Source organism: Sorangiineae bacterium MSr11367, from assembly GCA_037157805.1.
GTDB classification, from domain to species: domain Bacteria; phylum Myxococcota_A; class Polyangia; order Polyangiales; family Polyangiaceae; genus Pendulispora; species Pendulispora rubella.
In genome coordinates this window covers 7292501-7350171 of the sequence record CP089983.1, presented here as the reverse complement: position 1 = coordinate 7350171, position 57671 = coordinate 7292501, and the positions used below count along the sequence as shown (strand labels likewise).

The following is a 57671-nucleotide window of genomic DNA, read 5'->3' as shown; positions in this document are numbered from 1 at the left end:
GATCGAGTCAGCCGCTTTGCCAGGTCGATCTCACCTGGGAGGCCGCCTATGCGTCGGCCTTTCAAATCCAGGTTTCCGCCGATGGCAATGCCTGGAGCAACGCGTACACCACGACCACCAGCGGCGGCGGCTCGCAGGTCATTCCCATCAGCGCCACGGGACGTTACGTGCGCATCAATGGGACGCAGCGCGCCACGCAGTGGGGGTATTCGCTTTTCGAGGTCGCCGTGCACGCCGGCGACGGCGGATCGACGGTGCCGCCCACGGATCCGAAGAATCCCAACTTTGGACCCAATGTCTTCGTGTATGGGCCGGGGTCGTCGCAGCCGGATATGCAGAACAGGCTGAACACGATTTTCAATCAGCAGCACACGAATCAGTTCGGGACGCAGCGGTATGCCATTCTGTTCAAACCGGGCAGTTACAACGCCGACGTGAACCTCGGTTTCTACACGCAGGTATCCGGCCTGGGCCTATCGCCGGACGACGTGACCATCAACGGCCACGTGCGCGTCGAGGCGGATTGGCTGCAGCAGGGGACCGATCCGAACAACAAAGGAAACGCGACGCAGAATTTCTGGCGCGACGCGGAAAATCTCTCGGTGACGTTGCCCGCGGGGCAGATCGAGCGCTGGGCGGTGTCGCAGGCGGTCCCGTACCGGCGCATGCACCTGCGCGGCCAGGTGCAACTTTGGAATGGTGGTGACGGTTGGTCCAGCGGCGGCTTGATCGCCGACTCGAAGATCGATGGCCTGGTGGAATCGGGGTCGCAGCAGCAGTTTCTCACGCGCAATTCCGAGCTGGTGAACGGCTGGAGCGGCGCCAATTGGAACATGGTGTTCGTGGGCACGCCGGGCGCGCCTGCGCAATCGTTCCCCACTCCGCCCATGACCACCATTGGTCAGACGCCGGTGGTGCGGGAGAAGCCGTTTCTCTATTTCGATGGGACGGGGAGCTACAACGTGTTCGTTCCTGCCCTGCGGCAGAACTCCTCGGGCACGTCGTGGGGACACGGCACGCCGGCGGGGACGCCGATTTCATTGAGCCAGTTCTTCGTGGCCTCCCCCTCGAGCGGGGCGGCGCTCATCAATACGGCGCTGCAAGAGGGCAAGCATGTGCTCTTCACGCCGGGGATTTACCATCTGAATCAGTCGCTGAACGTCACGCGCCCGGGCACGGTGCTCCTCGGCATCGGGCTCGCCACGTTGATTCCCGACAATGGTGTGACGGCCATTTCCATCGCCGACGTGGATGGCGTGAAGCTCGCCGGATTGCTCGTCGACGCGGGGCCGACCAATTCGTCGGTGCTCGTGCAGGTGGGCCCTCCGGGCTCCAACGCGAGCCATGCGTCCGACCCCACGTCGCTGCACGACTTCTTCGTGCGCGTGGGCGGGGCAGGGCCGGGGCGCGCCACGCAAAGCGTGGTGGTGAACAGCCAGAACGTGATTGGCGACCATCTCTGGCTCTGGCGCGGTGATCATGGCGACGGCACCGGCTGGGAGGCGAACCCCGCGGCCAATGGCATCGTGGTCAATGGCGCGAACGTGACCATGTATGGTCTTTTCGTGGAGCACTACCAGCAATACAACGTGCTCTGGAACGGCAACGGCGGCCGCACGTACTTCTTCCAAAACGAGTTCCCCTACGATCCGCCGAACCAAGCCGCATGGTCCAGCGGCGGCGGCAACCAGGGTTGGGCGCAATACAAAGTGGGCAACTCGGTCGCCACCCACGAGGCATGGGGCGTGGGTAGCTACTGCTACTTCAATGTGAATCCATCCATCGTGGCCAGCCGCGCCTTCGAGGTGCCCGCGGTCGCCGGCGTGCGCTTCCACGGCCTGGTCACGGTATCGCTGGGTGGCGTGGGGACCATCAACCGCGTCATCAACGATACGGGGGCCACCGCCAACACGGCGAATCAGGTCGTCAAGTTGCCGAACTTTCCCTAGGACGCTGAAAGAAGGATGGATTGAACATGAAGGCGGGAAGGCGGGAAGGGTTTTAGAGTTCCTGCGGGTGCAGTGCGCGTACTGCACCTGCAGGTTTCTTCCTGCACCTCACCCCGGGGACTTGCTCATTTTTGGGGGCGAGCGTGCGGGCACATCGCTTGCGTAGTGCGCCGGCATGTCCCTGAGTCCCTTTCGAGAGCCGTGTCCTCCTCCGCTCGACGCAAGCGCGCCATTCCTTGGTCCCCGACCCCGACGGGCCATCGACGTGGTAAAGTCGCGCCTTTTCCGAAAGGGGGTCTCGAATCCGTTGCCCGTCGCGTCCCAAGTCGAGAGCGCTCACCAGAAGATGGTGAATCGGCGCATCAAGTTCATTGCGCATTACATCGTTTTCTCGATGGTGGTCGCGTTGGTGGCCTTCACCGCGGGCTTGAAGCCGGGGATCATCCTTGGGCTTTCCTGGGGAATAGGTCTCGCCAGTCACGGATTCTCGGCGGTCGTTGCGCCCATGCTGCGGCAACGCTGGGCCGAGAAAGTGCCCGAGGCGCCGCTGGCGCCCATGATGACGCCCGAGCGGCGCATCCTCGAAGGCCGTCATGCGCGCTCGCTCGAGGAGCTGTCGGCGTCGATTGCCCACGAGATTCGCAACCCCATCACGGCGGCAAAGAGCCTCGTCGCGCAGATCGGAGAAGACCCTTCGTCGCTCGACAACGTCGAGTACGCGCGGGTCGCCCTCGAAGAGCTCGACCGGGTGGAGCGGTCCATCGCGCACCTCCTTCGCTTCGCCCGCGACGAGGAGATCGTCATGGGGGATACGCAAATGAGCGAGATCGTCGATTCAGCGCTGGAAACCTTTCGCGATCGCTTGGCGCGGGGCAACGTGGCGGTCAAGCGCACCGTCGACACCGACGGTGCGATGCGCGCCGATGCGGAGAAGATTCGTCGCGTCGTCATCAACCTCGTCCAAAATGCGCTCGACGCACTGGAAGAAGGCTCGGTGCTCGAGCCGTGCATCGAGGTCTCGTCCGGTGAGAACCTTGCGCGGACGGATGTCTGGTTGCGCATTCGCGACAATGGTCCAGGGATCCCGGCCGACCGCCTTCCGCACCTTTTCCAGCCGTTCTACACGTCGAAAAAGACAGGGACCGGGCTCGGGTTGGCGGTCTCCAAGAAGATCGTCGACGCCCACGGCGGATCGCTGGAGGCGTGCGGCGCGCCGGGGATGGGCACCGAAATGACACTGACCTTGCCGAAGGGGCGTCCTTGAGCACGCGCGTTCTGGTGGCGGAAGACGAGCGCGCGATCCAACTCGCACTGGCCGGCCTGCTCCGGCGCCAAGGTTACGAGGTCGAGCAGGCGCACGATGGGGCGGAGGCGCTGCGCAAGCTTCAGGAAGGCGTTTTCGATCTGGTCATTACGGACCTTGCGCTCGGCGAAGGGCCGAGCGGAATGGACGTGCTTCGCGCCTCGAAGGAAGCGCGCCCGGAGACGCCGGTGGTCATGATCACGGCGTACGGATCGGAGAAGGTCGCCGTGCAGGCGATGAAGAGCGGCGCCGAGGATTACGTGCCGAAGCCCTTCGACAACGACGAGATTCGGTTGGTGATAAGCCGCGCCCTCGAGCGAACGCGCCTCGCGCGCGAACACCGCCTGTTGCTCGAGCGGGTGACGCGCGATTATGGCTTCGCATCGCTCATCGGCGCCGGACCCGCCATGCGCGCGGTGTTCAGTCAGATCCAGAAGGTCGCGGAGACCGATCTGACCGTCCTCGTGCGCGGCGAGAGCGGCAGCGGCAAGGAGCTCGTCGCCCAAGCGATCCACCAACACGGCCCGCGCGCGGCGCGCCCGTTCGTCGCCGTGAATTGTGCGGCCATCAGCCGCGAGCTCGTCGAGAGTGAGCTCTTCGGGCACGAGAAGGGGGCCTTCACCGGAGCGAGCGCCCGTCGCATCGGCCGTTTCGAAGCGGCCAGCGGCGGAACCATCTTTCTCGACGAAATTGGCGACATGCCCCTGGAGACGCAAGCGAAAGTGCTCCGCGTCCTCGAAGAGCGATCCTTCGAGCGCGTGGGCGGCAACCGCCCGATCGTCGCCGACGTCCGCGTGGTGGCGGCCACCCACCGCGATCTCGAGGGCGAGGTCGCACGCGGGCGCTACCGCGAGGATTTGTACTACCGGCTCAAAGTAGTGGAAATCGTCGTGCCGCCGCTGCGCGAACGGCTCGAGGATCTACCCGCGTTGGTGAACCGTTTCCTGGAACGAATCGCGACGCGCCTCGGCCGCGACAAGCGCTCGATCAGCGCGCGGGCGATGGCGCGTCTCGCGGCGCATTCATGGCCAGGAAACGTCCGCGAGCTTCGCCACGCGGTCGAGCAAGCCGCGGTTCTCGCGTCGGACGACGTGATCGACGAAGCCGACCTGCGCCTCGGCGCACCCGCGCAGGTTGATGCCAAGGGACTCGGCACGGCGTCCTTCAGTGAAGCGAAGCGCCGTGCGATCGAGGACTTCGAGCGTCGTTTCCTCACGAGCGCCCTCGAGCGCCACGGCGGCAACATCTCCCAGACCGCCGACGCCATCGGCATGGTGCGCCAAAGCCTCCAGCAGAAAATGAAAGAACTCGGCCTCCGCGCGGACGGAAAGAGCTAGACGGTCGACCCTCTCAGTACGGGATGAAGCCGGACCAGGCCGTGCCGTTGGAGGAGTTGGACGTGATGCAGGCGACGGAGCCCGTAGGAACCGCGATTCGCATACCGTGATGAGGGGTCGTGTCCGTGTACAGAATGGGATCTCCGGACGTCGAGCACGTGCTTCCGGGCACGATGTGGACCGAGATGTCCGAAGTTGATCCCCGTACAGCCAGATCCGTAAGGATGAAAGGCCCGTTGACGAGTTGCACTTGATAAGGCTTGGCGTAACCCTGACGGATCCGAGACACGTCCGTATCCGCCGTGACCGTGGTGGTGGCTGCGACGGCATTCGTCGTTCGCGATTGGGCTGATGCGAGATGCACGCCCATCACCGAAACGATGCCCGCGACGACGCCAAGTCCAAGAAACGACATTTTCCCCAAGGCGATCATGGTCTCACTCTCCTGTTGGAGAACGTATCGGCCACGCGGACGTCCTGGTTGCCTCCAAAAAATGGCAGCCTTCCTACGGGAAATCCTGCACCCGAGTGGAGGGGGGAAGCGCACACTCACAGGGTGAATGGTTGATTCTCACTGGACGCCGGGGTAACGAGGCGCGGGTCGATCGTGTGTCATCTCACGCCCAGCTGGTACGTTCGTTCGAACGACATGCTTTCGTCTCGAGTCCATTCGGTCGTCGCTGGCTTGCTCGCGGCATCGTGCGCAGCTTCGCCCAACTCCACGGTGCGAGTCGACGTGTCGCCGCCAACCGTTGGTGCGCCCGTTTCTGCGCGCCCCGTGCCATCGGGGCAGGCGGCACATCGCGCTCGCCTCGTCTTCTACTTGGGTGCCCTGCCGACCATGACAAATTGGATGGACATCGTCGTGTCGGGTGCCGGCGAGTCCGAAAGACGCGTCTGCGAAAGGATCTTGGTGCACAAGCGGCGAGACCTCTTCGATGCGCAGTTCCATGTCGAAATCGAGCGCGCGTGCACACTCGAACCACTTCCGACGGTGCCAGCCGACGAAGGTGGCGGATACGTGCTTGTCGACCCACGGGCCATCGGGCCGAGCGAGCTCGCGCGCATGGACGCCCTGGGCGTCGACGAGAAGACGGATGGTGGCGACGGAGCGCCGCAGGCGTTGGGGCCCATCATGGTGACGACCTTTTCGCGGGCAGACTTGAAAGCACGATGCGGTCAAATGCTCGTCAAGCTGCTGATGGCGAGGGTCCCGGAGAGCTCCCGCCGCAGCACCGAGGACTCATCGGAATTTCTGGATACCCAGATTGACATCGTGGAATCGTTCCACGTGATCGCGCGCGCGGCGTACGAGAGAAAGGCCGTCGAGTGCGAGGGCATCGAGGGCGCCATGACGAAAGCCGAAAGAGCTTGCTACGTAAATCCTGCACAGTCGCACTGCGCTCGTTTTCACCCGAGAACGATAGGATTGGAGTTGTGCGAAGTCGCGAGGGACAGATTCGCATCGGGGCGAGGGGACGCCGAGCGCGCGATCAAGTTGCTTCGCGACATGAAGGCGCAGCCACCCCAGGTCACGCATCGGCCCGTATGCCGCCCCGAGTCGTGAGCCGATGAGGCGCTACTCCGCCGGTGCTTCCACCGCATCGGTCGTGATGTTCGCAGCGCGGTCGTACGCCTCGCGATCCAAGATGTCCTCTTTGGCCGCGACCAACAGCGGCACCACGATTTGGCCCGCCACATTGGTCGCCGTGCGCATCATGTCCAAAATGGGATCGATGGCCAGGAGCAGACCCGCACCGGCCAGCGGCAGGTGCAACGTCGACAGGGTCAGGGTCAGCATCACCGTGGCGCCGGTCAGGCCGGCGGTGGCGGCGGAGCCGATGACCGAGACGAACACGATGAGCAGGTACTCACCGGGGCCCAAGGGCACGTCGAAGATCTGGGCCACGAAGATGGCGGCCAGCGCGGGGTAGATCGAGGCGCAACCGTCCATCTTCGTCGTTGCGCCGAACGGCACGGCGAAGGAGGCGTACTCCCGCGGGACGCCGAGTTGCTCGGTGACCTTTTGGGTCACCGGCATCGTGCCCACCGACGAGCGCGACACGAAGGCCAATTGAAGGGCGGGCCACGCGCCCTTGAAGAAGTGCACCGGATTGAGCTTTCCCACGGTCCACAGGAGCAGCGGATAGACGCCGAACATCACGATGGCGCAGCCCACGTAGATGTCCGCCGTGAACGTTGCGTACTTGCCGAGCAGGTTCCACCCGTAGGTCGAAATCGCCTTGCCCACGAGGCCCAAGGTGCCGAGTGGCGCGAGGCGGATGACCCACCAGAGGGCCTTCTGCAGCAGCGCCAACACCGAGCGGCTGAACGCCAGCACCGGCTCCGCCTTGTCGCCGAGCTTCAAGGCCGCGATGCCCGCGACGGTGGCCAGAAAGACGATCTGCAGCACATTCAGCTTGGTGAACGGCGTCACCATGTCCGACGGAACGATGCCCGTGAGAAAGTCGATCCACGAGCCCGTGTGCGACGGCTGCTTTCCATCGGCCGCCGTCAGGCCGGTGCCGGCGCCGGGGTTCGTGAGCAGCCCGATACCGATGCCGAGGACCACCGCAATGAGCGACGTCGTCATGAACCAGAGCAACGTGCGCGTGGCGAGGCGGGCGGCGTTCTTCACCTGCCGCAGGTTCGTGATGGAGAGCAGGATGGCGAAGAAGACGAGCGGTGCGACGGCCAGCTTCAGCAATTGGACGAAGAGCGAGCCGATCTTCTCGAGCGTCGTGCTCAGCCAAGCGATCTCGTACGTCTTGGCAAGCCAACCGAGCAACGCGCCCAGCACCAAACCAAGTGTAATCTGCAGCCAAAAAGGAAACTTGGAACCACGAGAGGCGGCCATCCGTCCGATTGTACCGCCCCTCGCTGTGTTCGTGTCTAGTTCCTTGGACGCTCCTTCGTTTAAACGTACGACTAGTTCGCAATCGTGAATGTGTCGATGTCGAACAATGAACCGGACCCACCCGTGAACGTCAGGAAAAGCGCGCCCGATCCATTGCCCGTCAATGTGGTCGAGACCGTTGCAAACGTCTCCCAGCCGCCCGTCGGGCTTACGTTGACCGACCCGAGCTCGGGCCCCGTGGCCGAGCCCGAGCGGATGTGGATCACCCCGCCTGCGCCCGCCGACGAGACGCGCGCCGAGAACTTCGTCTTTCCGGCCGTGCTCACCGATGCGTAGCCAGCCCAGTCACCGTTGTCGATGTACCCGAGCGTGTTGCCACCGCTGGCCGGCCCGTGCGCCGCGATCTGCACGCCCGAGCCCGAGGTGAAGGACTCGCCCTCGATGGTCGACGGTGGTGTCCCATTCGGCGTGCAATTGGCGGTGACGGCGCCGGTTGCGTACCGGATGCCGCCGAGCAAGAGCGTGCGGAACGCCGGATCCGAGTAGGACTCGATAGTATGACCGAGCCCCGTGTAGAACGAGCGCCCGCTGCCTTGCGCATGGCACCAGGTGATGGGGTGGTCGCCGCCCATCTCGCCGCCGGAGTAGGTGCTCTCGTCCACGTTCTGGAGCACGCGGACGTTGGCCCGCGGGTTCGTGCGGTAGTTGTACCACTCGTCGACGCGCGTCCACGTCGGGCCGAGGTGGGACGTGGCCGGGTGCGACGTATCCTCCGTCCGAACCACGGCCTGCGGGGTCCCCGCGGGATGGCTCTTGAACCACGCCCCCACGAGCTGCCCGTAATAGGGCCAGTCGTATTCGGTGTCCGCGGCGGCATGCACGCCGACGAAGCCACCCCCGCCGTCCACGTACCCCTGCAGCGCATTCTGTTGCGTGGCATCGAGCACGTCCATCGTCGTGTTGAGGAACACCACCGCCTTGAACGACGCCAAATTGCTCGGATTGAACGCCGTGCCGTCCTCGGTCGCCGTCACGGAGAAGCCATTCGCCGCGCCCAATTGGCGGATGGCCTCGAGCCCGGCCGGAATCGAGTCATGGCGGAACCCCGCCGTCTTCGAGAACACGAGCACCTGATCGGGGTCCGCATTCTGCGACGACTCGAAGGTGAAGGCGTCGACGTCGAACAGGTTGCCCTGGCCGGTGGGCCCCTTGAAGACGAGGTAGAGCGTCGTGGTCCCGCTGGGCGGATTGCTCACGTTCGTCGACAGGTTGACGAAGGTCTCCCAGCCGCCCGTGTTGGCCACGGCCACCGAGCCAAGCAAGGTGCCGGTGGCCGAGCCCGCGCGCACCTCGAGGGTGCCGCCGACGCCGCCGGATGAAACGCGCACGGTGAACTTCGTCGCGTTGCCCAGCGCATACGGCTCGAAGGAGATCCAATCGCCGTTGTCGGTGAATCCGACCGTGTTGCCGCCTTCGGCCGCGCCGTGCCCGGCGATCTGAATCCCGTTCTGCGCGCTGAAGTGCTCGCCCTGCCGGTGCCGCGGCTGCAGCCGCTTCACGCTGTGCGAGGTGAGCCCGCCGTTGTCCGTGTATTCGGCGTCGAACACACCGTAAATGTTCGCCGCGGCGTCATGTTCCCCATCGACCGGAATGACGATCGAGCCCGAGCACCCATTCTTGGACGTGATCGCGTGCGCGTGGCTATCGTGCCCGAGCAAATAGGTGACCTTCACCTTGTTGCAATCGATGGTGCCATCCTCGGGATCGCTCACGCTCACGGTGAAGGGCACCGTGTCGCCGAAGGAGAAGAGTTGCCCGTGCACCGGTGTTTGCAAATTCACCGTGGGTGCGGTGTTGCCCGCGGTGACCACCAGGCTCGCCGAACCCGTAAGCCCCTCGGGATCGCGCACCGTGAGCGTGGGCTGGAACGTGTTCTTCGTCGTGTACGTGTGCGTCGGATTCGCCTCCGTCGACGAGGTGCCATCGCCGAAATTCCACGCATAGGTCAGCGGCTTGCCCTCGGGATCGCTGCTTCCGCCCGACGAGAACGCGACGGTGAGCGGTATCGGTCCCGATGTCTTGTCGGCGGCCGCCTTGGCAATGGGGTTGCGGTTTTGCCCGCCGATGTACTCGATGCGATAAAGCGCCTGGTTGTCGCTGCCGGTGCCGTAGTCGAGCACGTACAACGCTCCGTCGGGACCGAACCGCGAGTCGATGATCTGGGTGCCCGCCCAGGGGAAATCCTCGATGATGCCCGGCGAGCCGTCGCTTCGTACTTCCACCGCCTTGATCCAGCGACGCCCGTATTCGGTGGCGAAGTAGCGCCCGTCGAGCGACTGCGGAAACTTGATGGCCGAGCTCAGATTCGCATCGAACCGGTACAACTCACCGCCCATCGGCGACTCGGAGCCGCTGCCGAATTCGGGCGGCGAGCCCTCGTCGCCGGCGTACCGGATCCAGCTTGGTTTGGCGGGTGGCAACGTTGTCAATCCGGTGTTTCGGAACGAGTTGTTCGTCGGGCCATTGGCGCAATCGTACTTGGCGCCCGAGGGCCCACTGGGGAAGGTGTACTCGGTGTACGTCTCGTTGGCGGTGTTCGTTCCCGTGCAATACGGCCAGCCGTAGTTGCCCGGACCGGTGACGCGATCGAACTCCACCTGCCCACTCGGGCCGCGGTTGGGATCCGTGGTGCCTGCGTCCGGGCCATAATCGCCGAGGTAAACGATGCCCGTGGCTTTGTCGACGGACATGCGGAAGGGATTGCGAAAGCCCATCGCGTAAATCTCGGGCCGCGTCTTCGCGGTGCCCGGCGCGAACAAGTTCCCCGACGGAATGGTGTACGACCCATCGGCCTGCGGCTTGATGCGCAGCAGTTTCCCGCGCAAATCATTGGTGTTGCCCGCGGATCGCTGCGCATCGTACTGCGGATTTCGATCCGTGCGCTCGTCGATGGGGGTGAATCCGCTGGAGTCGAACGGGTTCGTGTCGTCGCCGGTGCTCAGATACAGATTGCCCGAGGCGTCGAAATCGATGTCCCCGCCCACGTGGCAACATTGGCCGCGGTCGTTGGGCACCTCCAGCACGATCTTCTCGCTGGCCATGTCCAAGGTGCCATCCGTCTTCAGGACGAAACGCGACAGATTGAGATGGCCCTTCCACGCCTCGAACTCGGCGGCGGTGCCGGTGGCCGGCGCATCGCCCGCGGGCGTGTTCAACGTGGGCGAATAGTACAGATAAATGAATCGATTGCTGGTGAAGCCCGGGTCGGCGGCAACGCCTTGGAGCCCTTCTTCGTCGTGCGCGTACACGTTCAATTTGCCGGCTACTTTGGTATTGCCGGCGGAATCCGTGAGCCGGACCGTCCCATCCCGCGCCGTATGAAGCACGGATCGATCGGGCAACACCGTGAGCGACATGGGTTCGCCCAATTCGGCGGCGCCCAATGCCAGTTGGACATGTTGATAATCGGACGGCGGGATCGCGTTGGCATTGAGCTCATTCGATTCGCGGGGGCCCGCGCTGCCGGTATTGCCGCGGATGCTGCAACCGGCGAGTACGAGCACGATGAGCGGAATGCACTTCGACCATGCCTCGGACGATATCGTCATGAAGCTCCTCCTTCCTGACCTTTGCTACGTGGGGCTACATGGGTGTGGGCGAGTCAGGTAACTCAGGCAAATCCATATCCCTCTGCGAAGAGCTTTTTGCGCAAACGGATGCGAACGACCGGGTTGGTCACGAACATCCATCGACGGATATGGGGATATTCTCAGGCGGACAAATGTATTTGCAGACCCTTTTTAAGTTTTTGCATGGTGTCAGTCAGCGCTGAATTGTCAAGTAGCGCCAACGCTTTGGCCATAAATGATACTGCGTCAAAGCGTCCGATTGTCTCGGACGCATTGTGTCACCCACATTGGCCGACGCTTCGAGCGCAGCCATTGTAGGATTTTTCGAGGAGGTCCCATGGCGGCGTTCGAAGTTGGTATTCGTGTGGACATCGAAACTGGCGTTTCGTTCTTCGGGCTCGAAGAGGTCAATCGGCGCATTGCCGCGGGGGCGCGGGTGCTCGAAATTCGCCCGGGGGGCGCGATCATGACGAGAATCGCCGAAGAAAGCGAAGAAGAACCGCGCGACGAGAACGTGAGCCTCACGTTGTCGGGTTGTCAGATGCAAGTCATCCTCGAGGACGGCTGACGTGGCCCTCGTGGTCGATGCCTTCGACGTGGTGGTGCGGGTCGAGGCCCTGCCCGACGGGGTGAAGGCCTTTGCCCGCACCGTGCCGAACGCCACCTTCTGCACCGACGGCGTGATTGCCCGCGCGAGCTTCATGAACGTGAGCGATCGCGAACACTTCGGGCGACGTTTGGCCGGTCTCGCGCCGGAATCTCTGGCGTGCGTCGACAGGGCGCGCGGATTGGATGCAGAGACGACGTGGCTCGCCTTCGGGCCCTATGCCGGCGTCATGGCCGTGTGGGTCGCGGGCGTGTCGCCGGGGCCGCTCGTTGTGCCCATTTCGTGGCGACCGGATGCGAACGCGCACTACACGCAGGAGGAGGCGGAGAAGTACCTCGAGTACGTCGGCACGGAGCAGGGCGTCGAGGTCTACCGCGACAAGCGCACGGGAAAAAAGCTGTACACCGCGCGCACGCGCCCATCCGTGGATCCGGAGGTCGCCGCGAAGCTCGAAGCGTTGCGGAAGGAGACGGCGAACGAGGTCATGCCCCTCGTCGTGCCGCCGAGGAAGCTCGGGTTCTTCGAGACGCGCAAAGTCAAACGCGCCATCACGCAATTCGAGCGCGTGCTGGTGACGTTGCCCGACGATTGGTCCACCCTTTGGTTCGTCGGCATGTGCCGTCGCGCCGTCGCCCGGCACACCGAAGCATTGGACGCCTTTCGCCGCGCGTACGCGGAGAATCCCGGTCAGCCCGACGTCGGTCGCGAGTACGCCATCCAATGCATGATGGGCGGGGAGGGCCACGAAGCGGTTCGCGTGGCCCGCGAGGGCCATGCGCGCTTTCCGCAGGACGCGGGCTTGCAAGCCAACTTGGGCCTGGCCCTCCTCATCGGCGGAGATCTCGACGAAGCGCTCGCGGTGGTGGAATCCGCCCACGAGCGCCAGCCGGACGACGCCATCACGGCGAACGTCCTCCGGCTGGTCCGAAACGTCAAAGCGGGCCGCTCCCCCCGCCCGACGAAGATCCCCTAGCGCGCGCCTGCGACGTTATTGCCCGCGGTCGAAATCGACCTTCTTCTGGATGGCTTCTTTGCAAATGGGGCAGAACTGGCGGCCCGACTCCATGGTGCAGTCGAAGCCCGGTTTGTGGCTATGGTTGCGCGGCTCCGAGTCGGCGTAGCCACCCTGGTAGGCGCCGTAGGTGCTCCCGTTCCAATGGGACTCCGGCGTGGGAACGGGGGTGCTGGCCGCGACCCAACGGCGCCACTTCAACGTGTTCTTGTTGGGCGTGAAGGTGATGTTCTGCGACCACGGCTCGCTGATGCCCGGCGCGAACTGCAGCTCGGTGGGGCCGCCGCCTTCGTATTCCTCGTTCAAGCCGAAGTAGTGCCCGAACTCGTGCAGCAGCAGGTACACGAAGGACGAATGGCTCCCCGGGATGGCGGTGAGCTCGTTGAAGTTGCCGACACCCCAGTACCGCGTGCTATCGACGATGGCGATGGGGTAATCGTAGGGGACGCTGCCGATGCCCTTGCGGTAGCGCGATTCGCGCGTGGGGTACACCACGTTGTACCAGCGCTCGAAAGGTCTCCAGTACGGATAATAGAGTCCCAAGAAGGAGTCGCGCTCCGGCACGGGCTGGCCCAGGTTCGTCGCGGCGCCGAGTTGCTTGTTGGACGGCGAAAACACCGCCTGAATGGTGAAATGCTCCGCGCCCGGAAAATGGTTGTCCACCAAGGCGCGCACGGCCTTGTTGGCGTCCTTCCAGAATTGCTCTTTGCGCGAGGTGAGGTATCCCTCGGCATACAGATTCACCGCGAGCTCGGGCGTCGCGGTGGCTTGCTTCAAGAGGCGCACCTCGATGGTGCTCGGATCCACCTGCACCCGCGGCAGGGTGCCCGGGTCGACGGAGGCTCGCAGCACGGTTTCCGTGGCACCGGTCGAGGGGTTCTCCGCGGTGACGGTCAGCTCCGCGGGCTTGGTCGGCACGGGAAAGCGGAAGGTCAGCGCGCGGGTCAGCCGGCGGAACTCCACGCCGGTGCCAATGGAATCGTAGCCCACGATCTGACCGTCGACGTCTTTCAGCACGGCGTGGTAGCTGCCATACGGATCGGGCTTCTGACTTCGGGCGAGCAAAGCTTGGGTGCCCGATCGCTCGAGGACGGCGGACGCCAATCGGTATCGTTCGCCTTGCTCGGTAAATTCGATTTCGGTGCGAACGATGTCCACGCCGGCGGCAATGGCCGCAACGCTGGACAATGGAATGTCTACGGGCAAGGGCGCGCTCGAAACGGGATCGTGTGGCACGCGGTTGGGATCCGGATAGGGATTGGCCCATACGGAGGTCGGCAGAAGACAAAGGAATGCAACAAGGCGGAACTTTTTTGCCATTGGGAACCCTTTCGAGGGCGCAATGGAATCCCGGTCGCGTGTCGCTGTCAAAGACGCGCGGCATCGATGTCCACATCACTACGGGAGGGATGGGGATTTGCTAGAAATCCTTTGCCGATGCTCGCAGCTGGCGCGCCGCCCGTTCTTGCGGCGGGGCACAATCGAATGCGCCGAACAGGCTATCGAGCTCCGTCCACACGGCATGCGTCCGCGCCTGCGGCGAGACGCGGACGACGACCTGCGGGTGCCCGGAGCCTTCACAGGAGCTGGCTCGAACGTCCGCGTGGAGCGTCATGTATTGCCCGATCCTCGATGGGTCGAGCACACGGATTTTGCCGCGCAGAACATGCTGCGTAGGACGTGCATCCGCCGGACCTTCGATTTCGGCCAGGGTTGCGCCAATACGCGCCGGGTCGATGGGATATTGGCCTTCACCCACGCTGCGCGCCAGGCCAACGAAATACCGGGTCAGCGCCTGTTCGAGGGAGGCCTTCGAAAGATCGGGCGCGCCATCGAGGCGCCACACGAACGCGTAGGACAGAAAGCGCTCGGAGTTCGGATCGAGGAATCCAGCAGGGGTGTGGACCTCCTCTCGTCCATGAAACGAAATGTCCGGTGCAAACGTGACGGGCAGTTGCACCGTTTCCGTTTGCCATTGACCTTGCAAGGACGGCTTGTCCTCGCTCGGGGAACGCGTGGCGCATCCTGTGGCGATGGACGCCATTGCTGCCATGACCAACCATGAACGTCGAAACATGTCCCTCATTCAGTCGAGACAGAGGAGACGCGGCATCCCCCAGCTGCCGCGACAGCACCGGTTGAGTTACTCATGATAGGTCTCAATCGCGTCATGTCGAGGAATTTGAACTTCATTTCGTAACCGAATCATTTTCGGTGTGTTCTTGCATGGTCCCGCGGCCGAATTCGACCATTTCCAAATGATTTGCGCAACGAACGCCATGCTCGTTGGTCGAATAACGAATTTCGATACGCGCGGATCTGAAAGCTCATTTCCAAAAATGAAATTAGCGTCCGCGTGTTCGTTGGACATCGTGTTCGTGAAATTGTCATTTCGCGCGATATGGACTCGCCGAATGGCGAACCGGAAATATTCAATTAACGAAGCAGCGCGAGTTTTCGTTGCGCGCGAGTGAACGGAAATAGATGTTGCTTAGGCTACGATTTGAGGTGGAAGGTGACGATCGATGCGTGCGCCGTCGGCGTATGGGGCATCACGCGCACTGGCCGGCGGAGCGTGCTAGGGTCGCGCCCAGCATGCTCCAGCACCCCATTGGCACGACCCCCGCACCCGGAACCCGACTCGACGGCAGCCTCTTTGGTCCGCAAAATCGTTGCTTTGCGTGCAGCCCGGACCATCCGACGGGCCTCAGGCTGAAATTCCACGTCGAAGGGGACGAGGTCGTCACGAACTTCGTGCCGGCACGTGCGCACGAAGGGGCGCCGGGGGTGATGCACGGCGGTTTGGTCACGACGGTGGCGGACGAGGTCGGTGTTTGGGCGCTCATTGCACTGCTCGGCAAATTCGGTTTCACCGGGACGATGAACTCGCGCTTCCCGCGCCCCGTGCGCTGCGAGCGTGAGGTTCAAGGTCGGGCAACGATCACGAACAAGAGCACGCGCATCGTGCAGGCCCAGATTCGCATGGTCCAAGACGGGGCCGACTGCTTCACGAGCACCATGAGCTTCATCCTGCTCAATCAAAAGGGCGCCGAGACGATGATCGGCGCCCCCTTGCCGGAAGGCTGGAAGAAGTATTTCCGGTGAGAAGCCGTCCTTCTCTGCGGTAAGACCGGTCGCCCTCGTCCGGCCGCTGAGGGGCGCCCCTCAGCGCGGGCGCGGAATGCCCTCGGCCAGGTGCTGATCCATGGCGCGGCGAAATGCGTCCGCGCCCAGCTTTTGCTCGATGTCCGCGAAGCGCTTTCGAAGGCGGTCGAGCACGGGGCGCTGTTCGGATTGCGCGGCGCGCGTCCATATTTTGAAATGGTGCGGAAGCGCGGCGTCGTAGTTGCCCTGCTGGAAGTCCACCTCGGCCTTCAATTCGTCGAGGGCATCGCCAAAAGGCTTGGCGTCGTCGCGCGCCCGCAGCCGCGCGATCACAGCGTCGGCTTCTACGAAGGCCCCGCGGGTGACCCGTGCGACGGCCACGTCGAACCATTGCTGCGCCTCGAAGCCGGGCGGTGCGCCGGCATAGACGACGTCGTTCAGGATGGCGTCTTCGTAGGAGAGGGCCTTGCCGGGCTCCCCCAGTTCGGCGTGGCAACGCGCGAGGCCTTTGAGCGCTTGAATGGCCATGATCCATGCCTCGGCGTGGCGGTAAATCGGATACGCCTTGTCATTGACCGCGATGGCGGCCTTCCAGTCTTTCCGGTTCCGATGAAAGACGTCGAGGAACATGGCCGCGCGCTGGAAGTGCAAGAGCTCGCGCTTGTCCACGTCCGCGGGGCGCGCGTCGAGCCATCGTTGCCATACGACCGCGCCCTTCGCGAGGTGCTCGTCGTTCTGCGCATGGGGCGTGGTGAGGGCTTGCGTGGCGAGGGCCAGCCACGCGAGTTGCTCCTCCGGATTCACCTCGCCGTCGATCCGTGGCTCGGGCGAGCGGCGCACGAGGTAGAGCGCCCACTCGGCGCTTTCCGGGCCGAGCTGGGCCTGGTGCAACAGCTCGTCGAAGGCGTTCCGCGCGCCCATGAATCCCCGATAATCCTTGGCGAACCAGAGTCGCTCGAAGTGCGCCCGCCACTGCGCGCGCCGCGCGATGAGGTACTGCCCGAGCGCGGGATTCTGCTGCTTGCGCAGGTGCTGCCCCAGCAGCCGCAACCCTTCGCACAAGCGCTGACTGAGCTCGAGGCGCGCCTCGTCGCCGTACCGGCCCTCGCGCTTGCCCTCGAGAAAGGGCAGGCAACGCGAATCCACCATGCGGCCGAGCGGCACCCGCACCACGAAGCCGCTGCGTTCCCACGCGTTGAGCGCCTCGGAGAATTCACTGCCCTCGGGCGAGCCTTGTCCAAAGCCGACCATGATGAGCTCGAGCAGCACGCCCTCGATCTCCGCGCAAAGGAGCAGCATGCGCTGCCGCGCCGCGGGCATCTCCGACCATTGCCACTCGTAAAAGGCCTGCACCGGCGAGGCCTCCGGCGCAATGTGCTTTGCGATGGCCTGCACGAGCTCCTCGTCCGAGAAGCCGGCGAGCAGAGGAATCGTGTACCGAAGGAGAAACGGATTGCCACGCGCCGCCCGGAGCAGGCCGCGCACATCGCGGTTCGAGAGCGAGCACTCGCCCAGCCGCGCGTCGGCCACCCGCTGCTGCGCGCCTGCGGGGAGGGGAGCGACGGTAACTTCGACGAACTTCGGTGCGACGGCCGCCCCCGTTCCAAGGACGATGTGTCCGTCGCCGAGCAGCTCCGACACGAAATCGAGCAATTCCTCCCAATCGGGTTTGCCACTGGCCGCGGGCAGCGCATCCAGCACGAAACAGCAGCGCAGCTTCTTCAGCGCGGCCCGCGTTTCCTCCCGCTGCCGCACGTCCAATTGCAGAACGGGGGCGATCATCTCCAGCATGTCGCCCTTGGAATACGAGTCGGAGGTGAAATCGAAATAGAACGCAAAGTCGATGTTCTTGCGCTGGGACAAATGGAGCGCAACCTGGTGCGCGGCGTGCGTTTTGCCCGACCCCGGCGCCCCCACCAGGGTCAGCGCGCACGAACCGTCGCGCACGCGCGCGAGAAGCTCGATGCCCGGGCCATCGCCCACGTGGGCGACGTGGGGCGGAAGCAGCGCGGCTTTGAATCCGAGCAACCGCTGCCGCGCCACGGCCAACGTTTGCGACTCGGCGAGGCCGGTCCGCGTCTGCTCCTTCTCGAAGAAGGTGACCTTCTGCCCGCCAAAGTGCAGGAGCTCGAGGGACGTCTCGCCCTCTTTTCGCTCGGCGGCGAGCTCCTTTCGTGCCTCGACGACGGCCTTGCTCAGCGGCGCCCCGGTGGTGAGCTGACGGTACACGGCCTCGAAGGCGCGGCCGCCGGCCCACGGATCGGTGGCCTCCGCGAGCCCGATGACATTGCCCACGCCCGCGCGATGCGCCGCCAGCGCCACGGCGCCGAGATCTCCATCGGCGTAGGCGCGCGCATCGACGGCGAGGACCGGCACTTTGTGGCGCGCCAGCGTCTCGCAGAGCACCGTGATCGCCTCCACCGAGGCGGTGCCGTCGTAATGCAGGATGTGCACGGCGCGCGTGCGATCGGCCAAGCGCTCTTGCAGCGGTTCCGGCGCCCCGCTGGGAAAAATCTCGTAGTCGATGGCGCCCTCGGCGCAGAACGCCGCCACCGCACGCGCGAAGGCGTCGCTCGGTTCCCCGGCCACCACGTGCAAGACGCGCAGCCCGGAGGGCGCCAAGTCGTAGACGCGCTCCGAGTCGTCCTCCGAAATGCCGTCGCCCACGAAGCGGCGCACGAAGCTCGACGCTGCCAGGGGCCCATCCGCGAGCGACAGCCGCTCCCACGGCCTCGCGAGAAATTCCGCCCGCGTCGATTCGACGCGAACGTCGAGCTGGTCGGCCTCTTTGGGCAATGCCGCGACGACGTTCGCGAGCTGCGCCGCATCGGCGCTCCGAAGGCCCGATGTGCCATCGACCTCCGCGAGAGCCCGCTCCACGTGGGCCCCAGCATCGAGCACGAGTTCGACGGCCGAGCCAGACTTATCGATGATTCGCAAGAGCATGAGGTCTCTCTACATAATGCCTATTGGGCCGCGCGGCACGCATTCGAGGTCACCAACGGCAGAATGATGCGTCCGATGTCCTTCTCTTGATCTTTGGGCCAGGTCTTGGTCTCCAGTGTTTTCAGCACCCGGATGAAACGTGGGAAGGAGTCGTCGCACGAGGCCAAGAGCAGGGCCAATTCGTCCTGGCCCGAGTTGTACGTCTTGTATTGAATCAACGTCGCGTTGTTGATGGGCCGCTTGAAGCCGAGGTTCGCGCGGAGCTTCGTCAGGAGCTCCTTCTTGATGGCGAGCTTCTCCTCTTTCGGCTTCGTCGACCCGTACAGCAGGTCGAGTGAACGGTACGCCTCGCGCATGGCCTCGCCGCGGCGGCGGATCTGCTCTTGGGAGGCCAGGTAGGCCACCGTTTCCTTGGCGTCGGGGCCGATGGTCCGTTCGAGGTACGTCTCGGCCAACGTGTTGCCCACGAAGTTGGCCACGCTCTCGTTCAGCGTGGATTGGCGCCGCACGAAAAAGGTCGCGTGGGTCATCTCGTGCAGAATCACGTTGGTGAGCGATCCCATGGCGGCGTCGCCCTCGCGGATCATCGTGGAAAGCACGGGGTCCTCGAAGTACCCGGTGGTCGAATACGCCGCCGAGCCGCGCACGTCCACGTCCCACCCCTTGCTGCGGATCTCCTTGGCGTACGCCTGCGCATCCTTCTGGGAGAACCATCCGAGGTACGTGAAGCTGCCCACCAGCGGAAAACCCCACGACTTGGAGCGAAAGCGAAGCGGCTCGGAGGCGCTGGTGACCCACACCACGAAGTCGCGGTCGACCCGCACGTACTTGCGGTAGTTCTTCGTGGGGGTCAGCCCGTTCTGCTCACCGAAACCCTTGATGCGCGCCACCTCGGACAAGAGCCGCCGCGTGCGCGCGTCGACGTGGCGCTGGTCCACCAGCTCGTCGATGTTTCGCGCGCGCGTTCCGAGATCGTACTGGCCGGCGGCCGCCTGCCGCACGTACTCCAACTTGGCGCACGAGGACGTCAGCAGCAAAAGCAGAAGGCCCATCGCACGAAGCGCGCATCGCGCAAGCTGCCCGAACACCGTTTTCCACGTCACGTCGTTTTGGTTCTACGTCGTTCCCTGGCCGCTGGGCAAGACCTGTCCAGCTCGGCGCCGGCCGCGCCCTTGTTTCATCCGTAGCGGGGCCCATCGTCCTTTGCACCAAAGGAAACGGGGAGACGAGAACATGCGAAACACCGTCCTCATCACGGGTGCAAGGCGGGATGATCCTCAATGTGAGCTCCGGCGTAGGCATCTTCGGCATGCCGGCGCTGTCGGTGTATTGTGCAAGTAAGTTCGCCCTGGAAGGCTTTTCCGAGGCGCTTGCGTACGAGCTTCGCGCGCACAACATCACCGTGAAGATCCTCGAGCCGGGCGGCGTACTCGACAGCAACTTCCGCCAGCGCCTCGGCGCCGAGGTGGCGCACGATCCCGCGCTGACCGGCTACGACGCCTTCATGGCGGCGACGCAGACGGTCTACGACGAGTTGCTCGCCGCCGTCGACTCGACGTCGGACGACATAGCTTCGTGGCGGCACGCCGGCAGACGTCCGAGGCGGAATACATGGCGTTGATGCGCTCGCGCGTTCAGCGTCTGAAGGTCACATGAGGCTCATGCCGCCGTCCACGGAGAGCACCTGACCGGTGAGCCAGGTGACGCTCGGATCGGCGATGGCCACGATCCAGCGCGCGACCTCGTCGGTCGTGGCCATGCGGCCGAGCGGGACCATCTTCTTGAAGGTCTCCTTCAATCCGGGAACCGCCTCGGCGGGCAAGCCGGTCTTCTCGAACACGGGGGTCTCGGTAGGGCCGGGTGCAATGGCATTGACCCGCACCCCGTGCGGTGCGAGCTCCAGCGCCCACGACCGTGTGAGCGACTCGAGCGCGGCCTTGGTCGCCGCGTAGTGTGCGGCCTTCGGTGCCGGCATGTGGCCCGCTGCGCTGCTGATGTTCACCACGGTTCCACGATGCTCTTTCAGCGCGGGCAGGGCGGCTTGCAGGACGTACGTGGGGCCGTAAACGTTGGCCTCGAATTGGCGGCGCACGAGGTCCTCGGCCGAGTGTTCGATGGGGGTCGGGTAAAACAGCGCGGCATTGTTCACCACCGCATCGAGCCGTCCGGCTTCGCGCACGACGGTTTCGACGGCGGCTTTGACGTCGCCCGACTTGGAAACGTCGGCGAGCAACCAGTGGATCTTCGGGTGGCGCGTCCGCGCGATCTCCAGGGCGTCTTGGCGGCGGACGATGGCGAACACGTTCGCGCCGGCTTCCTGGAAGGCCCGCACCGCGGCCTCTCCAATGCCCGAGTTGGCGCCGGTCACGAGAACGACTTTGCCTTCGAATGAGTTCATGGCGTTTCTCCTGGCCAAGAAGATGGCGCCTCGGCGGTCTTCCCAGTAGACGCGGCCGGCGAAGATCATTTTTGCGCTGAAGTTACGAATCGGGCATCCTCGGGAGGGATGGATCTGCTCGAGAAAATGGGCACCTTCGTGCGCGTCGTGGATGCGGGCAGCCTTTCTGCGGCCGCCAAACAGCTGCACATCTCCGCGGCCGCCGTGAGCCGGCAGGTGGCCACCTTGGAGGCGGCCATCGGCACACCGCTCTTGCTGCGCACCACGCGAAAGATGACCATCACCGATGCCGGGCGGGCATATTACGAGCGGTGCGTGCGCATCTTGCGCGACGTGGAGAGCGCGCAGTCCATCGGCCGTGCGGAAGGCGTGGCGGGCCTTCTCACGGTGAGCGCGCCCGTGAGCTTCGGGCTCGCGTGCGTGGTGCCGCTCATGGGGGCGCTGATGCACGAGCACCCGGAGTTGCATATCGACCTTCGGCTCGAGGATCGATTCGTCGACCTCATTGCCGACGCCGTCGACGTAGCGCTTCGCGTGGGGCGCGAGCCGCCGTCGAGCACCGGATTCATGGCGCACACCCTGGTCTCGTACGAGCGTGTGCTCGTGGCATCACCGGCCTATTTGAAGAAGCGCGGGGAGCCCAAGACGCCCGAGGCGCTTGGAAAGCACGATGCACTCTCCCATCCGGCCGGCAATGCGCAGGATGGGTGGATCCTCTGGCGCGACGGCGGTGAGGTGCGCGCCCGGCCCAACGTGGTCTTTCGCTGCAATGCTCCCTTCGCCATTCGGCAATTGGCCCTGGAGGGCATCGGGATTGCGCAACTGCCGCATTGGCTCGTCATGGACGATTTCCGCCAGCGCACCTTGCGGCGGGTGCTCCCGCAGTGGCTTTGCGGGAAGGTGACGGCTACCGCACTGCATCGCGCCGAACACAGGAAGAATCCCCGCGTGCGCGCCTTGGTCGATCACCTGCGGCGGGCGTTTGCAAACCAAACCCCAAAATAAAAGAAGACTACGATGTCGCATATCATCGATACTGCTTGACGCCGTGCCGCCCGCCGGCAGAGTCTCGCACGATGCGCAAACTCGATTCGCAATCTCGATTGTCCCGTTTGTCGCGTCGCGCCATTTTGCGGGGCAGCGGTGCATTGGGCCTGACCACCATGCTCGGCGGGCTTCGGCCCTTTACCGCGGCGGCAGCCACCATCGAGCGGCCCTCGAAGGAGGAATCGACGGCGGTGGCCGAGGCCAATGCGACCACGCTTTGGTACCCCGCGCCGGCGGACGAGGCCTTGGTCGTGCAGCAAGGCCTTCCGGTCGGCAATGGGCGGCTCGGCGCATTGGTCGGCGGTGACCCCGATACGGACTTTCTTTACCTCACGGACGGCAGCCTATGGATGGGCGATGCCAACGACACGCTCGACAACGATGGGCAGTTTTCCTACGAGGGGACGCACTTCGGATCCTTTCTCAAGTTGGCGCACGTTCGCATCAACGTGCCCGGCCACGGAATGTCGGCCATCACGAATTTTCGCCGCGGATTGGATCTGAGCAACGGCCTCGTGACGATGTCGTATCAACGCAAACGCACGCAATACCGGCGGGAGGTGTTCGCGAGCCACCCGGATGACGTCGTGGTCATTCGGATGCGTGTCACCTCGGGTACCGATCGGCTCACCGGCTCGGTCACGGTGGAGGGCACGCGCGGGGAAACCACGTCGGTGTACGCCGACTCGCTCTGTAGCGGTATCCAGTCGACTCTGGGCAATGGCCTTGCCTACGCGGCCGTGGCGACCGCGCGCGGTGTGGGCGGAACCGTGGCCATCAGCGGCTCGGCGGTGACCTTCACCAATTGCAAAGAGGTGGTCATCGTGGTGAGCGGCGGGACGAATTACCGCCCCGATCCGAGCATCGATTTCATCGATGGCACCGTCGACCCATTGGCCATTGCCATCCAGCGCGCGCGCACGTCCGTCGCCGTCGCCGGCGATCGACTGCAGGCCACGCACACTGCGGATTACCGCACCCTTTACGACACGATGACCGTGAACCTGGGCACCTCCACGGCCACGCAGCGCTCGTACGACACATGGACGCGTTTGAGCGTGCGCGCCTCCGACGGCGGTACGCCGGATCCCGAGCTCGAGGCGAGCTATTTGCAATTCGGGCGTTACCTCACCATCACGGGCTCGCGCGATTGGTTGCCCATGAATTTGCAGGGCCTGTGGCTCGAGACCAACAATCCGGCATGGTTTAGCGATTACCACACCGACATCAATATCCAGATGAATTACTGGCTGGCCGATCGCGCCGGGCTCTCGCCCTGTTTCGAGGTGCTGGCCGATTATTGCCTGTCGCAATTGCCCTATTGGAGCGATGCGACGCAGCGGCTGTTCAACGACCCGCGCAACCGATTCCGCAATTCGTCGGGCAAGATCGCCGGTTGGACGGTGGCCTATTCGACCAACATTTACGGCGGCAATGGCTGGTGGTGGCATCCCGGTGGCAATGCCTGGCTCTGCCAGACGTTGTGGGAGCATTACGAGTACACGCAGAATCGAGACTTCCTGGGCAAAATTTATCCGCTTTTGAAGGGCGCGGCCGAGTTTTGGCAGGCGCGCCTCATCACGACCACCGTGACCGGGCCGGATGGGCAGCCGCGCGAGGTGTTGGTCGACGATCGCGATTGGTCGCCCGAGCATGGCCCCCAAGACGCCCTTGGCATCACGTATTGCCAAGAGGGCGCGTGGATGCTCTTCGATTACACGCGCAAGGCGGCGGCTTTGCTCGGCGTGGATGCGTCGTTTGCCAACGATCTCGGTGCGCTGCAGGCGAAATTGTACCTTCCGGTGGTCAGCCCAAAAACGGGGTGGCTCGAGGAGTGGATGTCGCCGGACAACTTGGGCGAGACGACGCACCGGCACCTGTCGCCGCTCATCGGCTTCTTCCCAGGCGACCGCATCAACACGGACGAGAGCTCGGCGGAGCTCATCGAGGGCGTGCGCAATCTGCTCGTGGCACGAGGGATGGAAAGCTTCGGGTGGGCGTGCGCGTGGCGGTCGGCGTGCTGGGCGCGCCTCAAGAATGCGGAGAATGCCTACAAGCTCCTGGGCACGGTGATGAAGCCATCCATCGACCTCAAGAACGGATCGGCGCCGAACTTCTTCGACATGTACAGCCTCGGGGACCGCACCATCTTCCAGATCGAGGCAAACCTCGGCGCGACCGCGGCGATGCTGGAGATGGTCCTGTACTCGCGGCCGGGGGTCATCGAGCTGCTGCCGGCGCTGCCATCCGCGTGGGCCAAATCGGGCCAGATCAGCGGCATCGGTGCACGGGGGGGCTTCGTCGTGGACGTGGCGTGGCGCAATGGCAAGGTCACCACGGTGACTGTGCGCAGCGTGGGCGGCAGCGAAACGAGGCTTCGCGCGGGCGCGTGGAGCACGCAGGTGAAGTTGGCCCCCGGCCAATCGGCGACGTACCGCCCCGCGTAGTACACTCGGGAACCCATGCAGGTTCCCGGCAGGTCTCATCGTGCCCTGCGCGCCATGTTCGCGTTGGGCGCGATGCTGGCCTTTGCGCGGATCGCATGTTCACCGCTCGAGAATGCGCTGGCCACGGTCATCGTGAAGGCACCGCGCCGGGGCTCGCCGGCCCCGGCCGAGCCCGAGCTCGGTGAGGTGCGCGTGGCGGTGGGGCCGCCCGCGGCGACGTTGTCGCTCGCCGTGGTCGATCCGCCGGAGCGCGCCAAGGCGACCGTGTTCGTGCTGCACGGCATTCGTGGGAGCAAGGTCGAATCCGGTATGCGGATCTGGTCGGAGATGCTCACCGCCGCGGGCTTCCGCGTCATCCTGGTGGATCTCCGCGGGCACGGCAGGTCGACGGGCGACGACCTTTCCTACGGCGTCCTCGAATCGCGCGATCTCGCGCAGGTGCTCGATGCGGTGGAAGCTCGCGGCCTGCGTATCGGTTCCGTGGGGGTGATGGGCAATTCGTACGGAGCCGCCGCCGCCCTCGAATGGGCCGGTCGCGATGCACGCGTGCACGCGGTCGTGGCGGTGTCGCCCTTTGCCAGTTTGCGATCGGTCGTGCCCGCCTACGCGGTGCTGCCGCTGCCGTCGGGCTTCGTGAACGAGGTGATCGACCGGGGAGGGCAGCAAGGCCATTTCGATCCCGACGAAGCGAGCCCGGTCGTGGCCATCACGCACACGACGAGCCCCGTTCTGCTGATCCACGGCGAGGACGATCGCCGCATCCCCTCCGCGCACTCGCAGCAAATCTTCGCGGCGGGAAAAGAGCACGCCGAGCTCGTCCTCGTTCCCGGGGCGGGGCATCGCTCCATCGTGGAGCATCCGCTCTTGCGCGAGCGCGCCACTTCCTGGTTTGCACGGTATTTGCTCTGACTCTAGGGTGATTTACGCGATAGCCTGATGCCGAATTCCAACGACACGATGGGGGCCACAATCGCGTTTTGGCTCACCCTCGCGTTGGTGCTCCTCGGCGTCGCCTCGAGCGCGCGTGCCGCAGAGCCGGACCTCCTCGAGCGGGCGCGCGAGCTCGGGATTGCGCGATCGATAGGGTGGCGGCGGCTGGTGCATTACCGCCCCGGTCTGTGGGGCAACCTGGTGAGCGAAGTGGACGGGCCGCATTTTTTTCTCGCGCCCGACGGTAAGCACGATCCCGACGCCGAGCTCACCGCGACCTTGGAAGCCTTCCAGGCGCCGGTGGTTCCCGGCCGCGAGGACGAGCACGCCCTATGCCGATTTCCTGCGCGTCGCCGCCTTTTGGACGAGGAGCTCCACTTCGAGGAACGTTTGCGCGCCCCCGCGTGCCCGGGCCTCTCGCGCTACGAGGCGCAGATGGCCACCGAGTCGGTCATGGTCGTCTATTCGGCCAATTACCTGAACAACCCGGCCTCGGCCTTCGGGCACACGTTCCTTCGCTTGAAAAAGCGCCGCGCCCCCGGTGATGCTCGCCCGGCCGACCAAGTCGATTTCGGCATCGATTACACGGCGAACACGGACACGGCGAACCCGTTTCTATACGCTTTCAAAGGAATGACCGGCCTCTTTCCAGGTGTGTTCCGATTTCATTCGTACGAATTCAAAGTTCGTGAATACGGCAACGCCGAGGGCCGCGATCTCTGGGAGTACGACCTGGCGCTCAGCCCGCGGGAGGTCTCGCTCCTCATGGATCATTTATGGGAGCTCGGCCCGACGTACATCGATTATTTCTATTTGACCAAGAATTGCTCGTTTCAAATCCTCGACGCCATCGAATCGGTGGCGCCGCGCATCAACCTCATTGCGGGGCTCAACACGGTGGTGCTGCCCAAAGACACCATCAAAGCGCTCTTCAGCGTGCCCGGGTTGGTGCGCGCCATGCACTATCGCCCTTCGCTTCGCAGCCAGCTTCGCGCGCACACGTCGCAGATGGACGCGGAAGAAGAAGACGCCGCCGAACGCCTCGCGCGCGATCCGAATGCCGCCTTGCCCCATGGTTTCTCGCCGGAGGAAGCGGCGCGTGCGCTCGACACGGCGGCTCTGGTTCTCGATGCGCGCTTTGCCAAAATAGCTGGCGGCGAGCACGACCCGGGGTACGCCGCGTCGAGGGCGTTGCTCGTTCGGCGCCGCCGCAGCGTCGCGGCGGGCATTCCCGAGACGCCGATCCCCATGCCGCGCGACAAGGCCCCCGAGCAGGGGCATGGTTCGCTGCGGGTCGATATCGGAACCGGCGTCACGACACAATACGAAGGTGCATTTGGCACCTTGGGATACCGTCTGGCCCTTCACGATCTGGCCGATCCGCCGGACGGTGAGCCGGAGCTCTTGCAAGTACAATTCCTCGATACACGGCTGCGCTATGACTTGGCTCAGCGGTCGCTGACTTTGGACAAGCTCACCTTCGCCGAGCTTTTGGCGCTCAAACCGCTCACCCGTTTCGAGAAGGCTCTGTCGTGGCGCGCGCGCGGCTTTGGGATGCGCTTGCACGACCGAGGTTGTTCCGATTGTTTTGCGCACGGTCTCGATGGTGCCGTGGGCGCGACCATCGCAACCGAGAGCGAGCATCTTGCCTTTTTCGCGATGGCCGATGCCTACGTAGCCTTTTCACCGTCGCTCGACGGTATCGGCGGAAGTTTCGTCCGCGTTGGCGTTGGGCCTTATGCAGGGCTACGGGTCCGGTTGCCGGCAAAGACGGTGGGGCTCCTCACCGGAACCCTGTCCTATCTGCCCGGCCAGAGCCTGAGTACCACGTACGACGTTCGTGCGACGCTTCGCAGCTCGCTCGGGAAGGACGTCGCTCTGGGGCTCGAGGCCTCGATACAGCCTTATTCTTCGGAGGTGGCGCTCCATTCCTATTTCTATTTCTAGATAAGCTGCCTTTCGATCGTTCCAAAGCCCCGCCGGTGCCTGCGGCGCAGGCGGGGCTTTCGACAGTGCGGAACGCGTCCTACGACGACCCGTCGCGTTGCCTTAGCGGCAGCTGACGCCCGCGCTCGCGCGCGCGACCTTCACATCGACGATGTCCGCCACGGTGACGCGGATTGCGGCCGCATCGATGGAGGAGCCATTGTCACTCACCGACTGATCGTTGATGGCGATACGCACGATTCCGAGGTCGATGATCTGGTTCGGATCCGTGGTGATTTGGATCGGCTTCCCATTGAGCCGCAGGTTCACGACTTTCACACCGGCACCGACGTGGGGCTTGCCCTTCTTGTCGCAGTAGGCCCACGCGTCTTCCTCGACCACGTCCACGATGATGCCGTGTTCGAGCAGTCCACCCTTGCCGAAGAGGTTCGAAACGAGATCGGTCACCCCGAGATCGTTCAGGATGGGGCGCAAGTCGATGGCGATGGTTCCACCGCGGCCGTCTTCACCGAGAACGTCGCCCAGAAGGCCGCCGACCGGCGCGTCGCGGAAGAGCGCCGCATTGGCCACCGCGGAGTGCGAATGCGCACGGCCTTTTCCTCCTTCGGTCGAGGCATTGGCCACGCCAGCCTTCACCAAGTTGCCTGCATTGACCGTGAGCAGGCTGGCCGTCTGCTGGCCGCCTTCTTTTGCAAGAGCTTTGGTGTCCGACACGAAGATCGTGTCCTCGTAGTCACCCAGGCCGTTGGGCTTCCCGACCTTGACCGTCGCCGCAACCGCGCGGCCCGAGTACGATTTGCAACTGGAGGCATCCGCATCCGCGGCCGGATCTTGCTGCTGTGCCGCGGGATCGCCGAGCAATTGATCGCTGGACGTGTTGTCCGAGTCCCCTGAAGCGCAACCCATGACTCCAAGCGTGGCCGCAAAGAAGCCAACGATGCCCGTGCGAACCAAATTCGATTTCATCATTGTATTCCCCCTCTGACTGCGCATGCTTTTGCTCACACGCGCACGTCTTCGCTCACTCTGATGCGAGGTGGGTGTTGATTGCGTCAGCGGAATCGTAAAAGCTTCCCCGGTGAGCTTTCCTTTTCCCCAAGGCTTCAAGCGGTTCGCCTGCGATGTTCGAGTGCCATCGATTCCTAGACGATTCCTAGAAAGGTGTGGCTCGTCGCGTACATGGATTTTTTGACGAATGACGCAACTCACGCCCGGAGCGGGCCGACATCTCCGGTATGAAACGACACTTCTTTCTAGCTTTCGGGGTTCTTGCTTCTCTTGCGGCGTTTCCGGCCTGCAGCAGCGATGACGATGACGACAAGGGCACGGCCACGGTCGTCGAGACGCTCACGATGGATTGCAGCGTCGAGACTTTCGCGGGCCCCGAGATGGATTATCACGTCGTGGACAACAAGCTCGTTCTCCTTCAGAGCGGCCAACGCTCCGAAATGACGCGCTCTGGGACCGCCTCGGGCGACAAGCCCATTCATGGTACGTGGCAGATGCCGCCGTTCGAAGTGGCCGGCGACCCTGATTACGTCGCCAAGCATCAAGTCAGAACCATCGGCACCATTCGCATCGAGGATGGCCGAGTCACCCTTACAGCGAACTGTTCGAGCCTCGAGCATTCAATGTCGGTGAGCGCTTCGTCTCCGGCCACGATCACCGATACGACGATTCGGGTTCTCGAATCTCACAAGGAAGCCAAGCACTGGTCGTCGCGCACCGGCGAATCGACGGTGGCCAAGACGTCCATCGATACCTTGGCCGTGCAACCGCAACTCGGCGAAGGCGCATTGGCGAGCGGCGCAGTCGTGTTCCCGTTCGCAGCGTACTGAGTTCGCCGCGCGCCTGGGCGCATATTTCTCGACGACGGCGAGATTTTTGACGAATGACGCAACTTACCCTCGGAGCGGGTCGAGATCAGCGGCATGAAACGACACTTCGTTCTGGCTTTGGGGGTTCTTGCTTCTCTTGCGGCCTTTCCGGCCTGCAGCAGCGATGACGACGACCATGGTGCGGTCGTCGAGACAATCACCATGGATTGCTATGCCGAAACCACCGCGGGGCCGGCCCTCGACTACACGGTTTCGGGCAATACCCTCACGATCACCGCGAATGGGCAAAGCTCACAGGCTACGCGCTCTGGGGCAGCATCGGGTGACAAGCCTATTTACGGTACGTGGCAGCTCCCGACGGTCCCCGTCTCCGGCAGTAATGCTGCGAAGCACAAAGCCATGGTTTCGGGCAACGTTCGCATCGACGCGAATCGTATCACCCTTACATCGAATTGCTCGAGCCTCGAGCACACGATGTCGGCCAGCTCGTCGTCCCCGGTCACAATCACCGATACGACGATCCAGCTTCTCGAAAGCCACAAGGAAGTCAAGCATTGGTCATCACGCACCGGCGAGTCGACGCTGACCAAGACGTCCATCGATACCTTGGCGGTGCAGCCGCAGCTCGACGACGTCAATGTGGTGAGCGCCGGCGCGGTGTTCCCGTTCGCGGCGTACTGACGTGGATTTTTCCAACGAATGACGCAACTCACGCCCGGAGCGGACCGACATCTCCGGCATGAAACGACACTTCGTTCTAGCTTTTGGGGTTCTTGCTTCTCTTACCGTTTTTCCCGCCTGCAGCAGCGACGATGACGATCATGGCGCGGTGGTCGAAGAACATTTCATCATGAATTGCTATGCGCAAACCACGGCGAGTCTTCCGCTGGACTACACCGTTGCAGGCAATGCGCTCCGCCTCGATGCAAGCGGGAATCGGTCCGAGTTGACGCGAATCGGGGCGGGATCGGGCGACAAGGCCATTTATGGTACCTGGCAGCTCCCCGAAACGCAGAGTACCGGCGACAGTTACTTCACCGAGAAGTATCAACTCCGGCAGACCAGCACACTTCGCATCGAGGCCGGCCGCATCATCGCGACGACGAATTGCTCGAGCAATCGCCATACGATGTCGGCGAGCGTCACGTCGGCGGCCACGATCACGGATACGACGCTCGAAGTTCTCGAAGATCACAAGGAAGTCAAATCCTGGTCGTCTCGCTTCGGTGAATCGACGCTGACCAAGAACTCCATCGATCCCCTCGCGGTGCAACCGCAGCACACCGACGTCCACGAAGTGAGTGCGGGCGTGGTGTTCCCGTTCGCGGCGTACTGAATTCGCAGCGTGCGCTCGCACGCCGGCATTGCGATGCAAACGGGAAACAGTCCGTCAACGGAGCATGACGTTGTCGGCGTTTTCCCTTGGGCGCATGTTTCTCGACGACGACGGGCTTTCACCGGGAGTCGAGAGACATGCGCATTGCCGTATTTGGAGCAGCTGGAAACGTAGGACGCCGCATCGTGGCCGAGGCCTTGGCGCGCGGCCACGAGGTGACCGCCGTCGTGCGCGATGCGGCGCGCCTCGAGGAGGTGAACGCCGCTGCACGAGGTCGCACGGGTGACGCGGCCAACGTCGACGACGTGGCGGCGCTAGGTCGAGGCCACGACGTCGTCGTCGGGGCGACGCGTCCGCCAGCCGGACGCGAGCGTGATCTCGTGACCGCGGCCAGAGCGCTCCTCGCGGGGGTTGCCCAAACGGACGCGCGCCTCGTGCTCGTCGGCGGTGCCGCGACCTTGGCCGTGCCGGGCGGCGCCGGCACCAAGGTGATGGACGACCCGCGGTTTCTCGAGCCTGCGTACCGCGCGATTGCGCTGGCTTGCGCCGCGCAGCTCGAGGCATGCCGCGCCGAGGGCAGCGCGGATTGGACGTACCTAAGTCCGCCCGCGCTCCTCGAGCCGGGCACGCGCACCGGTCACTATCGCCTCGGTGGCGACGAGCTCCTGCTCGACGCCGCGGGCCAGTCGGTCATCTCGATGGAGGACTTTGCCGTCGCCGTGCTCGACGAGGTCGAGCGGCCCGCCCATCGCCGAGCGCGATTCACCGTTGGCTACTGAGAAGGAGAACACCATGCACGCATCCACCATCGAGCTCTATACGAAGGCCCCCATCTGCACCACGTGCGGAACGATGTACCCGCCGGGCAGCACCCCCGCCCATTGCGCCATCTGCGAAGACGAGCGGCAATACGTCGCAGCGGACGGGCAACGTTGGACCACCTTGCACGCGCTCCGGAGCGAGCACACGAACGTGTTCGAAGACCTGGAGGGCTGCGCTTCGACCGACTCTACGGCGCATTTGCGCACCACCCCGTCTGCCGAAACGCAGGCGTCATCTACGAGGACGCGTACGATGCCGTTCAGCGCTCCGCCGCGCGCTGCATGCGTGCGATGCAAATGTGAGCCGCTCGAGATTGCCTATTGCGCCAGACCTTTGCGGGCCGCGAAAACAGTTTTGACGGGTGGCGCGACCGTATCCGTCGATGATGATGTTTTCTTCGACCGCCGAAAGGGATGCACGGCCTCTTGTGCAAAATGCGGAATGGTGTCAATGCAGGAGCGTCCATATGGACGAGTAATGCTTGATTCAATCATTGCGCCGTTTGCGGCTGCGATACGAGGCATTCGTTGCATAGGAATATTCAAGGCTACGTCGTAGCGCGATACTTGGGTGACGTGTGGAATCGAGGTAGGGTCGACATTCTCGACGAGCTGGTTCACACGGATTATGTCGGCCATCAATCCGGTCGTCCCGTGCCGTGCGTGGGTGCGTGCTCACTGGCGCGTGTCGTTCGCGCGGCGCGGGTGGCATTCCCCGATTTGCATTTTGAAGTACTGGATCAGATTCAAGATGCCGATCGCGTCGTCGTCCGCTGTTTGAAACGGGCGAAGTACGCGGAGGGCCACGATGCCTGCATCGACATCGAGCAGATGCTGCTCTTCCGTTTCCAGGACGGCAGAATCATCGAACAATGGTCGACCGTGCTCTTTTCGAGCTACGAGAACGAGCTGGCGTTCACTCGAATGGTCGAGTGGATACTGGAGCCACACGAGCTCGAGTTCCGCACGGAGGCGCAAGCCGCGCGGGCCATGGGCGAGGTGGCGGTGCGCATTCCCTTTCTACCCCACGTTCGCGCCTGCATTCGCGAATCGTTCGACTCGAACGAGCGCTGCGAGGCGCGAGCCCCGGAGATGAAGGACGTGGCTCGGCGGATTGGAATGAGCCCGCGCACCCTGCAGCGGCGGCTCCAGCAGGCGGGAACCACCTTCAAGCACGAGGTCGACCGCATTCGTCAGGAGCTCGCCTGCGAGTACCTCGCGAAGACCGCCCGGCCGCTCAAAGACATTGCCCTGCAACTCGGCTTTTTCGAGTCGACGTCGTTCTTTCGTTCGTTCCGCCGTTGGACCCACATGTCTCCGCTCCAGTTCCGGCTGCGCGCGGCGGAGTAGCCCGGCGTTATTTCGCCGTGACGCGGATGCCGATCTTGTCGGGACGGGAGGCCATCACGAGCCCGGTGAGGCCTCCCACGATGGCCACGCCGAGCGCGGCGATCCCCACGCCGGTGGGGATCTCGTTTTTGCATTCCCCGTTGGTGCACGTCTCCTTGCTGCCGGCGATCCCAATGGCGATGCCGGCGCCGACGCTGCCGATGAAGGTGAGAAGCCCGGCCGTGCGCAAACCCGCGCGCGACACGTAGGTGGCCTCGATCTGCGAAGCGCCCTTGAGATCCACGGGATCGAGGCGAACCAGATTGTCGCTCCCCTCCGAGAGCGCAAAATAGTACTTCCCGGGAAAGAACGGCGCGCGGCACGGCATCGTGCACACCTTCACGAAGCGGCCCTCGTCCGTCCAAAGGTGAAACTGCAGATTGCGCGCCGTGGCGGTCAACTGCACGTCGAAGCCTTCGGCGTCGCCCGGCGGGGCGGGCGGCGTTGCCGGGGGTGCGGCGCTCGCGGGCGGAGCGGGCGGAACCGGCGTCGTGGGAGGCGGCGGCGGCAATGGCGGAAGGGCCTGCGGCGGTTCTTGGGGCTTTTGCGCGTGCGCGCTCGACGCCACGGTCGCGAGGGCAAAGGGAATCCAGGAAAGAAAAGGCAGTCTCATGGTCACGCTCCTACCAAGCGTGACCTAGTGTCTCACCCGTATGGCGGGGCGCCAACACCTCGTCGACCATCGTCCGATCCCGGCACGCGGGCCTCGGTGTTCTCGTCGAAGCCGATGGGCGGGCGCGCCCCTTGCCGCAAGAACGTGAGAAACGCCGTCGCAGCCGGGGATAGCCGCGCGGCCTGCCTTTCCTCGTGGCCGTCCGTGAACGATTCCGGCCTGGTGATGGCATACAACGTCCGTCGGGGGGCGGGGCGAAGGGGCAAGACGCGCAGCCGGTTGCGGTTGCCCGGCAGGCACCACGATGGCACGACGGTCACGCCGAGCCCGTGCCCCACCATCTCGAGCAGCGCGCGCATGCTGGTGACCGTGAAGAGCACCTGGGGCGCATCCATCTCGGCCTCCGAAAAGAGCCGCCGAACGACACGTTCGCAGCTGCATCCCCACATGATGAAAGGCTCGTTGGCCACGTCGCGGAGTGAGGGCCCGTGGGAGGTGGCCAGCCGATGATTGTGCCCGACGACGAGCACGAATTCGTCTTCGGCGACGACCTCGGAGTCCAATTCTCCTTCCCATAGAGCGGTCACGCCCACCTCGACCGTCCCGCGGTGCACCCATTCGCTGACCTCTTCGTCGGTGCCTTCGAGGAGCAGCAATTGTACACCCGGATAGTGCGTCCGGAACGTGCGCAAAGGCTCGGGCAGCACGCGTGCGGCCGCGCTGGGAATGCTGCCGACGCGAAGGATACCGTGGTCGAGCCCGGCCATGCTGGCGCACTGCTCGCGGATGCGTGCGACGGCGTGAAGTGCGTCGCGTGCGTTGGACAAGACCTGGAGTCCAATCGCCGAAGGCGAGATTCGATCGCGCCCCCGCGATAGAAGGGACACACCGAGCGATTGCTCGAGCGAAAGCACGGCTTGGCTGATGGCGGATTGGGTCATACCCAATCGCCGCGCCGCCGCGGTGAAGCGCTCTTCTTCCACCACGGCGATGAAGGCAAGGAGTTGCGCAAATGTGATATTGGCTTCGTTCGTCATGCGCACGAGCGAATGAATATGCGATGAATTCCGTAATGCTCAACCGTTGGCCGTGCCAAAGTAATGTCCCTGTGCGCCAGGCCATGGACCGGCAACCCCTGGTTGCATCCATGCAGAAAGCCGCGGGCGCGACTACGACGGACCGCGGAATTCGCGCCGCCACGCCGACGGCGTCGTCGTGTACGCCGCACTGAAATGCTGCCGCAGCGAGACGGCGCCGCCGAAGCCCGAAGCCTCGGCAATGCGCTCGATGGAGTCGTCGGTCGTTTCTAGCAAGCGCTGCGCGAGGAAAAGACGTTGCTCGAGCAACCATTGCGTGACGCTGGTTCCGGTGAGCTTGCGAAAATGTCGTGTGAAGCTGCGCCGGCTCATGGCGACGCGGGCGGCCAGTCCGTCGACGTCCAGCGGCTCGTGCAAATGGGCGCGCGCCCAATCGAGCAGCTCGGTCAAATGGTGCCCGCGCGGCACGTCGGTCGCCGGATGCTCGATGTATTGCGCCTGGCTGCCTTGCCGGTGCGGTGCCACCACCAGACGACGGGCCACATGATTGGCAATCTCCGCGCCGCATTGTTTTCGAACCAGATGAAGGCAGCAATCGATGCCTGCGGCGGCGCCCGCCGAGGTGAGGATGTCGCCCTCGTCGACGTAGAGCACATCGGATTGGAGGCGGATCGATGGAAACCGCCGGGCGAATGCGGGCGCGGCCTGCCAATGCGTGGTCGCACTGCGCCCGTCGAGGAGACCCGTGTCGGCGATGACGAAGGCGCCAAAGCACAAACCGACGAGGATGGCACCGCGCGCGTGGGCGCGGCGCAAGGCCGACAGCAGCGCCTCCGGTGGCCGCTCTTCGAGATTGCGCCACGAGGGAACGATGATGATGTCCGCGTGGCTGAGCGCGGGGAGTCCCCGTTCCATGCGAAGCTCGAACCCGGATGTAGCCCGCAACGGCCCTCGCTCCGCGGCGCAGACGCGCAGGCGGTAATGCTGGGCCAGGGCCCCTGGCGCTTCCTCCTCGAAAACGATGCACGGTACCGAAAGATGAAACGGGCTGATGCGGTCGAAGGCGACGACGGCGACGGTGCGGACCATGATGGCCCAATTCTATCGAAGAGTGGCCTTTGGGCCACTGGTTCGTCGAGCCCGGAAGCTCCATCTTTGGGACATGAAACGCGCCCTTCTCGTCATCGACGTGCAGAACGAATATTTCAGCGACAATTTCCCGGTCGAATATCCACCCACGCGTGTCACCCTTCCGCACATTGGGCAGGCCATCGATGCCGCGCGTGCGGCGGATATTCCCATCGTGGTGGTTCAGCATTCCGCGCCAGCGGGGTCACCCATTTTCGCCAAGGGCTCGAGCGGCTGGGAGCTCCACCCGGAGGTGGCGCGCCGCGGCCATGACCATCTCGTCGAGAAGACGAAGGCCAGCTCGTTCAGCGGTACCGATCTGCGCGAGTGGCTGGCCGCCCGCGGCATCGATACGCTGACCATCGTCGGGTACATGACCCACAACTGTGATGCGGCGACGACGTTCGATGCGGCGCACGCGGGGCTTTCGGTGGAGATCCTTTCGGACGCGAGCGGCTCGTTGCCGTACGCGAACCGCGCGGGCTCGGCGACCGCCGAGGAGATTCACCGCGTTTTCACGGTGGTGTTCCAATCGAACTTCGGCGCGGTGATGAGTACGGCCGAATGGCTCGAGAGCGTGCGCCAAGGCCGCGCACCCGAACGCGACAATATCCTCATGTCCAATCGGCGTGCACGCGGAGTGGCCTAGGGGCACGCTGCGCCGCCAGATCCGAGGGCGCGCAGCCGAACTCCGCGCGGAAGGCTCTCGTGAAATGGCTATGGGACGAAAAGCCCGTGGCAAAGGCAATCTCGGCGAGGCGCCCCGGTCCGACGTCCCCGATCATGAACAGCGCCGCGCGCAAGCGCACGCGCGTGAGGTGCCGGTGCAAGGTCTCGCCGGTCACCGCGCGAAAGACGCGGCTCGCGTGAAACGGCGAAGCGTGGCACGCCGCGGCCATGGAATCGACGGTGAGGCGCTCGCGAAAGCGCGTGACCATCACGTGGTGGAGCTCCTCGGTCAGCCGACGCCACGAAGGCGTGATGGCGCGCTTTCGGCGGGCACGGGCCGGCGTGGTGTCGGACAAAATGCGGTGGGCCAGGGCCAATGCGGTCTCCTCGATGGCCACCGCATCCCGCGCGTGCACGAGTTCGAAATGGATGCGCGCCGCCGCCGGCGAGACGTAGCACGCGCGTGCGGACATGCGCGGGAGCAACTCTTCGGCGAGGGCCCCGCGCAAAAGAAGCAGGGTGCTTCGCTGGGGGTGCCGCGTCGGCGAATTCACCAGGTACTCGTCGCCCGGCGCGTGCAGTGAGGCACACGTGGGATCCATCACGCGCTGCACGCCGCCGCTGCTCTGCAGGTGCATGCCCTCGCGCATCACGTCGAGTTCGTAGTGGTGCGCGCTGACCGAGGACCACCCGTGCTCGTGGCCGGCGCAATGGCAGGCCCCCACGAAGAGCTCTCGCCCGGCGTGCAGGGGCCGCAGCGGGTAGTCGAGCGTCCAACCCGCCGCTCGGGCCTCCGTGGGGATTTCGAGCAAGGACATGACAGCGCCATCGTAGCAGCGCCGTAACATCGCGGCATGTCCATCTCGAGGGTTCGTCCCGCTTCCATGTTCCGGATGGCCGCTCCGTTCGCGTTCGCCGCAGCCTTCGGCCTCCCGGCGTGTGCCCCGGCGTCGTCGTCGCGGCCTTCCGTCGTCGTTCCCACCATTGCGGCGCGTCCCGAGGACGTCGCCACCTTGGAAGGCTTGATGCGCGCCTTCTACGAAACGGTGAACATCGCACCGGACGCGCCACGCCAATGGGATCGTGATCGGACGACGTATTTGCCAGGCGCGCGCATCGTGGCCATCGACGAGAAGGTCTCCATCTGGGATCACCAGGGGTTCGTGGACTTCGCCGAACCGCTGCTCCGCCATGGTTTTCGCGAACGCGAGCTGGTGCGCCGCGTGCGCCGGTACGGCAACATTGCCAACATCGAGTCCAGTTACGAGTCGTTCGTTGGCCCCCAGGAGACGGTTTCGCGTGGGGTGAACTACATTCAAACCTTTTACGATGGCCAGCGGTGGTGGATCACCGGCCTCGTTTGGCAAACGGAGGATGCCGCGCACCCCATTCCCGCGGATCTCTTGCCGGCGCCCCCTCCCGCGGCGCAGAGCATCCTGCGCGCCGGCGTCATCCAGGTGGCCGTCGATGCGCGCGACGCGCCCCGCAAAATGGTGCATGCGAAGCTCACCGTGCCGGCGAACCCCGGGCCTCTGACGTTGCTCTATCCCAAATGGATACCCGGGGAGCACGGTCCCACGGGGCCGATTGTGAATCTCACGGGATTGCGATTCTCGGCAGGTGGAAAACCGATTGCGTGGGAGCGCGATCCTTCGGATATGTATGCCTTCCATTGCACCGTGCCGCCGGGGGCCCACGCCGTGGAGGTCGAGATCGATGCACTTTCCGCGGTGACCTCGGGGCAGTTCAGCGCGGGCCCGAGCATGACCTCGCAGCTGGCGGATCTGAGCTGGAATCACGTCGTGCTCTATCCGAAGGGCACGTCTCCGGACGGTCTCACCTACCGCGCGAGCTTGCAGCTACCCCGCGGGTGGAAATACGCGACGGCCCTGCCCACGGCGCGCGAAAGCGGAGACACCATCGAGTTCGCGCCGGTGTCCTTGACCACGTTGATCGATTCGCCGGCGGTCGCGGGCGCCCATTTCAAAGAGATCGATCTCGGCGCCGGTGGCATTCTTCCCGGGAGCCCGCGCCATGTGCTCGACATGGTGGCCGATTCCGAGGGCGCCCTGGCGATGGGCCCAGAGCACATCGCCAGCATGAAGCGTCTCGTGGGGGAGGCGCACGCGCTTTTTGGATCGTACCACTATGGCCGTTACCGCTTCCTTTGCACCTTGAGCGACGACGTGCCCTCGTTTGGCCTGGAGCACCACGAGTCGAGCGACAATCGACTTCCCGAGAAGGCCTTTCGCGACGAGCGAAAGCGCAAAGCCTTTGCCTCGCTCTTGCCGCACGAGTTCGTGCATTCCTGGAATGGCAAATACCGGCGTCCGGCCGGCCTCGCCACATCGGATTACCAAGAGCCCATGAAGGGCGATCTTCTATGGTCCTACGAGGGCCTCACCGATTACCTCGGCATCGTCCTGACCGCGCGCAGCGGATTGTGGTCGGCGGCGGATTTTCGCGAGAACCTGGCCTTCGCGGCCGGGGCCATGGAGGCGGCGGGCGGACGGAGTTGGCGCTCGCTGCACGATACGTCGGTGTCGGGGCAGGTCCTTTATTCGGCGCCGTCGGAGTGGGCGAGCTGGCGCCGGAGTGCGGACTTTTACCTCGAGGGGGATCTTCTCTGGCTGGAAGCGGACATGCTCATTCGCAACAAGACGGGCGGCAAGCGCTCCCTGGATGATTTCACGCGCCGCTTCTACGGCGGGGCGAGCGGTGCGCCGAAGGTCGCGCCCTACACGTTGGACGACGTGGTGACGGCCCTCGGGGATGTGGTCGCGCACGATTGGCGAGCCTTTTTCGCCGAGCGCACGTCCTCCACGGCGGGCGCCCCGCTCCATGGGATTGCCGCGAGCGGCTGGCGTCTCACGTACACCGGCGAGCCCAATGAGATGGCCGATCGGGTGGACGAAGAATTGAAGCAGATCGACCTGCGCTTTTCCGTCGGCCTCGTCCTCAAAGACGACGGGACGGTGCTCGACGTTGCGCCGGCTACGCCCGCCGCGAAGGCGGGCATCGCGCCGGGCATGAAGCTGGCCGCCGTGGGCGGGCGAAAGTACGCGACGGAGCTCGTGCGGGATGCGATTCGCTCGAAGGAGCCTTTCGAGCTTCTCGTGCACGATGGCGCCTACGTGAAGGTGCACCGCATCGACTACCGCGGCGGGTTGCGCTACCCGCACCTGGAGCGCGACGCTTCGAAGCCCGATCGCCTGGGTAACCTCCTCGCGCCCCGCACGCAAAAGTGACTCACCGCTGCGATTCGATCCAATGGTCGATGATTTTGCGCAGCATCGGCAGGGTCACCGCTCCGTTTTCGAGCAGGGCCACGTGGAACTTCTTCAAATCGAACCGCAAACCCAGCGCCGTTTCGGCTTTGCGGCGCAGCGCGAAGATCTCCAGCCCGCCCGTGTCGTAGGCCGTGAGCTGCGCGGGCCATGCGGCCATGCGGTTGACCAGCGCATCGACTTGGGCCGGTGTGAACCGGCCCGCCTCGACCAGGTAGGCCACCGTCTTCTGCCGGGTCCATCCGCGCAGGTGCAGTCCGGGATCGGCCACCATCCCGCGGGCGGGCCAGAGGCGCCGTTGGATCTTGGCTAGGTCCGAACCGTAGAGGCCCATCTCCTCGGAGAGGGCCTCGGCGTATCGCGCCCAACCTTCGCCGAAGGCGCTGTTGGCGACGAGTGCCTCGATCTTGTGGTGCCCCGGTGTCTCACGCGCGAGCGCAATTTGGTAATGGTGCCCCGGATACGCCTCGTGGAACGCGGTGATCTCCGCATTCGAGCGCAAGGTGGCCGCGTACGCGCCCAGATTGATGTGGTAGACGCCGGCGCGTGATCCGTCGGCGGACGCAGGCTGATACGAATCGCTCGCCGCAGCCTCGAGGAACGGCGCCACGGGTTCCACCCCCACCGGCGCGGCGGGGATGGTCGCGAACGCCTTCGAAAGCCCCGCCTTGGCGCGCTCCACGGTGGTGCGTGCAAACTCCAGGTCCTCTTCGCGCGAGCGAAAGCGATTGCGGGGATCGGCGTTCAGCCGCGATACGATGGCGTGCAGATCGGTCACGCCCAGGACTTTTTGCGCGAGGGCCTGCGCTTCGGAGACATTGCGTTGCACCGTTTGCTCGCCCAGGCGGTACGTCTCGTCCGGATCGCGTTCGATGGTGGTGTAGACGCGAAACGATGCTCGGTAGCATGCCGCACCATCCCGATTCGCCGCCACGCCGAGCGCCTCCCGTGCGCGCGGGCGGTATTCGTTCTTCAGGAAATCGAGTTCGCGCTGAATGGCCGGCTGAATCTCGTCTCGCAGCAAGGCCGTCCACGGCGCCGCGAGCTCGCGATCGCGTTCGGCGGGGGAGAAGAAGGGCGATTTTTCCACGGGCAACTTCAGAATGTCGTCGAGTTGCTTGATCACCAAATCGACATTTTCGCGCGGTGTCGAATAGCCCAATCGGAGTCCCTCGCGGGCATTGGCCATCTCGTGGTCGATGTACCGAGGCACCGCCCGAAAGCGGGAGAGCGCTTTGGCACGAAGCTCCGCGGTCCCCACCCGCTGCGCCTGTGCGAGTTCGGCCAGCCACGCGGGCCAGCCGGACATCTGATTCACCGGCCACAGCTCCATGCGGCACACGCGGTTCGCCCGCGCACCGTCGAGAAAGTCGCGCACGAATCCATACGTGAGCCACTCGGGCCGTCCCCAGAGCGCGTCCCCATCGATGCGCGCCAGCCGCGCGGACCATGCATCCTCACGCGCCTGCCAGGCCGCGAGTGCGGCGGTCGAATTGTCGGCGAATCCGCCATCCGGCGCGCCCTCCATTCCATTGAGCACCGCCTCCGTCGGGTGGGCCTCGATCCATTCGTGCAAGATCTCGTCCGCCAGATGTGTGACCGAATCGTCCTTCGGTGCCGCCGGAGTGGGGGCAGGCGCAGGGCGCGGCGTGGAGGCGGAGCATGCTGCGACGAAGGTAAGGCCAAGGAGCGACGGAAAGCGCATGGAGCCCGGTCTACCATGGGCTATCGCCAAGGCGTCGAAATCTCGCTCAGGATCCGCGTGGCCTCGAGCAGTCGTCGTTCCGTCGAGCCGCCGAATCCCAAAAGGAGGCCCTGCTGGCGGGCTCTCCCCGCGTAGCAGGCGGAGAGCGCGGTTGCCGTGAGTCTGCGCGCGGCCATGCGCGCCACGAGGTTGTCGTCGTTGATGCCCCGTGCGAGCAGCACCGTCACGTGCAGCCCTGCGTCGGCGTTGTACACGGAGAGCCACTCGGCGCAGTGCCGTGCAAGGCCCGTGAGCAGCGCCTCGCGCCGTTTCATGTACACGCCCCGCATACGGCGCACGTGCCGTGCGAAATGTCCCTCGCGTAGAAACTCGGCCAGGGCAAGCTGGTAAAGCGTGGGCGAGAAAAGGTCGAGCGAGGCCCTCGCGTCCGCAAACCGCGGCACGAGAGAAGGCGGCACGACGACGTAGCCAATGCGCAGCGCGGGGAAGAGGACCTTGCTGAAGGAGCCGATGTAGATCACGCGTGCTTGCGTGTCCATTCCTTGCAGTGCACCGAGGGGACGGCTCACGTAGCGGTAGTCGCTGTCGTAGTCGTCCTCGAGAATCCACGCGTTCTGCCGCGAGGCCCAGTCGAGCAATTCGAGCCGCCGCGCCGCGGTCATCGACATGCCCAGCGGGTACTGATGCGACGGGGTGACGTACACGGCACGCATCGCGCCGCGCGTTCGAAGGGTGGACACGCGGAGGCCTTCCTCGTCCACCGCCACGGGGATCGCGCGCGCGCCACCTGCCGTGAGCGCCGCCCGTGCGCCGGGATACCCCGGCTCTTCCATCGCCACACCGTCACCGCGGGCGAGGAGCACCGCGGCCGTCACGCGCAGGGCCGCCTGCGATCCCGACACGACGAGCACCTGTTCGGCCTCGCATCGAACGCCGCGCGCGGCGCGAAGATGCTCGGCAATGGCATCCCGCAAGGCTGCGACGCCCGCCGGATCGCCATAGGCCATTTGCGCACGCGTCATCGTGTGCGCATGCCGCGCCACCAACCGGGCCCACACGGCTTGCGGAAATTGATCGAGCGCCGGCAGGCTGGTGCGGAACGGGCCGAGTCCACCGTAGTCCCGCGCGGCCGGCGGCGGACGGATGCGGCCACGGCGGTGCGCCGGGGCAGGGGATCGCAGCAGATGATCGGGCAACGCTGCGCTGACGAAGGTGCCCGAGCCGAGGCGGCCCTCGAGGTAGCATTCGTGCAAAAGCTGCTCGTACGCCGTGAGCACGGGCAGACGCGACACCTCGAGCTCCTCGGCCAGCGCCCGCGTCGACGGAACCTTTTGCCCGGGGTGCAGCACCCCATCCAGGATGGCCTGCCGGAGTCCATCGTAAATCTGCCGATAGATGGGGATGCGCGAGGCGCGGTCGATGGGCAGATGCAAAGTGGTCATGGCAAAAATTGCCGAAGTGGCCATGGCCAAAGTACCGGTTTCTATCTATGTCAGCAATCGGTACACCATGAAGAGAGTTCACATTTGTCTATCGTGCGCATTCGTCTTTTGCGTGTCAGGCAGGAACCACCGCGCGAGCCCGGCTTGCGGCCGCTCCGGTCGCGGTGCACGATGGCCTGCGTGACTTCGATTTCGAGCTGGGCGCATGGCAGACGCGCCTCTCACGCCTCGTGCGGCCATTGAGTGGGTCGACGGAGTGGGTCGAGTACACGGGAACCAGCGTGGTTCGCAAGGTATGGGGCGGACGCGCCAACCTGGTGGAGCTCGAGGTGGATGGCCTCGCGGGTCATATCCAAGGCTTGAGCCTGCGCCTCTACAACCCCGAATCACGGCAGTGGAGTCTGAACTTCGCCAACGGCAAGAGCGGAACGTTGACGGAGCCGGTGTACGGTCGTTTCGAGAACGGCCGCGGCGAATTTTATGGCAAGGAGTCCTGGAATGGCCGCGCCATCTTCGTGCGATTCGTCATCTCCGACGTGACCCCGACGTCGGCGCATTTCGAACAAGCGTTCTCGGAAGATGGCGGTAAAACCTGGGAGGTCAATTGGATCGCCACCGACACGCGCATCGAAGGCACGCCCACGAATTGACGAGACCGCCTAGTTGGCAACGTTGCCGACAAAAGAGCTTCGCGCGGCGATTCGGACAAATAAAAATGTACCGCGTTCGTATTGTTCCTCGGAGACGATGCATCGGACGCCAGCGCGGAGCGCCGGCAGAGAGACGCTTTTGTCTTAACGTCGAGGAGAAATCGTTCATGACTTCTATCAAGAAACTCGGAGCAGTGGTTGGTGCGATGGCGCTCGCCGGAATCGTGGCGGGCATTGCGAGCAACGCGGGAGCGTCGACGAGCGAACCGTGGTCCGCTGGCGAAGGCTCGACCCAAGCGGACGGCGACGTTCAAGTAAGCGTCGCCCTCTCGTTCAGGGAAACGTGCAGGGAGACCTGGGCGGAGGGGCAGGGGAATGCGGCCACGTTTGCCCGGGCGAATGCGTGTCTGCGGAGAGACAATACGTGGACCGGTCCCAAAGTGTGGCACGGCTGGTGTACGACCAATCTGATCAACAACGACGGCAACATCGAATGCAGTTCCACGCCGTGAAGTGAAAGGGGCGCGCGCAGGGGTAGGCCATCGTTCTGCGCGCGCCGTTCATATCGAAAGACTCCTCGTTTCGGCACTCTCGAGTATCGTTCAATGTTGCGTATTGCGGCGATAAGCTTTCGGTGAAACGCCGACCTCGCCGGTGAATTCTCGTCGCAAGGTGCCCGAATTGGCGAAGCCCGTGCGGGCGGCCACCGTTTCGATGCCCTCTTGGGTTTGCTCGAGGAGGCGCCGGGCCGCTTCGATGCGGACCTTTTCCACGAATTGGCGCGGGGTCGTTCCCACCTCGCGCACGAAAACGCGGCTGAAGTTGCGCGGGCTCATGCCCACGCGCCGTGCCAGGCTCGGGACGGAGAGGTCGCCGTCGGGGTTCTCCGCGATCCACGCTTGGAGCGCCCGAATGGGCGAGCGCGTCGCCAGCTGCGTCGACAACAGAGCACTGATTTGAGGCTGCCCGGCGGGACGTTGCACGTAGAGCACCAATTCGCGTGCGAGCTCCAATGCCAATTCCCGGCCGTGGTCCTCCTCGACGAAGGCCAAGGCCAGATCGAGTGCGGCCGACACACCCGCCGAGGTGTAAATGGCCCCATCGCGCATGAACACGGGTTCCGGTTGCACCACGATATCGGGGAACCGGGTCGCGAGCTCGGAGCTCCACGCCCAATGCGTGGTCACGCGTCGCCCCGCGAGAAGGCCGCTCTCGGCCAGTGCAAACACGCCCCGACAGATCGCGCCAAGGCGTCGCGCACTCACCGCCACCCGCTGGATCCAATCGCGCAGTGGCGCGGTTCGTGCGGCCGAAAGAATGGCCTCGCCGCCCCCGATGAACACCGTGTCGTAATCGCCCGAGGCCTCTTCGATGCCGAGCGAGGCCACGATGGGGACTCCGATGGATGTTGCAATGGGGCCCGCCGCAGGCCCAATGAGCTCCACCGCGTAAACCGGAGCACCGCGTATCGATTGGAATCGTCCATTGGCACGCGCAAAGACCTCGAGCGTGTTCGTGATGTCCAGAAGCGCGACGCCGGGATAGGCGACGACGGCCACGCGCGCAGGTGTCGGGCTCGTCTGTTTCGAGCTGTCTTCGTCGGTTTTTCGAATGATCACGCCTACATTGGTAGTGCCCGGATCGAGCACCGGCAAAGCCAAAAATAGGTCAAAAACGGACAAACACGCGGCGCGTGCGCGCTGTCATTTGGAGAGCTTTTTTTCGTCCCACCACTCCCAAGTATTCGCTTCGTAGTCGTAGCGGGCGATGGTCATTTTCGAATCGGTCACGTGCACCACGCTGAAGGTGTGCGTACTGTCTTTGACCGCGCCGGGTTTGTACACGTCGACCCCGTTCCATCGATAATGCCCCGTCGCGTGATGGTGGCCATGGAAGAGCGCGATCACGCGATGCTTCTCCATCGTCTTTTTGAGACGACTGCGAAAGTCGCCCTCCGAGAACCAATTTCCGGTCGACCATGGCCCTTCGAGGGCGAAATGAAACGCGATGACGATGGGGACGTCCTCGGCGTACCGCGCGAGGTCGTTCGCCAAAAACGTCAACCCTTCGTCGTCGGGCGCTTCGCCCAACGAAACCAGGTGGACGTCGTCCCAATCCCAAGAATAGAAGCGGCCTCCGTGCCGTTCCACGACACGCTGCTCGACGCATCCCCTGAACGCGCCGTGCACGCGATCGTGATTTCCGATTCCCTCGAAGACCGGAATCTTCAGCAAGCCCTCCCGGCCGCGAAGACCATAATACGCTACGAAGTGCTGCCATTCTTCGACGCGGCCCCGCTCGGTCAAATCACCCGTGAGCAAAAGACCTCGCGGCGTTTGCACCTTACCGCCCATGGCCGTCGGATATGCCTGTCCGGCGAGTCCGTTCATTCGCGCGATGACCCGTTGATGATCGCGTTCGATCCCCACGGGGCGGGCCAGCGGATCGGCCGGCAGGGTCTTCAAGTCGTCCGGGAATCCAAATCCGAAGTGGAGATCGCTCAGAACGAAAAACGTCACATCCGTCCCACCGCGCCGCCGATGGATGGGCGCCGTCGAACTGGCGTCGCCACCGTGCGACTCCGCAGCCTGCGGCGGCTCTTTCTCACGCACTCCCGGCGCTGGCGCGTCTTTGTGCGAGCAAGCCGCCAGTGCGAACAGACATACGCCCCCTGTGAGAATGAATCGAAGGTGCGAGGGCGGCAGCATGGAGTGGAGGGTATGCAATAGTCTAGAGCATGAATCGATACCTCGTCACTGCCGGCGGGCGACATGTCGCGAGCCGTTTGGCGCCGGGACTCATGACCGCCGGGGTGTTCATCGTTCCCTTCGTGGTGGCGTTCATCGTCGGATGCATTGCCGGCCTGCTTCATTCGACCGCCTTGGGGATCCTCGCGGCCGTGCTCTGGCTATTGCTCTTGCTGACAGGTCCCGGAGTCATCTTTTGGAGTCTCGCACGCGCCAAGTCGCAGTTGTCGCAGGGCAATGCGGCATGGCTTCGCGGTGACTCGCTGACCTCCGTGCGGTGCGCACACTTCGTCCTGACATGGATCTTTCGCAGCGATCTTCGAACGGGCGCGCTTCACTTGCTCGGGTTGACCGCGGAGGCCGATGGCGAGTTCGCCTTGGCGTACGAGCTTTTCTCGTTGGCCAAAGACATGACGCCGGCGGCCATCTCGTCGCGCTTGCGCGGCAAACTGCATGCGACCTTGGAAGCGCACACCGCATTGACGGCTGCCGCCCTCGGTCGGGCCGATCTCGCGCAGGCGGCCATCGCCCGGGGTTGGTACCAGGTTCAGCTCGCGCAGCTGCCGCCGGGGGCATTGGACTTCTTCCTCGACGACTCGGCCCTGCCGGTGCCCAAGTTCATATCGGTGGCCTCCAACATCGACATCGTCGAGACGCGGCGCGATCCGCGAGGTCTCCTCTTTCTCGCGGGAACCGTGGCCGCATTTCGGAATGACGAGCGCAAGGTCGCCGCCGAGGTGGGCGCCCGGATGCACGAATGGCTCGGAACGTTGTTGCCGCGCGAGGCGCTGCTCTTTCGCGTCACGATGGGCCGTGCACTCGCCGAGGTCGCCGGCCCACATCGGGCGCTGCCAGCCCCGTCGCTCGAAGGCGATCCGATGCGCGCATGGATCGAACGCGCATTGGGCTTTTGAGCTCAACGCGTCGCGCAACGTCCATTCGCATCGGTGCTTTCATGCGCAACCGTTTTTCGCGACGTGCATCCTGCGATCCCGGTCAGTCACATGACCACCCGAAGCCCTCTCCATAAAATCGGTTCGGTCTCATTTATTATGAGAAAAAGGCCCCAAGCGGGTAACATAGGTATGTCGGTGTTTGCGACCTCGGGGGGACGTTGTCGTGCACCTATGCGTCAACGGCCGAAAGATTTCCCCAACCTGCCGGTTTAAACCGAAAAGGGGGACGAATGAGAACGACGAAGAGCCAGTACGACGACGCTGTGGACGTGGCGGCCTTCGACGAGGCTTTGGCGCGGCACGATGCGGGCGAGCTCGGGAATGCCATTCGGTTGTTGGAGCGGTTGGCAGCCCGGCAGCCGAACAGACCCGCGTTCGTCGGCATGCTGGCGAGCGTTCAATACGAGAATGGCGACTATCGCAAGTCCGCGGCAAACGCGCGCCGAGCTGTCGCTTTGTCGCCGCGCTGTCAGATGGCGTCGGTCACCCTGTTCCAATCGCTCTATCACCTCGGCGATCATGAGGGGGCGTTCCGAGAGATTGCGCGCTTCCGCGCCATACGGCATTCCGCCGAGTACGAGCGCACCCTCCCGGTGATCGAAGCCGGCGCACTGCGCAAGCTGCAAGCCAGACCGCTCGATTCGGATCAGCGGCGACTGCTCGAGATCGTTCGCGCCGAGCTCGAGGAGCGACCGCTGAAGCATTGAGTGCTGAAGTCCCCAGCACATGCGGCCCCCCAAGGCCGAGCCTTGGTGGTACGACACGTCCTGTATGACCCTGGATGATTTGCTCGGACACTCGGCCTCCTTAACCATCCGCCGATTCGGCTCGCCCGGCGCCTTCCTCGCGCTCGATGCAAACGACGAACGCCGCGATGCGCCGACGATTCTCCTCCTTGGGCCGGAGATCCCCGAGAATGCAGAGACGGGCGACACGCTCGACGTCTTTATCCATCTCGACTCGGAAGGGCGTCCTATCGCAACGCGGCGCATGCCCAAGGTGGAGCTCGGTGAGGTGGCCTTTCTCGAGGTGACGGCGCTAACCGACTTCGGCGCCTTCGTCGATTGGGGCCTGGCCAAGGAGCTGCTGGTTCCGCACAAGGAGCAGACCACCGACCTGGCCATTGGGGCGCGCCACCCGATCGGCCTCTACATCGATGAGAGCGGGCGGCTCGCGGGCACGATGCGCGTGAGCGAGATGCTGCGCGACAAGGGCCAGTTCGAGCTCGACGAATGGGTCGAGGGCGAAGCTTGGCGAAACGATCCGGAAATCGGGCTGTTCGTCATCCTCGAGCGCAACTTCGTCGGGCTGGTGCCCCGAAGCGAGCCGCATCGCCTCTCCCGTGGCGAGGCGGAGCGCTTTCGCGTGAGCAACGTGCTACCCGATGGGAAGATCGAGCTCTCGCTTCGCGGCCACGCGCACCAAGAGATCGATCGCGATGCGCAAGCCATCCTGGATGCACTCGCCCGTCCCACGACACCCCGCGTGGGCGATCGCTCGAGCCCGGAGGTGATCCGCGAGGTCTTCGGCCTGAGCCGAAAAGCCCTCAAGCGCGCTGCGGGCCGGCTGCTGAAAGATGGCGCGATCGCCATCGACGCGGATGGCTTCTTCGTGCGGCGCACCGCTCGAGTCAAGGGCGGCGGCGCCAGCGGCGGTGCAAAAACGAGACGCTGAGGGCAACGGCTACCCACACCGGCGCGAACCGCATCTTGCCGGTGAGGGCCGCGGACGTGTTGCAACCGTCGCCGTCGCGCGCCGAAGCGCCTGCCGGCACGAGCCACAAGGCAAGCGTTACCCCTACCATTCTGCGCCATCGAGCCATGGTGCGTCCTCCGGAGCGGTCATCGGCCATAACCGGCGCGGCGTTGCGTGCGTTAGAGAAAGCGACTGCTCTTCACGGCAAACGACGCATGATGTCGGGGACGCCTTTGTTTGGACCCAGCGATGCCTGCGCGCTCAGCCGCTCGCGCCAATGCGGCCAGACGAGGAAGGTCCGTCACGCGATCCATCGCCAGCTCGGCGTTGGCCGTAAGTTCCCCGAGCTGGGACGCCGGCCGTGCATCTGCCGGCACGTTGGTGGGCGCGTTCGTCGCGGGATCGACTTGGAGCCGCGCGCCCCATGGCGAGCTGTTGACCTGATACAGAAACGTGACGGCGTCACCCACCCAGGGTGTCGGATTCGTCCAACAGGCGGCGTGCGTCCAGAGAAAGCGTCCGCGCTCGTGGTAGGAGAGGCTCTCCAGGGACTCCTGCGGAAGGGATGCCAAATCGTAAACGACCACCAGCCCCGGTTGGTCGGTTCCGGCCTCCGGCCATGGAATGGGAGAAGGCAATCCGAGAAGGTGTGCGGTGGCATGCGCGAGGATTTCGCTCTCGCGGTCACGTCCTGCGAACACGCGGTCGAACGGCATCGTGAGCACTTGGGCGATGGCTGCGACCTTCTGAATGCCCTCGAGGCACGTCTCGATCGAATCCTGCACGAACGCGTAACGCCCGAGCATCCCCTCGTCGAAACCGTACGGCGAAAGGTGGAGGAGCAGCGACCCGCTCATGACGAAATGCCAACCGCGCAAGTCCCGATGATCGAGCTCGCCCGCACCCTCGGCCAGCAAGGCGTCGGCGCGCGTCAGCATCGCCGCGATCGCGTCCGACAGATGCTTCTCGGTTTCGTTTGAGCCGGGGTGTAGGCTTTGCGACCGCGCCGCCTTCAAGTCGCCCATGGCGATGGTATTGAATGCGCACAGGTACGCGGCAAGAAAGTTCTGGTCCACGAGGGCCGGAGTCGCACGCAACACGCGGCAGGCTTCCTCGTGCCGGCCGCACCGCTCGAAGGCCGTTGCAAGCTCCAGGACAATGGGCTCTTGCCCTGGCGCTAGTTCGTTGGCTCGAGCGAGGAATGTCGCTGCGGCCTCTGGCAAGTCCTGATCGATGAGCGTGTACCCCAGGTCGTAGAGCGCTTGAGGGTTTCGTCCGTCCGTGGCGGCGCGCACCTTCGAGGCGAATTCCGGTCCAGCAATGACATTTCCGATGTCGGCAAAGAGCGCGACCGCGGCCGCCCACTGCTCCGGTTCTTTACCCGGCCCCGGAAAATCGAGCACGGGGCGCAGATGAAGAAATGCGCTCCGCGCATCCCCGGCGGCCAAGGACTGCTGTGCACGTGTGATGGGAGACTCTTCGGGCATGGCCGATTGTTCCTCGCCACGTCGCGAAAATCACGTTCGCGTTTTCGTGCGGCGGCTGCTCTTGCGGGGTTCGGCTTCGCAGGCGCGGGAGGCGCTGCGGAGGGTGCCGTCGACCAACGAGGCGAGGACGGCGTTCATGTCCGTGTCGTTCTTCAACGAGGACGTCAGCAGGGCACCGAAATACGACGCGAGGAGCGAAGAGGCGAGGGCATCGGGTTCGACGCCTGGTGCGAGGAGACCGGCTTTTTCGGCGGCGTGGGCGTCGGCGGTCATCTCGGCGAGGACCTCGTCGAACAAGGCCGACGCCGCGCCGCCGATCTCCTCGCTCTCCAGGGTCGCTGCCAGCACGCCGCGGCTCAGGGTGCGGCTTCGCGCGGCTTGCTTGCCCAACGTCTCCACCATGGCGCGCATCGCTTCGAGCGGACCCTCGGGCAACGCCGCCTCGCGCGCCTTGCGCGCGTAGTCCGTCTGGATGTGCATCAGCGCGGCGATGATCTCCGCCTTCGAGGCGAAGTGGACGAAGAACGTCGCCTTCGCCACCCCCGCCCGCGCCGCGATGCGATCCACGCTGGTGGCGTGGTAGCCCTGCTGCGTAATGAGCTCGGTCGCTGCTTCGAAGAGCTTCGCGCGCGTTTCGCGGGCGCGCTGTTGCCGTCGGGTTTCCGTCGATTCGGATTCGCTCACGACCTCACCGTAGATCGTCCGCTCGCCTCGAAGAAGCGGGTCAACTCGGCCACGGTCGCATCGGTCCGCTCCAGCGGGAAGCAATGGCCTGTCGCGCCGAGCTCGACGAGCTTCGCCCCAGGAATCAATCGCGCGAGCTTGCGCGAATTTTCCGGCGGGATCAGACGGTCCTCGGCGCCTGTGATGACCAAGGTCGGAACATCGAGCTTCGGCAGCCGCGACTCCGTTCCGTGCCGGACGATGGCCGCCATCTGAAGCGCGGTCATCTTGGCCGTGGCGGGCTCGGACCGCGACACCCAGTCGGTGAAGCGCTGCGGTTCCTTCTCGATCAGCTCGGCCGAAACGAGAACGGACGCGAGCCGCATCCGCGAGGCAGGCGTGCGCACGAACATGCCACCCAGCAGCGCGCCGATGGTCGCCACCGTGGGTCGATGGTGGCGCAGCCAGCTCGCGTGCGTGCACCCGAGTGCCAGCGACTGCGCCCGCCGCGAATGGCGGAGCGCGAACTCCTGCGCGATCATCCCGCCCATCGAGATGCCGAAAATGTGGGCGCGCTCGATGTTCGCGGCATCGAGAACCCGCGCGGCGTCGTCGGCCATGTGGGCCATCGAGAAGAGCCCCGGCGGGCGTGTGGACTGGCCAATGCCCCGGTTGTCGAAGACCACCACGCGGAAGCGCTCCGCGAGGCGCGCAGGCAGATCGCTCCAACCCCGCGACGAGAGACCGAAGCCCATGATGAGCAACACCGGCGGAGCATCGCTCGGCCCGCTCACGTCGTAGTGGAGCCGGTGGGAGCCTCCATTCGCGATCGGCATCAGGCTACCGCAGCGCTTTCGCGAACGCTGGTCGTGGTCCGCGCACGTGCGGGCTCGCTTTTCGGCGCAGGCATCGCAAGCTTCAACAGCTCCGCGAGCTCCAGCTTCATCGCCTCCGCGAGGTCCGGCAAATCGCGCGCGTGGTCTGCATCGGCGAGCAACCCCACGTCGAGCGAGCCGTTGTAACTGAGGAGCGCAATGCCCAAGGTCTGCTTCGGTGCGAGCGGCACCAGCGGATGGCACCGCAGCATGCGGCGCCCGAGCAAGAACAGCTGCATCTGCGGACCGGGTACGTTGGTGACCACCAGGTTGAACCACGTCTCGCGCATCGACAGGCGCGCGGCCGGTGCCGCAAGGGGCGGAGGGCTAAAGTCGGAAAGGCTGGTCAGGGCCATCGAGCCCACGAGCAGCTTGCTCTTCTTGAGCCCGGCCATCGTGCGACCCACGGCATGCAGGCGCTCGACCGGATCGGCGCATCGCACGGGCAGGGGGCAGAAGACCATCGCCACGTGATTGCCCGTCGTCTCCGCTGCACCGGGGCGCCGGACGTTGACGGGGACCATGACCTGCAAATCCTCGGTGAGCGATTCCCCGCGGGCCGAGAGCACGCGGCGCAAGGCTCCGGCGACGACCGCGAGCACCACGTCGTTCACCTTTCCACCGAGCGCCGCGCCCACCGCCTTCACCGCCGGAAGATCCAGCGAGACCATCTCGTAGCGGCGGTGCGGGCCAATGGGCTGATTCAGCGACGACTCGGGCGTGCGCAGCAACTGCGTCCCGCTGAGCAGCAGCGGCACGATGCCGCCGGCCATCACGGAGAGCTTGCTGCGGGCCTCACCCTCTGCCTTGACCGCACCTCGCACGAGCTCGAGCGGGCGACGGACCTGATCGCGCAGCGCAGCCTTCACCAGGGCCCGTCGCGAAGGAGCCGGTCGCGGATTCCACGCCGGCGCATGCGCCGCATCGGCCGAAGGCGCGCCATCGAGCAGCACCGCCGCGAGATCCAAGCTGGAAATCCCGTCCACCATGCAGTGGTGCGTCTTCGCCACGATGGCGAAGCGCCCGCCTTCGAGCCCCTCGACGAGGTACATCTCCCAGAGCGGCCGCTCCCGATCGAGCTGCTGCGCGAAAAGCCGGCTCGCGAGCTCCTTCAGTTCTTTCTCACCGCCGGGCGCGGGAAGCGCCGCTCGGCGAACGTGGTACCTGACGTCGAACCGCGCATCGTCGACCCACGCGGGCCGTCCGATTTGAAGCGGCACGAACGCGAGCCGCTGCCGGTAGCGCGGTACACGGTGGATGCGCGACCCGATGTGCGTGACCAGCTCCTCGTAGCTCGGCGCCGGTCCCTCGAACAGGGCCACGCTGCCCACGTGCATGTGTGCCGTGCGATCCTCGAGGTAGAGGAAGCTTGCATCCAGACCACTGAGCGGCTCGTGCCAGCTCGACATCTCGCGCGTTGAAGAATCCATCGTGTGTGCCCCGTTCCTTGCCTTCGCTGACCATAGGTCACTGACCGATGGTCGTCAAGAAGAACGGGGCCCAAAAGCCCGGGAAAACTACGGTTCAGGCGCAGGGAAAGGCGTCGGCCGCTCCCAACCGGGCGGCGCCCAGAGGTGCTTCAGGCGGTGGGCGAGGGGCCCGGGCCGGAGCACATCCCGCATCATGGCCAGCGGCTCGTGGAAGACGGTGACGATCGGATTCGCGGTGCGAAGGGGATGGGTGATCCCGTAGGCGGGCTTTTCGCTCTCCCCTTCGAAGGTGCCGAACAGCCTGTCCCAAATGATGAGTGTGCCCGCGAAGTTCTTGTCCAGGTATCGCTCATTGCATGCATGATGCACGCGATGGTGCGAAGGCGTATTGAACACGTACTCGAGCCACCCGAGCTTTCCCACGAGCTCCGTATGAACGAAAAATTGATAAACCAAGTTCACATTGACGGCGAGCAATACGAACGACGGAGAAAATCCCAAATAGAGTAGCGGAATGTAAAACGGCCACATGCCGGCGATGGGCGAGAGCATGCTCTGGCGAAACGCCGTGGAGAAGTTCATCGCCTCCTGCGAATGGTGCACCACGTGCGTGGCCCAAAGCCACCGCACGCGATGGGACGCGCGATGGGCTGCATAATAGAGAGCGTCCTGCAGGAGCCACAGCACGAAAAAGGTTCCCCAGGTCCGGGGTATCGTAAAAAGGCGGTATTCGTAAATGCGTGCATACACCCCGAGCACCACGACGAGGGCCAAGAGCTCGACGGCCTGGAACGAGGCCGCAAGTGCGATGTTGTTGAGCGTCTCGTGCTTCGTGTAGTTCGAGCGCCGCATGCGGGCGAGCTTCCAGGCCTCCCAGCCGATGCAGGCGAAGTACGCAGGGGTGGCCAGGAGCAGGACGAGCTTGGCCGGGTCGAGGGAGAGAATCGTGTCGAACATGGCGGATGCTCATGAAAGCGGGATCCGGTAGTAGAATCTTGACCGACGCCGCCAAGTGCCATGACCGATCCCGCCAAGACGAATACGGCCTCCGTGGCGTATCTGCGCGCCCTATTCGATTACGCGGATACCAGGGGGGGGGCGGGCACCGAGGCCTTGCTCGCACGGGTCGAAGGAGTTGCCCTCGACGATCGGGACGCGCGGCTCTCGGAAACCACGTGCGCGGCCTTGTTCGATCGGGCGGCTTCGCTGCTGGGCGATGACGCCATCGGTCTTCACGCCGGCGAGCGGATCCGGCCGGGCCATTACGGCGTTCTCGGTTACGTCGTCATGAACTGCCCGACCTTGGGCGACGCGCTCGCGCAGCTCCAGCGCTACCAGGCCTTGGTCATCGACATCGGCCCGCCGGACCTTTTGCGTGCCGGCGGCGAGCTGACCGTGATGTGGGATCCACGGCTCGAGCGGCCACTCCGCCAGCTCGCCGAGTTCAACCTGTCCGCCATGCTCGCGTTCGCCCGATGGATCTCCGGTCGGGACGAAGCGCCGGTGCGTGTGGACTTCACCTTTCCCGAGCCCGCGCGCCTCGACGAGCACCGCCGTATTTTCCGATGCGCGCTGCGCTTCGAGGAGCCGGTTTACCGCATCGTCCTGCCATCGCGATGGCTCGACGCACCACTGATTCGGCCCGATCCCGAGGTGCGCGCGGCGATGTTGGCCCTGGCCGAGAAGCAGCTCCTGTCTCAGGTGGGCCGTCGGGCGGGCGACTTGGACGCCATCCGCGATCTCGTGGCGAAGAACCTGTCGGCGGGGGACGCCGCGCTCGCGAAAATTGCCGCGGGCCTTGGACTGAGCGCGCGCACGCTCCAGCGAAAGCTCCACGAGCGCGGTGAGTCGTTCAGCGCCATCGTGGACGAAGTGCGCCGCGAGCTGGCGATGCGCCACTTGAACGACCATGCCCTCGACCTGAACGATCTGGCGTTTTTGCTGGGTTTTTCCGAACAGAGCGCGTTCCAGCGGGCGTTCAAACGCTGGACGGGGGAGGCGCCCGGTTCCTATCGCAAACGCCTGCGCGCCGGTTCATAATTCGCGGTTGGCCATGCGTCTTGCATCAATGGGTTTGGCGGGGCTGTCATGTTTGCTCGGCCTGATGATCTCGTGTGCCCCTGCACTGCGGGAGGTTGCACGACCCATCGCGGAGCGACACGTCGCCGTCGATACGGGGACGCTTCAGGGCGTGCCGGGGCCGGGCGAGACCGTGGCATTTCTCGGTATCCCGTACGCCGCACCGCCAACGGGCGCGTGGCGATGGAAGCCTCCGCGCCCGGCCCCGTCATGGGAAGGCGTTCGCGTGGCCGGCGCGCTCGGTCCTTCGTGCCCGCAGCCGGATCGCGCGGAGAAGATCCGCAAGGTCGTGGTGACGGCGCTGGGCGGAGACGTCGCGGCGATTCCTCCGCAGGGGCCCAAAGGCTTCGGCCCCACGAGCGAAGATTGCCTGTCGCTCAACGTCTTTGCACCGGCTTTTCGTGCGGCGGAAAAGCGACCCGTGATGGTGTGGATCCATGGCGGGTCCTTCGCGTACGAGCGCGGCGGGGAGGAGGCGGCCATTCTCGCCCGGCGCGGCGTCGTCGTGGTGACGTTCAATTATCGACTGGGCTTGCTGGGCTTTCTCGCGCATCCGGCGTTGACGAAGGAATCGCCGCACCATGCGTCGGGCAACTATGGCCTGCTCGACCAAATCGAGGCGCTTCGTTGGGTGCAGCGGAACATCGCGGCCTTTGGCGGGGATCCCTCGCGCGTCACCATCTTCGGGCATTCGGCTGGAGCCGACTCGGTGCTGATGCTCGCGGCGTCGCCGGAGGCGCGCGGCCTGTTTCGGGGCGCGATGGCACAGAGCAGCAGCCTCGGTGAGTCGCAGCCTCTCGCGGTGGCCGAAAAGGATGGCGCGGTGATCGCGGAAAGCCTTGGCGCCTCGTCGAGCGATCCGCTGTATGCCCTTCGCGCCGCACCCGTGGAGCGGTTGCTGGCCGCGCAGTCCGGCGTCGAGCCGGTGACGGACGGATGGATCCTCCCGAAGCCGATCCCGGTGGCGATCGCGGAAGGTGCCACCGATGGAGTCCCCTTGATCGTCGGCGCAACGGCCAAGGAGTGGTCCATCTTCGCGATTCACTCTCCGCCCGCGAAGGACGTCTCGGGGTACCGCGAGTTGCTGCGCAAGGCGGGGGAATCGCACGTGAACCGCTTGCTTGCGCTCTACCCGGCGGCGCGCGACGAAGACGTGCCGGCGGCCTCGATTCGGTACCTCTCGGACTGGGACTTCGTATGCCCAGCGCGTTTCGTCGCGAGCAAACGGCGGGGACGCACGTGGTTCTACGTGGCTTCGACCCCGGTATCCGTCGGAGAAAGCGGGGCGCGCTACGGAGCATTCCACGGTTCCGACGTGCGCATGCTCTTCCACGACGAAATGGGCATCCCGTTGGGCGAGCTTGCGCAACGCACCGGTGATGCAATGCAACGATACTGGACCCGCTTCGCGATTTCCGGTGACCCCAACGAGCCCGGCCTCGCGGCATGGCCGCGCTACGGGGCGCAGCACCTGGACTTCGGCGACCCAATCCAGGTGCGCGGCGACGGGGATCACGCGGGATGCCCCGTGTTCGATGAAGCGATGCGCGATCGCTTATCGAAATGAAGGGAGCTCGTGCAGGGTTGGTGCGTTTTGGGGAGGCTCGGATCGGCCTCAATTTTCGGGGATTGCGGAGAATCGACGGTGGTTCAGAAAATTCTTCGTGACTTCGAAGACGCGCTGAGTAGATTCCGCCGTCCTTCCGGTGGCGTTCCCCCAGAAGAACTCCGCAGCGGCTTCACCAAGTTGCGGAGATCGTCGGGACAAAGTGTGGATAAGAATCGCAAACGAAATGCTTGCGAGACTCCACGAAGGGTCCTAGAAGGCCGCTTCCTCAAGACGACGCGATTCGTCGCCGAGTCCGAGGGGGCAACCCGTCCTTCTCTTCTAAAGAGAGGGGCTTCGGCCATCGAACCAATTTTCGATGCCGAAGCAGAAGTGGATGACGAAATCGCAAACAAAGTTCTTGCGAGTCTCCACGAAGGGTTCTAAAAGGCCCAACTCCTCGAGGTGACGCGATTCATCGCAGACCCGAGGAAATGTTGAGGAGAAAAAAGTCCTCGACAAGAAGAAACGGCTGAACTAAAAGGCCGCCTCCTCGAATCGACTCCGGCAAGTCACTTCGGTGACGCTGCTGCGGGTCGGTTGGCTCTCGAGTTCTTCGGACACCATAACGTCCGAGAGCTCCTCAAAAAGAGAGCAGACGAAAAGATTCTGGTTGACGAACCGAAACGCTGAAACTAAGGTTCGCAGCCCCAAAGTGTCGGAGCAGCAGTGCTCCCTCGGTCCTTGAAAACTGAATCGTACGC

General features: G+C 64.5%; 48 protein-coding genes (1 of these 48 cut by a window edge). 26 read left to right on the top strand and 22 right to left on the bottom strand.

Annotated features, from left to right (window positions below; genetic code table 11):
• The 3 genes from LVJ94_28455 to LVJ94_28445 all read left to right on the top strand — a co-directional run.
• Positions 1–1949, top strand: partial view of a discoidin domain-containing protein gene (locus LVJ94_28455; protein WXB00842.1) — the 3' portion only. 250 nt of this gene lie to the left of the window's left edge; only the last 1949 of its 2199 coding nucleotides appear in the window; its start codon lies off the left edge, out of view; its stop codon occupies positions 1947–1949.
• 307 nt (positions 1950–2256) lie between these two features.
• A complete protein-coding gene (locus LVJ94_28450) occupies positions 2257–3213 on the top strand; it encodes a HAMP domain-containing histidine kinase (protein ID WXB00841.1) in 957 nt (318 codons plus the stop codon).
• On the top strand, positions 3210–4589 hold the full coding sequence (locus LVJ94_28445) for a sigma-54 dependent transcriptional regulator (GenBank protein WXB00840.1): 1380 nt from the start codon (positions 3210–3212) through the stop codon (positions 4587–4589). Before LVJ94_28450 ends, LVJ94_28445 begins: the two co-directional genes overlap by 4 nt.
• Positions 4590–4602: 13 nt before the next feature.
• Here the strand turns inward: LVJ94_28445 and LVJ94_28440 are convergent, their stop codons facing one another.
• Positions 4603–5022: a hypothetical protein gene (locus LVJ94_28440; protein ID WXB00839.1), complete on the bottom strand. Its 420-nt coding sequence runs from the start codon at positions 5020–5022 to the stop codon at positions 4603–4605.
• 408 nt (positions 5023–5430) lie between these two features.
• Here LVJ94_28440 and LVJ94_28435 point away from each other — a divergent pair, with 408 nt between their 5' ends.
• On the top strand, positions 5431–6156 hold the full coding sequence (locus LVJ94_28435; GenBank protein ID WXB00838.1) for a hypothetical protein: 726 nt from the start codon (positions 5431–5433) through the stop codon (positions 6154–6156).
• A 12-nt stretch (positions 6157–6168) separates the two neighbouring features.
• Here LVJ94_28435 and LVJ94_28430 read toward each other — a convergent pair whose 3' ends face one another.
• Positions 6169–7446: a dicarboxylate/amino acid:cation symporter gene (locus LVJ94_28430; GenBank protein ID WXB00837.1), complete on the bottom strand. Its 1278-nt coding sequence runs from the start codon at positions 7444–7446 to the stop codon at positions 6169–6171.
• A gap of 71 nt (positions 7447–7517) precedes the next feature.
• The gene (locus LVJ94_28425) at positions 7518–11054 is read right to left on the bottom strand and encodes a ThuA domain-containing protein (GenBank protein WXB00836.1); all 3537 of its coding nucleotides are present in this window, start codon (positions 11052–11054) and stop codon (positions 7518–7520) included.
• Between the two features lie 358 nt (positions 11055–11412).
• On the opposite strand from LVJ94_28425, the gene LVJ94_28420 reads away from it, so the two are divergent.
• Complete coding sequence (locus LVJ94_28420) at positions 11413–11643, top strand: hypothetical protein (GenBank protein ID WXB00835.1); 231 nt, start codon at positions 11413–11415, stop codon at positions 11641–11643.
• A gap of 1 nt (position 11644) precedes the next feature.
• Complete coding sequence (locus LVJ94_28415) at positions 11645–12655, top strand: tetratricopeptide repeat protein (GenBank protein WXB00834.1); 1011 nt, start codon at positions 11645–11647, stop codon at positions 12653–12655.
• Between the two features lie 15 nt (positions 12656–12670).
• Here LVJ94_28415 and LVJ94_28410 read toward each other — a convergent pair whose 3' ends face one another.
• On the bottom strand, positions 12671–14014 hold the full coding sequence (locus LVJ94_28410; protein ID WXB00833.1) for a M64 family metallopeptidase: 1344 nt from the start codon (positions 14012–14014) through the stop codon (positions 12671–12673).
• 100 nt (positions 14015–14114) lie between these two features.
• On the bottom strand, positions 14115–14747 hold the full coding sequence (locus LVJ94_28405; GenBank protein ID WXB00832.1) for a hypothetical protein: 633 nt from the start codon (positions 14745–14747) through the stop codon (positions 14115–14117).
• Between the two features lie 542 nt (positions 14748–15289).
• Here LVJ94_28405 and LVJ94_28400 point away from each other — a divergent pair.
• Positions 15290–15799 carry a PaaI family thioesterase gene (locus tag LVJ94_28400; protein ID WXB00831.1) on the top strand — a complete coding sequence of 170 codons (510 nt, stop codon included), beginning with the start codon at positions 15290–15292 and terminating at the stop codon, positions 15797–15799.
• A gap of 60 nt (positions 15800–15859) precedes the next feature.
• Here the strand turns inward: LVJ94_28400 and LVJ94_28395 are convergent, their stop codons facing one another.
• Positions 15860–18745, bottom strand: coding sequence for a hypothetical protein (locus LVJ94_28395; protein WXB00830.1), 2886 nt, complete (start codon positions 18743–18745; stop codon positions 15860–15862).
• Between the two features lie 20 nt (positions 18746–18765).
• A complete protein-coding gene (locus LVJ94_28390) occupies positions 18766–19848 on the bottom strand; it encodes an aminopeptidase (protein ID WXB00829.1) in 1083 nt (360 codons plus the stop codon).
• Between the two features lie 167 nt (positions 19849–20015).
• Here LVJ94_28390 and LVJ94_28385 point away from each other — a divergent pair, with 167 nt between their 5' ends.
• Complete coding sequence (locus LVJ94_28385) at positions 20016–20366, top strand: SDR family NAD(P)-dependent oxidoreductase (GenBank protein WXB00828.1); 351 nt, start codon at positions 20016–20018, stop codon at positions 20364–20366.
• 27 nt (positions 20367–20393) lie between these two features.
• Here LVJ94_28385 and LVJ94_28380 read toward each other — a convergent pair whose 3' ends face one another.
• Positions 20394–21143: an SDR family oxidoreductase gene (locus LVJ94_28380; protein WXB00827.1), complete on the bottom strand. Its 750-nt coding sequence runs from the start codon at positions 21141–21143 to the stop codon at positions 20394–20396.
• Positions 21144–21251: 108 nt separating this feature from the next.
• Here LVJ94_28380 and LVJ94_28375 point away from each other — a divergent pair, with 108 nt between their 5' ends.
• The 4 genes from LVJ94_28375 (at position 21252) to LVJ94_28360 (ending at position 27514) form a co-directional block, all read left to right on the top strand.
• Entirely contained in the window at positions 21252–22148 is an 897-nt protein-coding gene (locus LVJ94_28375) for a LysR substrate-binding domain-containing protein (protein ID WXB00826.1), read from the top strand.
• 71 nt (positions 22149–22219) lie between these two features.
• Positions 22220–24637, top strand: coding sequence for a glycoside hydrolase family 95 protein (locus tag LVJ94_28370; GenBank protein WXB00825.1), 2418 nt, complete (start codon positions 22220–22222; stop codon positions 24635–24637).
• Positions 24638–24652: 15 nt separating this feature from the next.
• A complete protein-coding gene (locus tag LVJ94_28365) occupies positions 24653–25546 on the top strand; it encodes an alpha/beta fold hydrolase (protein WXB00824.1) in 894 nt (297 codons plus the stop codon).
• 27 nt (positions 25547–25573) lie between these two features.
• Positions 25574–27514 (top strand): DUF4105 domain-containing protein, encoded by a 1941-nt coding sequence (locus LVJ94_28360; protein WXB00823.1) that lies wholly within the window; start codon positions 25574–25576, stop codon positions 27512–27514.
• A 102-nt stretch (positions 27515–27616) separates the two neighbouring features.
• Here LVJ94_28360 and LVJ94_28355 read toward each other — a convergent pair whose 3' ends face one another.
• Complete coding sequence (locus LVJ94_28355; protein WXB00822.1) at positions 27617–28483, bottom strand: hypothetical protein; 867 nt, start codon at positions 28481–28483, stop codon at positions 27617–27619.
• Positions 28484–28749: 266 nt separating this feature from the next.
• Between LVJ94_28355 and LVJ94_28350 the strand changes: the two genes are divergently transcribed.
• From LVJ94_28350 to LVJ94_28330, 5 genes are all read left to right on the top strand, one after another.
• On the top strand, positions 28750–29352 hold the full coding sequence (locus tag LVJ94_28350; GenBank protein WXB00821.1) for a hypothetical protein: 603 nt from the start codon (positions 28750–28752) through the stop codon (positions 29350–29352).
• Between the two features lie 93 nt (positions 29353–29445).
• The gene (locus tag LVJ94_28345; GenBank protein WXB00820.1) at positions 29446–30033 is read left to right on the top strand and encodes a hypothetical protein; all 588 of its coding nucleotides are present in this window, start codon (positions 29446–29448) and stop codon (positions 30031–30033) included.
• Positions 30034–30091: 58 nt separating this feature from the next.
• Positions 30092–30688, top strand: a complete 597-nt coding sequence (locus LVJ94_28340) for a hypothetical protein (GenBank protein WXB00819.1) — start codon at positions 30092–30094, stop codon at positions 30686–30688.
• Positions 30689–30825: 137 nt separating this feature from the next.
• Complete coding sequence (locus LVJ94_28335; GenBank protein WXB00818.1) at positions 30826–31467, top strand: NAD(P)H-binding protein; 642 nt, start codon at positions 30826–30828, stop codon at positions 31465–31467.
• A gap of 570 nt (positions 31468–32037) precedes the next feature.
• Entirely contained in the window at positions 32038–32859 is an 822-nt protein-coding gene (locus tag LVJ94_28330) for a helix-turn-helix domain-containing protein (GenBank protein WXB00817.1), read from the top strand.
• 7 nt (positions 32860–32866) lie between these two features.
• Here LVJ94_28330 and LVJ94_28325 read toward each other — a convergent pair whose 3' ends face one another.
• From LVJ94_28325 to LVJ94_28315, 3 genes are all read right to left on the bottom strand, one after another.
• Positions 32867–33511: a hypothetical protein gene (locus LVJ94_28325; protein ID WXB00816.1), complete on the bottom strand. Its 645-nt coding sequence runs from the start codon at positions 33509–33511 to the stop codon at positions 32867–32869.
• Between the two features lie 32 nt (positions 33512–33543).
• Positions 33544–34548, bottom strand: a complete 1005-nt coding sequence (locus LVJ94_28320) for a LysR family transcriptional regulator (GenBank protein WXB00815.1) — start codon at positions 34546–34548, stop codon at positions 33544–33546.
• Positions 34549–34680: 132 nt separating this feature from the next.
• Entirely contained in the window at positions 34681–35637 is a 957-nt protein-coding gene (locus tag LVJ94_28315) for a helix-turn-helix domain-containing protein (protein ID WXB00814.1), read from the bottom strand.
• A gap of 73 nt (positions 35638–35710) precedes the next feature.
• Here LVJ94_28315 and LVJ94_28310 point away from each other — a divergent pair, with 73 nt between their 5' ends.
• Positions 35711–36325, top strand: a complete 615-nt coding sequence (locus LVJ94_28310; protein WXB00813.1) for a cysteine hydrolase — start codon at positions 35711–35713, stop codon at positions 36323–36325.
• Here the strand turns inward: LVJ94_28310 and LVJ94_28305 are convergent.
• A complete protein-coding gene (locus LVJ94_28305) occupies positions 36291–37163 on the bottom strand; it encodes a helix-turn-helix transcriptional regulator (protein WXB00812.1) in 873 nt (290 codons plus the stop codon). The genes LVJ94_28310 and LVJ94_28305 overlap by 35 nt on opposite strands.
• Positions 37164–37238: 75 nt before the next feature.
• On the opposite strand from LVJ94_28305, the gene LVJ94_28300 reads away from it, so the two are divergent.
• Positions 37239–39593, top strand: coding sequence for a M61 family peptidase (locus LVJ94_28300; GenBank protein WXB00811.1), 2355 nt, complete (start codon positions 37239–37241; stop codon positions 39591–39593).
• A gap of 1 nt (position 39594) precedes the next feature.
• Here the strand turns inward: LVJ94_28300 and LVJ94_28295 are convergent, their stop codons facing one another.
• Both LVJ94_28295 and LVJ94_28290 read right to left on the bottom strand, forming a co-directional pair.
• Complete coding sequence (locus LVJ94_28295; protein WXB00810.1) at positions 39595–41337, bottom strand: DUF885 domain-containing protein; 1743 nt, start codon at positions 41335–41337, stop codon at positions 39595–39597.
• A 20-nt stretch (positions 41338–41357) separates the two neighbouring features.
• The gene (locus LVJ94_28290; protein ID WXB00809.1) at positions 41358–42779 is read right to left on the bottom strand and encodes a PLP-dependent aminotransferase family protein; all 1422 of its coding nucleotides are present in this window, start codon (positions 42777–42779) and stop codon (positions 41358–41360) included.
• Positions 42780–42943: 164 nt separating this feature from the next.
• Between LVJ94_28290 and LVJ94_28285 the strand changes: the two genes are divergently transcribed.
• Positions 42944–43429 carry a hypothetical protein gene (locus LVJ94_28285; GenBank protein WXB00808.1) on the top strand — a complete coding sequence of 162 codons (486 nt, stop codon included), beginning with the start codon at positions 42944–42946 and terminating at the stop codon, positions 43427–43429.
• Positions 43430–43596: 167 nt separating this feature from the next.
• Positions 43597–43941 carry a hypothetical protein gene (locus LVJ94_28280; GenBank protein ID WXB00807.1) on the top strand — a complete coding sequence of 115 codons (345 nt, stop codon included), beginning with the start codon at positions 43597–43599 and terminating at the stop codon, positions 43939–43941.
• A 90-nt stretch (positions 43942–44031) separates the two neighbouring features.
• On the opposite strand, the gene LVJ94_28275 is transcribed toward LVJ94_28280, so the two are convergent.
• Both LVJ94_28275 and LVJ94_28270 read right to left on the bottom strand, forming a co-directional pair.
• Positions 44032–45048 carry a GlxA family transcriptional regulator gene (locus tag LVJ94_28275; protein ID WXB00806.1) on the bottom strand — a complete coding sequence of 339 codons (1017 nt, stop codon included), beginning with the start codon at positions 45046–45048 and terminating at the stop codon, positions 44032–44034.
• An 84-nt stretch (positions 45049–45132) separates the two neighbouring features.
• Positions 45133–46041 (bottom strand): metallophosphoesterase, encoded by a 909-nt coding sequence (locus LVJ94_28270; protein ID WXB00805.1) that lies wholly within the window; start codon positions 46039–46041, stop codon positions 45133–45135.
• Between the two features lie 125 nt (positions 46042–46166).
• Here LVJ94_28270 and LVJ94_28265 point away from each other — a divergent pair, with 125 nt between their 5' ends.
• From LVJ94_28265 to LVJ94_28255, 3 genes are all read left to right on the top strand, one after another.
• Entirely contained in the window at positions 46167–47090 is a 924-nt protein-coding gene (locus tag LVJ94_28265; GenBank protein WXB00804.1) for a hypothetical protein, read from the top strand.
• Between the two features lie 272 nt (positions 47091–47362).
• Positions 47363–47839, top strand: coding sequence for a hypothetical protein (locus tag LVJ94_28260; protein WXB00803.1), 477 nt, complete (start codon positions 47363–47365; stop codon positions 47837–47839).
• A gap of 19 nt (positions 47840–47858) precedes the next feature.
• Positions 47859–48806: a S1-like domain-containing RNA-binding protein gene (locus LVJ94_28255; protein WXB00802.1), complete on the top strand. Its 948-nt coding sequence runs from the start codon at positions 47859–47861 to the stop codon at positions 48804–48806.
• 200 nt (positions 48807–49006) lie between these two features.
• Here LVJ94_28255 and LVJ94_28250 read toward each other — a convergent pair whose 3' ends face one another.
• The 5 genes from LVJ94_28250 to LVJ94_28230 all read right to left on the bottom strand — a co-directional run bounded on the left by LVJ94_28250 (position 49007) and on the right by LVJ94_28230 (position 54239).
• Positions 49007–50314 (bottom strand): hypothetical protein, encoded by a 1308-nt coding sequence (locus tag LVJ94_28250; protein ID WXB00801.1) that lies wholly within the window; start codon positions 50312–50314, stop codon positions 49007–49009.
• Between the two features lie 30 nt (positions 50315–50344).
• Positions 50345–50998 carry a TetR/AcrR family transcriptional regulator gene (locus LVJ94_28245; GenBank protein ID WXB00800.1) on the bottom strand — a complete coding sequence of 218 codons (654 nt, stop codon included), beginning with the start codon at positions 50996–50998 and terminating at the stop codon, positions 50345–50347.
• A complete protein-coding gene (locus tag LVJ94_28240) occupies positions 50995–51813 on the bottom strand; it encodes an alpha/beta hydrolase (GenBank protein ID WXB00799.1) in 819 nt (272 codons plus the stop codon). Before LVJ94_28240 ends, LVJ94_28245 begins: the two co-directional genes overlap by 4 nt.
• On the bottom strand, positions 51813–53282 hold the full coding sequence (locus LVJ94_28235; GenBank protein ID WXB00798.1) for a wax ester/triacylglycerol synthase family O-acyltransferase: 1470 nt from the start codon (positions 53280–53282) through the stop codon (positions 51813–51815). The genes LVJ94_28240 and LVJ94_28235 overlap by 1 nt, the downstream gene beginning before the upstream one ends.
• An 87-nt stretch (positions 53283–53369) precedes the next feature.
• Positions 53370–54239 (bottom strand): sterol desaturase family protein, encoded by an 870-nt coding sequence (locus LVJ94_28230; GenBank protein WXB00797.1) that lies wholly within the window; start codon positions 54237–54239, stop codon positions 53370–53372.
• A 60-nt stretch (positions 54240–54299) separates the two neighbouring features.
• Between LVJ94_28230 and LVJ94_28225 the strand changes: the two genes are divergently transcribed.
• Positions 54300–55322 (top strand): AraC family transcriptional regulator, encoded by a 1023-nt coding sequence (locus LVJ94_28225; GenBank protein ID WXB00796.1) that lies wholly within the window; start codon positions 54300–54302, stop codon positions 55320–55322.
• Positions 55323–55386: 64 nt separating this feature from the next.
• Positions 55387–56928 carry a carboxylesterase family protein gene (locus LVJ94_28220; protein WXB00795.1) on the top strand — a complete coding sequence of 514 codons (1542 nt, stop codon included), beginning with the start codon at positions 55387–55389 and terminating at the stop codon, positions 56926–56928.
• The last annotated feature ends 743 nt before the right edge of the window (positions 56929–57671 follow it).

Excerpts from the sequence above, each read along its gene's own strand:
- LVJ94_28440 (WXB00839.1), bottom strand. The coding sequence starts at position 5,022 with ATGATCGCCTTGGGGAAAATGTCGTTTCTTGGACTTGGCGTCGTCGCG.
- LVJ94_28435 (WXB00838.1), top strand. The coding sequence starts at position 5,431 with ATGACAAATTGGATGGACATCGTCGTGTCGGGTGCCGGCGAGTCCGAA.
- LVJ94_28430 (WXB00837.1), bottom strand. The coding sequence starts at position 7,446 with ATGGCCGCCTCTCGTGGTTCCAAGTTTCCTTTTTGGCTGCAGATTACA.
- LVJ94_28425 (WXB00836.1), bottom strand. The coding sequence starts at position 11,054 with ATGACGATATCGTCCGAGGCATGGTCGAAGTGCATTCCGCTCATCGTG.
- LVJ94_28420 (WXB00835.1), top strand. The coding sequence starts at position 11,413 with ATGGCGGCGTTCGAAGTTGGTATTCGTGTGGACATCGAAACTGGCGTT.
- LVJ94_28410 (WXB00833.1), bottom strand. The coding sequence starts at position 14,014 with ATGGCAAAAAAGTTCCGCCTTGTTGCATTCCTTTGTCTTCTGCCGACC.
- LVJ94_28405 (WXB00832.1), bottom strand. The coding sequence starts at position 14,747 with ATGGCAGCAATGGCGTCCATCGCCACAGGATGCGCCACGCGTTCCCCG.
- LVJ94_28400 (WXB00831.1), top strand. The coding sequence starts at position 15,290 with ATGCTCCAGCACCCCATTGGCACGACCCCCGCACCCGGAACCCGACTC.
- LVJ94_28395 (WXB00830.1), bottom strand. The coding sequence starts at position 18,745 with ATGCTCTTGCGAATCATCGATAAGTCTGGCTCGGCCGTCGAACTCGTG.
- LVJ94_28385 (WXB00828.1), top strand. The coding sequence starts at position 20,016 with ATGATCCTCAATGTGAGCTCCGGCGTAGGCATCTTCGGCATGCCGGCG.
- LVJ94_28380 (WXB00827.1), bottom strand. The coding sequence starts at position 21,143 with ATGAACTCATTCGAAGGCAAAGTCGTTCTCGTGACCGGCGCCAACTCG.
- LVJ94_28375 (WXB00826.1), top strand. The coding sequence starts at position 21,252 with ATGGATCTGCTCGAGAAAATGGGCACCTTCGTGCGCGTCGTGGATGCG.
- LVJ94_28370 (WXB00825.1), top strand. The coding sequence starts at position 22,220 with ATGCGCAAACTCGATTCGCAATCTCGATTGTCCCGTTTGTCGCGTCGC.
- LVJ94_28365 (WXB00824.1), top strand. The coding sequence starts at position 24,653 with ATGCAGGTTCCCGGCAGGTCTCATCGTGCCCTGCGCGCCATGTTCGCG.
- LVJ94_28360 (WXB00823.1), top strand. The coding sequence starts at position 25,574 with ATGCCGAATTCCAACGACACGATGGGGGCCACAATCGCGTTTTGGCTC.
- LVJ94_28355 (WXB00822.1), bottom strand. The coding sequence starts at position 28,483 with ATGATGAAATCGAATTTGGTTCGCACGGGCATCGTTGGCTTCTTTGCG.
- LVJ94_28350 (WXB00821.1), top strand. The coding sequence starts at position 28,750 with ATGAAACGACACTTCTTTCTAGCTTTCGGGGTTCTTGCTTCTCTTGCG.
- LVJ94_28345 (WXB00820.1), top strand. The coding sequence starts at position 29,446 with ATGAAACGACACTTCGTTCTGGCTTTGGGGGTTCTTGCTTCTCTTGCG.
- LVJ94_28340 (WXB00819.1), top strand. The coding sequence starts at position 30,092 with ATGAAACGACACTTCGTTCTAGCTTTTGGGGTTCTTGCTTCTCTTACC.
- LVJ94_28335 (WXB00818.1), top strand. The coding sequence starts at position 30,826 with ATGCGCATTGCCGTATTTGGAGCAGCTGGAAACGTAGGACGCCGCATC.
- LVJ94_28325 (WXB00816.1), bottom strand. The coding sequence starts at position 33,511 with ATGAGACTGCCTTTTCTTTCCTGGATTCCCTTTGCCCTCGCGACCGTG.
- LVJ94_28320 (WXB00815.1), bottom strand. The coding sequence starts at position 34,548 with ATGACGAACGAAGCCAATATCACATTTGCGCAACTCCTTGCCTTCATC.
- LVJ94_28315 (WXB00814.1), bottom strand. The coding sequence starts at position 35,637 with ATGGTCCGCACCGTCGCCGTCGTCGCCTTCGACCGCATCAGCCCGTTT.
- LVJ94_28310 (WXB00813.1), top strand. The coding sequence starts at position 35,711 with ATGAAACGCGCCCTTCTCGTCATCGACGTGCAGAACGAATATTTCAGC.
- LVJ94_28305 (WXB00812.1), bottom strand. The coding sequence starts at position 37,163 with ATGTCCTTGCTCGAAATCCCCACGGAGGCCCGAGCGGCGGGTTGGACG.
- LVJ94_28300 (WXB00811.1), top strand. The coding sequence starts at position 37,239 with ATGGCCGCTCCGTTCGCGTTCGCCGCAGCCTTCGGCCTCCCGGCGTGT.
- LVJ94_28295 (WXB00810.1), bottom strand. The coding sequence starts at position 41,337 with ATGCGCTTTCCGTCGCTCCTTGGCCTTACCTTCGTCGCAGCATGCTCC.
- LVJ94_28290 (WXB00809.1), bottom strand. The coding sequence starts at position 42,779 with ATGACCACTTTGCATCTGCCCATCGACCGCGCCTCGCGCATCCCCATC.
- LVJ94_28280 (WXB00807.1), top strand. The coding sequence starts at position 43,597 with ATGACTTCTATCAAGAAACTCGGAGCAGTGGTTGGTGCGATGGCGCTC.
- LVJ94_28265 (WXB00804.1), top strand. The coding sequence starts at position 46,167 with ATGAATCGATACCTCGTCACTGCCGGCGGGCGACATGTCGCGAGCCGT.
- LVJ94_28260 (WXB00803.1), top strand. The coding sequence starts at position 47,363 with ATGAGAACGACGAAGAGCCAGTACGACGACGCTGTGGACGTGGCGGCC.
- LVJ94_28255 (WXB00802.1), top strand. The coding sequence starts at position 47,859 with ATGCGGCCCCCCAAGGCCGAGCCTTGGTGGTACGACACGTCCTGTATG.
- LVJ94_28250 (WXB00801.1), bottom strand. The coding sequence starts at position 50,314 with ATGCCCGAAGAGTCTCCCATCACACGTGCACAGCAGTCCTTGGCCGCC.
- LVJ94_28240 (WXB00799.1), bottom strand. The coding sequence starts at position 51,813 with ATGCCGATCGCGAATGGAGGCTCCCACCGGCTCCACTACGACGTGAGC.
- LVJ94_28235 (WXB00798.1), bottom strand. The coding sequence starts at position 53,282 with ATGGATTCTTCAACGCGCGAGATGTCGAGCTGGCACGAGCCGCTCAGT.
- LVJ94_28230 (WXB00797.1), bottom strand. The coding sequence starts at position 54,239 with ATGTTCGACACGATTCTCTCCCTCGACCCGGCCAAGCTCGTCCTGCTC.
- LVJ94_28225 (WXB00796.1), top strand. The coding sequence starts at position 54,300 with ATGACCGATCCCGCCAAGACGAATACGGCCTCCGTGGCGTATCTGCGC.
- LVJ94_28220 (WXB00795.1), top strand. The coding sequence starts at position 55,387 with ATGATCTCGTGTGCCCCTGCACTGCGGGAGGTTGCACGACCCATCGCG.